Consider the following 45,675-nt stretch of genomic DNA (forward strand, 5'->3'; position numbering starts at 1 on the left):
TATATCTCTGGTTCAATCAAAGAGCTGTTTGAGCGATTCGCACACCTGCTGAAGGACTGTGACTCATCTCTTCTGTGAGAAGAAGGCATGCATCGCGTGGATCCGCCGAAGTTGTGCATCCAGTGCTGTACTCGTCATGTTGGCCGCCTAAAGCAGTCCAAGGATAAAACCGATACTCATAATGACAAGAACAACCGCCTCGTTGTGTAACATCTCTTTGGGGAAAACTCAGTCGAGAACGCGAATAACGGTTGTTAATACCAGAACTGGGTTCAATCATACTGTGACCTCTTGAGTAGCGGCGCCAAGACAGCAGTTATGCGAATGAACTGCAATACCCGAGACGATATCGTCACAGTGTTCGATTGCGTATTGTCGTTTTCCCGCAGATCGGAAGCAAACCTCCCTGCGAAGGGTACTGGCCCACTGATCAGAAACTCTGTCCGCTTTGGACAATGCAAGCCAAAGGGGAACCCGATTTCAGCGTTATTCATAATTATGTTCGAGCAGACCTTAGTAGCGTTAGCGAGTTCCCCACTCCCCCAGTGGGCGATTCAATGGGGCCACCAAATCGAGCAGACACTGGCACCCGCACGATCGGTTATCAAGCCGATATTGGCGAGTTGGTGGACGCTGGGCATCTGGCTCACGCTCAATATCGTCTCGCTGGGCGTGCTGTGGTGGGACTTCGAGAAGCGCAATCAGAACATCCCGTCGTTGATGAAATTCGTCTGGTCGCTCGTCATCGCCTACTCGGGGCTATTCGGCCTCGGCGTGTACTGGTTCACGGGCCGAACACAGCTAGATAGTGACTCGCTGTGGAAGCAGGGCTTCCGTTCGACCTCGCACTGTTATTCTGGGTGTGGAATCGGCGAGGTCATCGGTATCACCGCCGCGGCGATCATCCTCAGTGTCTCGACACTCTGGGTGGTCGCGCTGACATTCACGCTTGCGTTCGTTGGCGGATTCGCGCTGACCGTCGGCCCGCTGATGCAGGAGGGTGTCGGCTTCAGAGAAGCGATGTGGGATGCCATCTGGAGCGAGACGCCTAGCATCACCAGCATGGAAATTGTGGCCATCGGCACCGACCTGCTGTTAGCCGGCGAGGCGGGCTGGACGACGCCGCTGTTCTGGACGGCCCTACTGTTCTCGCTGACCATCGGGTTCTTCGCCGCCTACCCCGTCAACGTCGCGCTCATTGCCGCCGGTGTGAAAGAAGGAATGGGCAACCCTGCCGAAATGGATGGGAGTCCGAGCGGGGCCAACAATCGACAGGCACATAGCTCTGACTGAAACTGAAACCACCCACTTTTCAGAGGTATCGACATGCCCAGAGAGTGCTTCGGGTGGCCATCTATGCTGCCCACCGCTGTTGCGTGTCTGCTGTCTCTCTACCGGGTAGAAGAACTGATAGCAGCGTATTTCGGTAGTGTAGCTAACTGGGTAACAGCCGAGCATCTGAACCAGCAGTAGCAAGCAGATTGGTTAATTCGATTCTGCCCTATCAATCGTCTGCAATGTCGCTTACAGAAACCGTTTCCGAGATCGACCACCTGAGCGAGGAACAGCGCGACTGTATCGAGAACTGCAACGCAGCAGCGCAAGTCTGTGAGTGGTGCGCTGACGAGTGCCTCGGTAGCGAGGATATGGAGGAGTGTGCCCGACTGTGCCGCGACGTCGCCGACATCACGTCGCTGCACGCTCGATTCATGGCCCGCGACTCCGATTACAGTAGTCAGCTTGCCGAGACCTGTGCTGATGCCTGTGAGGACTGCGCCGACGAATGTGAAAGCCACGACGCCGGCCACTGCCAGACTTGTGCCGACGTCCTTCGCGATTGCGCTGAAACCTGTCGCAACATGTCCTGAGAGAAATTATCTTCAAAGCGTGGAGCCGAGAACTGCACTCGAATGGCGTTGTTGACTACTGCCCGCTACTCAGCAACGCTTTTTGGAGAAAGTGTATGGCTGAGCGAATTTCGATATCAGCACCACCGGCATCATCAAGAATCTCAGTATGTGGGTGTCCTAATTTATGAAAATATAGTTGAGGTGTCATTTGATAGTACGGTACTTCAGTGCTCTCTGCTTTTGGAAAGATTGATTCCGATGAGTCCAGCGAGGACAGCAAACACTCCAAGAACCGCAAAGAGGGCCTTAGCGGACCACCATTCCAAGATAGTACCTGCAATCGCCGATCCGATTGCACCGACCCCAAATACCGCAGTGTAGGTCCACCCGAAGGAGAGTCCCCGAACGTCTGGTGGGACCGCCTGTGAGATAACCTCCTGATTGACCGGTCCCTCGAAAAAGACGAAAAAACCGAGCAGTCCGGAAATACAGAGGAATGGCCAGAGTCCTGCGTTCGCCGCCGGAATGAATGCGAAGGCAATGAATGCAAGGACGACGAAGTTAGCGACAAGAACGTGTTCAGCGGTATACCGGTCAACAAGCTTCCCGCCGGCATACTGGCCGACGCCACCGAACAAGAGGAGTCCAGAATAGACGTACTGGCTGGGCGCTAGCGATCGGGTTCCAACGTGTATCGGATCGAAAAGTGAGAACCCTGCTAAGACCTCCGGTAAGAACGTGAATACTCCACGGTAGTAGAGTCCATAGAGGTTACCGATGAAAAAGACCAGGAGGAAACTGCCGGCAAACAGTAGCTTGGAGGTAGCAACAAACTGCTTGAGGGTCGCTTTCTCCCCCCGGCCATCAGCCATGGGCGCCTCTTCGGTGACAGCAGCAGTTTCATCGAACTCTAACTGGAGTGCGAGAAGAATAGCCAGAGCGACAGGCACAACGAGCAGCGCAGCGACAGTTCGCCAGTGGAAGAACGCGAGGAGAAGCGCACCAAGTATGGGGCCGGTAGCGACGCCGACGTTCCCAGCCATGCCATGGTATGCAAATGCAGCCCCGCGTTCGTTTGCGCCACGGCTGAGGAGCGAGAGGCCAGCAGGATGGTAGACACTCGCGGCACTCCCCCACAGGAGGAGCCCGAACGAGAGCACGATGAGAGTCGGGGCCACACTCACGAGCAGGAAGCCACCACCCATCCCAGCCATGCAGCCGATAATGAGCCATTTCGCGTTGACTCGGTCTGAGAGGAGGCCACTCGGGAGCGCACCGACACCAGTACACGCGTAGCTTGCCCCGATGATGAGGCCAAGAACCGTAGTGGTTGTCGAGAAGGCATCGAGCCAGACGACGATGAAGAGTGGAATGACGAGCTCGAACGTATGAAACATCGCGTGTCCGAGCATCGTGAACGCCGTCAGCGCACGGTCGTTCTGGTCCATAACTGACCCAGTGGCGTGACCTGAATGAACGGCCTCCCTCCCATGGGAGGGTCACAAATCTATGTCAGTGAGAAGCTTCGCCTCTGCTTTTCGGAGGTGTTCGAGGAACGTCGTTTTTGATACGTCAAGTTCCGCAGCAAGGTCTCGGGACGTTGTTTCACGGGGATACTCATAGTACCCCCGAGCGCGGGCAAGCTGGAACGCCTCCTGCTGGCGCGGCGAGAGTCGTTCTGTTGGTCGGTGGTTCGATCTGTCCTCTGTCGCTGACGTTACCCGTATCACTTCGATGTCAGCGTCATAGGCCGTCTCGATCTCTGTGAGTGCTCGTTGGAGCGTTGACCGGTCACCCCGTGTAATGAGCGAGCGACGCTCACGTCCTCTTTCGTGGCGCGTTGGACTGTGATGGAAGAAGCCGCGGGCAGTAAATGCACTTCGGATACTCGGCTCGGGGTCGAATTCAACGAGGACTGGGCACGTCGTAGGACCGACGCTTCCAGTGAGAGCAGCTGCTGGCGATAGACGTGTCGCAGCCTCCGTGAAGGAGGATGCTTGGATGGCTTCGATGGCTCCATCAACTACGTCCTGTGACTCACCGTAGACGCCGAACTGGCCTGTTGCGCCGGTGTCATTCCGCATCGTCCTGTAGCCGACCAAGCCTACGTCTACCTGTCGTGTGGTTTGTAGCGTCCAGCAATCCGGATGCCAGAGGTCGACAGTGACGTGGAGTAGTTCAGCCGATTCCGCATCCATGCCATCTTTCGGCGGCGCAACTACCTAATGGTTATTCATGTCCGATACGGTCGCATACCGGGTCGATGTATTCACTTCTCGCTTCGAAAGTCATAGCCCGCGTAGTGAGGAAGAACTAGGGGCATGTCGTGGCTCGTTCTTGTCATCGCTGGCCTCTTCGAGATTGCCTGGGCGATTGGATTGGAATATTCTGACGGGCTCTCGGAGCCAATTCCGACGGTAGGCACAGTCAGCGCGCTTCTCATCAGCATGGTACTGCTCGCGAACGCAGTTCAGGAGCTGCCGATCGGAACCGCGTATGCTGTCTGGACCGGAATCGGTGCCGTAGGCACCGCCTTGCTCGGCATTGTGCTCTTTGACGAACCGGCGACGAGTGCCCGCCTCGTCTTTATTTCCGTGATTGTTTTCGGGATTGTCGGCCTCCATCTCGTCTCGAGTGGTCACTACTGACGAGAGAAGGTGACTGCGTCCATCCTAAAGGATGACGCTGTACTATCGCGCTATTACGCGGGTAGTCGTTAATTTTCTTCTCACGATCTCCCTACGTGCGGTCACAGTTTCGCGAGCGCCGCTTTGAGATCCCCAATCAGGTCGTCGACGTGCTCGACTCCGACTGGAAGTCGGACCAGTGAGTCCGATATCCCTGCGGCCGCTCGCTCCTGGGCGGAGAGATACGATGCGGACATCGTAGCGGGGTGGTCCGCGAGCGACTCCGTACCGCCGAGGCTGACCGCTAACGTGAACACGTCGAGTTCCTCGAGAACAGCCCGCGTCTCGGCGCCGGTCGCGTCCAGTTCGAACGAGACGATACCGCCGAAGCCGTCCATCTGTTGGGTGGCAAGTTCGTGTTGGGGATGGCTTTCCAGGCCCGGGTAGTTAACCTGCACCGTCGCGGGATGGTCGGCGAGATACGTCGCGATTTCTGCGGCATTGCTCTCGTGCCGGTCCATTCGGAGCGGGAACGTCCGCAATCCACGGAGTGTGAGATAACAGTCGAAAGGAGCGAGCGTTCCGCCAAGATCGTAGGACTGTGTCTGAGCGACATCGTTGGCGGCCGCTTTATCGTCGGTCAGAACGACGCCCCCCATCGAGTCGCTGTGTCCGTTGAGATATTTTGTCGTGCTGTGAACGACCATGTCGGCTCCGTGAGCGAGTGGGTGCTGAAAGTATGGCGTCGCAAAGGTGTTGTCGACGACGTAGGTTGCGTCGACCGACGCTGCGATGTCGGCTACGGCCGAGAGGTCACAGAGCCGCAGTAACGGGTTTGTTGGTGACTCCATCCAGACGAGCGTGGTCTCGTCGGTAACAGCCTCATCGACGGCGTTGACGTCTGTCGCATCGACGTACTCGACGGTGGCGCCGAGTGAATCAGCGAGCAACTCCTCGAAGAGGACGCGCGTCCCGCCGTAGATGCCGTCGAATGCGACGACGTGGTCGCCCGCCTCAACAATTGACAGGCAGGTCGCTGCCATCGCAGCCGTTCCCGACGCACATGCGATAGCGTGGTCGGCGCCGCTGAGTCGTGCGAGTCGGGTTTCGAGCGCATCGCGCGTCGGATTGTCGAAACGGGTGTACTTGTACCCGTGGTCTGCCTCACCGGGCGCACGCATTTCGTGTGTTGTGGTGAGGTGAATCGGTGAGACGACGTCCCCGGCATCTGTGGCGCCCACGTCGCGCCAGTCGAATTGAGTGGCGACCGTTTCGAGCTGGTACTTTGAATTGTCCATAACTGTCGTATGGTTGTGCCGCCATCAAAAAACGACCAGGGGGTCTTTTTCTATCTATGCTCCGTATGTCGAACGGAGAGATCATCTTCCGTGTCCTGGGAGTGTGTCCGTAATACCGGCCAATGTTGTACCCGACGATATGCACAGTATTCGGGCGAACGTTGGATCGAGCGTGCCGATATCAGTTCGTCACGTCGACAGGGGCGCTTGGCTGAGCGTCAACGGAACGCGGGAGCTCGGCGTCAGTACTCTCTGGCAGTTCACCGACTCCGAATTTTGTGAGTGTAACGTGACCGATTTTCTCGCTGAAGGTTTCGCTGAAATCGGTGTTGATGGGGACAGCGTCGAGGCACGACTCGCCGGGCGGTGTATTCAGTGTGGAAGTGAGGAAATCACGCCGTGGCTGACCCTTGGCCGTGTGATCGGTGCGGCTGACCGGGAGTTTTACCCTGTTGACCAAGACGCGGTCCAGGATCTCTCTTCGATGAAAAAAAGACACGAGTGACCGGTACGTAGCGTGTTCTTCTGGGTGACTATCGAACTGTTACCGGGGTTTCCAGATTACTAATAGTCACAGAAGTCGCCCGGTACGCGATGCAACTCTGTTTGTCGATGGCCTCGGCTCAGCCATTCACGAAGCCAAATTCGACCACAAGAAAGATGGTCCAAACAATCGACGAACGAGCACGAATTAGACGACCGCGTCAATCGCGAGTTGGCCAGCCATGAGCAGGAGGAGGCCCTGAACGAGACGCTCAAACCGGTCATTCGGAATATGTGGACGGAGACGGACCCCGAAGGCGAGGCCGACGAGGACGATGAGCGCTGCGAGACTCCCTAGAATGAATTTCTGGAGCCCAAAGCGACCGGCGACGACAAGAGTTGGTAATCGCACGAGCTGTGGGACGACTAATGCAGCGGCCATCCCGCCAATGAAGACTGCCCGCGGAGAGTCTCGGGTCTGCAGATAGAGGTATGGTACGGCAGGTGGGCCTGCTGCACCGACCCCACCACCAAGGACACCGGTCGCCACTCCAGACATCAGGCCAAATTCCCGGCGTTCTGCCACCTGAGAGGTGTGTGATTCGTACTGCTGTGACAGGAGGAAGACGATAATATAGCCGCTCAGAGCCAGATAGAGGATGGGAACGGGAACGACGAGCAGGCCGAACGTGCCAATAACCGCACCGGGAACGAGACAGAGGAAAAAGAGCCAGTGGTCGTGCATCAACTGCCAAGGCATCCCAGTGGTTACTAACAGCCCAATCTCGGACAGGGCGATCGGGAACATGAGCACCATGAGCGTAGACTTTGGTGGGAACAATTGCAGGAGCAACGTTGCGGAAATGAGGCCAACACCGAACCCGAGGGTGCCTTTGACGATCCCCGCTACGAGAAGACTCCCTACTGCAAGGAGTAGGATAAGGGGGCGAAATTCGGGGAACAGCATCTTTGTGGTAGCAGCTTCTGTGGTGGTCCTGTTGAAACTGCCGGCGTCCGCTATGCAGACACGTAGTCAAGCAAGCAGTCTCTGTGCTCTATATTGGACTGAATGCAACGAGCCACGTCAAGACTGGACCGGCCGTGATTCGGACTGTAGTTGCGCCGAACCCAAAGGCGATGAGACTCATTAAAAGGACAAATTCGGCATTGGCGTCCTTCACACTCGCAAGGAGTGTGAGACACGTAAGTGATCCTGAGAGAAGACAAATATTTCCCCCGATGAGAAGGCTTAGAATTGTAAATACGGGATCTGAGAAACTTAGAATCTGGAATGGCGGCGTATAGATGCCAACGATATGGAGAACAACGCCGCTGCAAAGATACCCGATGAAGCCGATAATTGTCATTATGCTCCCAACCAATGCCAGCCGGAACACGCGATGAAGCCCTCGCTCAAGCGGCGTCGATGGATACCATGTCTGTAGAGCAGAGGAGTGGTTCATCGCTTATGGCCAGAGCCCGCGCGCCTCGTGTGCGTCGGCGAGACGAGATAGTGCAACGATGTACGCCGCATCACGCCAGGTGACGTCGCTCCGTTCGAACTCGGATCGAACCGCGTCCCAAGCGGCCTGCATCTCCACTTCGAGTTCGTCGTTGACTCGTTCGAGCGACCAGGCTCGCCGGTTGATGTCCTGGAGCCACTCGAAGTAGCTCACCGTGACGCCGCCGGCGTTGGCGAGAATGTCGGGAATCACGGCGATGTCCCGCTCTGCGAGAATCGAATCGGCCGTCGAGGTCGTCGGTCCGTTCGCGCCTTCGACGACGAAATCCGCCGCGATCGCGTCCGCGTTCTCTTCGGTGATCACGTTTCCGAGGGCGGCCGGAACGAGGACGTCGACGTCGAGCGTGAGCAACTCGTCGTTCGAGATCACGGTGTCGGCGTACGCAGTGACGGCCTCCGGCTCCTCGTCGTGCGATGGGACGGCGGCCGTCTCGATTCCGTCTGGCTCGTACATCGCTCCGTTCACGTCACTAATCGCGACGACGGTTGCACCCCACTCATCGAGGAGCCGGGCCGCGTTCGCACCGACGCTCCCGTAGCCCTGGATAGCGACGGTCGTGTCCTCGAGTCGCCGGTCGTAGTACTCACAGACCAACTGCGTGATGATCGCGACGCTCCGTCCGGGCGCTTCTTCGCGCCCTTCGCTGCCGCCAACCACTGGCGGCTTCCCGGTGACGACGCCCGGCGTCGTCTCGCCCTCTTGCATCGAATACGCGTCCATCAACCAGGCCATCGTCTGGGGGTCCGTGCCCATATCGGGGGCAGGAATATCCTGATTAGGCCCGATATTGTCGCGCAGTTCCTGTGCGAATCGTCGGGTGAGCCGCTCCTTTTCGCCGCCACTCAGTTCCTTCGGGTTGACGGCGACGCCGCCTTTGGCACCGCCGAAAGGGAGATCCATCACGGCACATTTCCAAGTCATCCACATGCCGAGACCGACGCACTCGTCTCGAGTTACGTCGGGGTGATACCGAAGTCCACCTTTGAACGGGCCTCTAACGCTGTCGTGTTGGGCGCGGTAGCCCGTGAACACGTCGACCGACCCGTCGTCTCGCTCGATGGGAATCGTCACCTCATGGACTTTTTTCGGATAGTTGAGCCGTTCGACGATATTCTGGTCGATGTCGAGGTGGCCGGCCGCGCGGTGGAGCTGCCGACGAGCGGTCTCGAGCGTCGATTCCGAGTCGGTGGACTCCGCCGGAGCGTCGTCAGATTCGTCGCGGGCGCTCTCAGTCTTCGACGCCATGATTATTCCAGCGGTGTCAGCCGGTTCCGCATCGGACCGCTACAGTCGGGACACTGGCCAGGAGCGTCCTCCGCGATGATGATGTTACCACACTCGAAGCATTCGTACGGTGATTCTCCGTCTGATTCGGGGTCAACGTCTCTCATTGTGAGTCACGAGCGCCCAGTCAGCCGTGGACACTCACGTAGACATAATACGTGTATAAGGAATATTCGGGGGTTTGATATCCAACCATAGCGTGACTTGGGCGGTTCGTTATTCAACTGTGACAACACTCCTTTCGATCGCCATGGTCAAAGGCACTCCCCGAGTTCCATGTTCCCACTGACTGCTCACTCGCTCGATTAATGCCCACTCAACACAACGAACCCCAGGCAGACGATACTAGCGGTGATGACCCAGAGCAGCGTACTCAGTCAATGTGGGGACTCGTCACTGGAGCGAGTCTTATCTCGACAGGACTCGCTGCCTATGAAATTGTCCCGGCAAGTGTGACGCCACTCATCCGTGACTCACTGCAGATTGGACCGACGATCGCAGGGTTCCTCGTTGGTGTCATGTTTGGCACTGCAGTGATCGCAAGCCTCCCTGCTGGAGCAGCACTTGATCGGGTGGATTCTCGGACCGCGATGGCCCTCGCGGTTCTCACATTACCTGTGGATTCCGGCTGAGTCCTGTCCGTACCGCGAGTACCATTATTTCCGGAATCCACATCCGTTGCAGTCGTGGATGTGGTCGACTATCGCCCTGCAGTGCCGGGGTTTTATGGAATACTCTCGTTCATTGACTAGATGGGTCCGGCATCCCGTTGTCGGCTTGCGCCCGCAGCTTACCTGATACCCTTTCAAACGCGGGCGTCGGACCCCCCGTTCCTTACTGCTGCATAGCCGGTACTGGGTCGGTTCAATATGGTGAGCGACGGCGGAATGGGAGGCTCGTTGCGTGCGCACCGGCGTCTGTCTCACCAGTATCGAGTATGGGGTGGTGCCAACATTGACAACAGTTGACGTACGATACGTAGATGGACGCTGAGCGGTACCCGCCGTCTGAAATGGCTCACGCGCTATCAGCCTCTCAGCGTCCGTAGGTGTATCTGCGAGGCCGTCGTCAGGTCGGCCTCGCTTTTGCGAGACTGTTCGGGAGTACCAGTGGTACTGACGAGGTACAGGTGGGCATGGTTGGTTAGCTTGGGAGCCTGGTTGTAGTGGGCTGGCCGGCGTCGGGCAGCGGCGCGGCGGTGTACTCGTTGACTTGAGATTTCAATGCTCAGGAGCTGCTCGATGTATATTGTGAGAGGCTGGAAGCGGCGACTGGAGGGAAAGCCACGCTGTCACTCGGCTCGGCGCAGAGTCATCGAGCCGATCAAGACAGGCCCAACTGTGGACTGAGATGTGGATAGCCAGACTGGCAACCCAGCCTTGTTGAAATCCATAGCAAGCGAGATATTTTGACTCGATGGGGTCAGTACAGAGGGAAGTGCCAGTAGACAACTGTGGGTGCCAGTCTTCCGCGACTAGAACCTTTTCGAAAATTGTGCCAGAGTGAATATGAGGCCTTCCTTCGAGACAGCAGCTGTTGTATGAATCCGTCGCCACCGCACGATGCCGCGCAACCGGCTACAGAGACCGAAGACACACCATCGCTCGCTCGTCGAGGGTTTCTACGAGCGAGTGCCGGGGTGGCAGCAACTGCCGTGGGAGTTGCAACCCTTAGTGGAGGGGTTGCTGCACACTTCCCTGCTACCCTCGAGATCGACATCAAACCAGGCTGTGAAGAGAACCCGATTAACCCGAACAGTCACGGAGTCATTCCGGTTGCCGTCCTGCAGACAGGCGAGTTCGACCCAACGAGTGAGGCTGTCAGGTATCGGTTTGGAGTTCCCGACGTCGTCGCCGCAGGAGGCGGCGCACGCCCGGCACACGGTGGCCACGTCGAGGATGTAGACGGTGACGGGCGAGACGATCTCGTACTACACTTCCCAACAGATGAGACTGGGTTCGATGGGGACGAGTCCGAGGGCCGACTCGAGTGGGAACGAACTGAGGAGGGGTCACACGGACTGTCCGGAACGGATACGGTCACTCTCGTGGGCCGAAACTCCAGATAAGGCTGCTTTTCGAATTCCGTACGTCAAGAATTCATCTCTCAATAGCAATACTTCGCCTAATTCTTCAGATGTCCTCCTGACCGATACGCACACCTAACTACCGGCTGTTTCAGCGGGAAAGGTGTCGAACTAATAGATTGTAACAGAGACAGTCGCTCCGAGTATTTCTCCCAGAAGTGGGCCGGACTTGGAAGCCCGTCACACCCGTTGTGAACCGGGAATCGGGACTGGTCGCTCCGTTCGTGTTACGAACACTCACTCCACTCCTGTAAGAATGGGGTCGCTCTCGGTTCCTGCAGCTAGCACACAGCAACGCCAGCGGCAGCAGGGCACGTGCCACCGCGTCCAGCAGCGTCGGTTCTGTGCCGATTCCCTTCTCAATTGGTGCTCGTCACAGGGTTAGGTGGAAGACTCCACCACAACGGGTGTGACACCGCCTGTGGTTGCTTTCCGGTCGCTGCTCTCCAAGAGATCTAGCCCGACGTAGCGTTGCTCAACCAGTCCTTCGGCAGTGTCGGTGTCCATCGCGAGCAACTCGGTCTGTGTCTGGTCCCGTCCAACCTGGCGCGTCTTGGCAACGAGATCATCACCACCCAACTCCTGCAGTTTCTCCCAGACACGCTTGACCGTCTGTCGGTGCGGTTCTTTCCCCAGCTCAGCGGTCAAGGCCGTCTCCACGTCGTCCTTGGTGAAGAAGACGCCACTCCCGTCGGTACGTTCGGTGGCGAACTCTGGCCACCGCTTGGCGACGCTAATCGCTCGGTACGTGTTCTGCCGGTTCGAGCGCTCGACGAACATCGTCTTGACTTTGGCCTGCCGGCAGTTCGCAAAGAAATCCAGCGGTGAGGAACTCGGTTCGATGCCCTCGGGCAGTGTCTCAGCGTCTTCCTGCTGATCAGGATCGGCTTCGAGTTGCTGCGCTTTCGCGATGGCGCTCTTGGCGATCTCGTGAGTCTCTTCCTGTTGCTCTTCAACGTCGTCGAGGCGACTCTCGGCTTCGGCTGACTGCCCAACGGCCGTCGTCGCGATGTCATGAGTCTGCTCTTGCTGGGCTTCGAGTTCCTCGACGCGATCCTGCAGTTGGTCGATGGTCGCAACCAGGCCTTCGAGAACACTCGAAACGGGGGGTGCCGTTTTCCCCTCTAACTGCCCCACGAGTTCCTGCAGGGCGTCGGTATCGGGCGCATCATCATCACTAATGTCCATGCCCAGCTGGGCGGCCAGTTGGTCGTCGGTGGCTGTGCTCTCGGTTTCGTTCTCGTCGGCGTTGGTGTTGCGTGGCATACTGACCACAGGGCCCGTGCTCGGAATCGAACCGAACAGTGCCGACCACGGCACGGGCTAAGCGTGACTGGGAGCCAGCAGCGACTGACCACTCCTCGCACCGCGCAGGACACGAGCCAGAACGTCGGGACCGAGCGGCCTCATCCCTCGACCTCCGTGCGGCGTTCGATGACGACATCGTGGCCGTAGTCGCCCTCCCGATACTGCACGGCGAGATTCTCGACCGTGGCAAAGTCCTCGTGCCACTCGGTGTAGTGGACCAGATCCCCGACCTGGTAGCGCAGTCGCCACTGCGTCGTCTGAGCGGGCGCTGACTCGCTTGCAGTCGGACTGGCGGGGTCTGTCCGGGCCATCAGCGATCACCCCCAGTCGTCGAGTGGACAGTCTCACAGCGTCGCTGGTGGCATCGATCTGAGCGATTGGGCTGGCGAGGAGACCCGAATCTATCTAGTGAGAAGTTTTTTACAACTAACTGGTAAACAAAGTGAATGCAGTCAGCAGTGTAGCCGTGAATCTTCGGTTCTCGTGTCCGGTGGTTTGGTACTCCCATCGGACGCTTCGGCCTTGCACACGCACACGAACATGGACAGATCTCCCAGCCGCGGCCATCTTTCTCGTGGCCCTGATTGGGTCCGTGGTGCTGACAGTCCGTTGCAGTGAGGAGCCGCGCCTGTCTGCGCGACAGCAGTCCTGCACGAGTCATTGAGTCTCACGCTCCTGGCGGTCAGCGTCATCGAAATCTAGCCCATCCAGCTGTCGACACTCCGCGACTGGCACACAGAACCGCGCGAGCTCAGTAGTCTGTGTCACCGCGAGTACTAGCTCCTCGCGACGGTGGCGGTCACCGGTCGAGGCGAGCCGCTGGCGCGTCTCCTCGGCTAAGTCTGCGAGCAAGACACCCGTGACAGTCTCGTCATTGTCGACGGCGGTGACGAGCAGTCGTGGCGCACTGTCGAGTTCGGTGAGGACGACGACCGCGCCGACGGCGGGCGTCATCGGTCCCCTCCCGGCGTGCGTTTCGTCGCCGCCCAGTGCTGGTGGGGGTTCGACGGGTGTTCGTGGGCTCCAGCGCTGGCTGGGCCGGTTCGTGCAACGGGGCCAGTCATGGCTGGTTGGCCTCCGTCGGGGCGTGGACACCGCCGTCGGCGACCGGCCGTGGGCGGTCAGTGCAGCGGTCGAGGGTCTCGGCCTGGTGAGTGAGGAGCTTGTGGCCGGCCTCAGTGAGGGTGTAGGCGTTGGTGCGGTCGTCGATCGGGTCGCAAGTGATGAGGTTCTTGTCGGCGAGGGTATCGAGGTTCTGGTAGAGGCGGCTGTGGTTGATCGGCTCGGGGTAGCGCTCGTCGAGGTAGGCCTTGAGTGCGAGGCCGTAGGGTTCGTCGTCGACGGCGGCGATGGCCTGGCAGACATCGCGCTGGAAGCCCGTGAGGTCGTAATGAGTCGTCATGCTGGACCTCCCTGGCGGGCTATGCAGTCGGGAGCGGAGCTCCAACGGCTACTGCGGGGACGTGAACAACAGGCAAGTCGTGGGTGTCGTAAGCCGGAACAGCGACGTTGGTCGGTAGTCGGCTGGCGATACGACGCAGTCCGTGGGAAGGTTTCAAGGCTCCCCGTCGCGTGTGCGTTCATGCGGTTCTGGACCGACGCGACGCCCGTGTTGATGGCACGGCGTCGCACTCGGTTTTCCAACGACGCCCGAGGAGCGACGCGTCGGCTGTGATAGAACTGTGAGGTGCGCAAGCACTTAGTAGTTCGCGTCTATTAGTGAAGTTATGTGTCAACAAGTGCTTGATAGCTCTACTAAGGGAGAGACAGGTCTTATCGGGGTAACTAATAAAACAGCACGTGATGGCGGAAGTATGCCCCCGGAGGAACGTAGAAAGGTCGTCCTCGAGTTTATGGCAGACCATTCGATAGCGCTCCCTCCAAAGGCTATTTTCCGTGGACTCAAAATCGAGAAAGGAATTACATTCAGCTATCGGACGGTTCAGACGATCCTTTCTGAGCTTGAGGAGCAGGGGTTTGTTGCTAGGGTTGACAAAGAATCACTTGACGAAGGTAATATTCAACCTATTCCTGAGGATGAAGCCGGAAGACGGGCGTACTACATGATTACGATGGATGGCCGCCGTGAGGTTGAAGCTGCTGACGGCAGCTAAAGGCGCTGATTTTCACCAACTAACGAAGATACTAAGTGCATAGAAGCCGTGAGTATCAAGTAAGAACGCACGCGTCGCTGGTCGGTTTCCTTCAGGAAATCGCCCCGGTGTACCAGCACCGAGGCGCGTGGGTTCTGACGGAGAACCAATGGCAACTACGCAAGCCAATCCCCAAGAACGTATCGCCCGCGAACAGTTGACTCAAGACCCTTCGTTCGTCGGCGTTGATGGCGATGATGCTGCCCACTACTGGGACAGCTACGAAGCTGCTGTCGTCGTTGTCGACGCAGATCTGAACGCTGAGAAATTCGAACTTGTCGAAACGCCCTGTCAAACGCTTCGAGATTGGTGCGAGCACACGCGGCAGCAGCGTGGCTGGTCCGTTGGCCCGCACGTCGGCGGCTCACTGGTCGGTGATCTGGTTCGAGGTGTCGAAGCATGAGCTGTACCGTCGACGACCGCAAACAGATTCGGCGTGCTGCACGAGCGATTCGCGATGCAGTGCCGACGATCGCCGTTGACGTGGTCGCGCCGAACGCGAGTCGGCATGACGCGTGGACGCTCGATGCTGTGTTGCGTGACCGCGAGAGTGTGCCACCCGAAGTGCTGCGGGAGTTGGCGCTAGCTGGGCTGACGCTGCAGCCGGTGCCATCGCAGGCCGGGTATCAGCACGTCGTAGCGACGATGTAGGTCGACGGGACGCTACTCAACTCGTCTGCAGAATAGCTCGGTTTAGGTCTCACGTTGGCGCCCCTCTCTCGTAACTGCCACCCATAGGCCGATAGCTTGAGCCCACTATGGAGTAATTGGCCTGATTTCGTCGACCCCCCGGGGGTTCAGGGGGTATTGCCGGTCGACGAAAACAACTTTGTGCAGACAGCCTATAGCAGGCCTATGGCCCGTAAATGGGGCATGGTTACAGACGGACCCTTGGGCGGTTGAAGCGTTGTGCCGGAGTTCCCACCAACGATTTGCCTTTCGCGTTACAGACGGACCCTTGGGCGGTTGAAGCACTATGCGCGGCCGCCGACCAGGAGGGCGGCGATGGTTACAGACGGACCCTTGGGCGGTTGAAGCAACAATACCGCGCTTAGAGGAGCAAATCCAGGCGAGTTACAGACGGACCCTTGGGCGGTTGAAGCGATTCCATCCACGCTTGGGCGTGGTAGGACTTGCCGTTACAGACGGACCCTTGGGCGGTTGAAGCCGCCAGCGGTCGATACCGCTCGCGTCAGTACCGCTCAGTTACAGACGGACCCTTGGGCGGTTGAAGCCGGGACTACGATAAGCTGAAGCAGGGACTGGAGGAGTTACAGACGGACCCTTGGGCGGTTGAAGCAGCCGCCGAGACCGTGGAGGTTCCGCTCGTCGAGACGGTTACAGACGGACCCTTGGGCGGTTGAAGCAAGAAGCTCACCGGCCGGGACACCATGCTGGCCGACGTTACAGACGGACCCTTGGGCGGTTGAAGCGAGCTTCGTGACGTTGACGAGGAGATACTCGATCGTTACAGACGGACCCTTGGGCGGTTGAAGCAGCTCGTAGTCGGTACCTTCGGTAAGCGTCGTGCCGTTACAGACGGACCCTTGGGCGGTTGAAGCGTGCTGCTGGGCATCGTCGGCGCGCAGTACCTCGCGTTACAGACGGACCCTTGGGCGGTTGAAGCTATCGACATGCGATCTTCGCGGAGGTCGGACTGGGTTACAGACGGACCCTTGGGCGGTTGAAGCATCGACTGCAACCGAGGCCCGTGAGGCCTGCTGCAGTTACAGACGGACCCTTGGGCGGTTGAAGCGGGTTCACGATGACCACTAAGCCCATCGCGGCGACGAGTTACAGACGGACCCTTGGGCGGTTGAAGCCGGCGGTTCGAGAGCACGTGGTCGTCGGCGAGCCACGTTACAGACGGACCCTTGGGCGGTTGAAGCCGGCCAGAGAACGTCGACGTCGCGGTTCGGCAGGATGTTACAGACGGACCCTTGGGCGGTTGAAGCCCCGCCAGGTCGGCGAGTTCACGCTCGATACCGAATGTTACAGACGGACCCTTGGGCGGTTGAAGCCGTCTCGGCCCACTCGACTAGATCACCGAGGTCGCGGTTACAGACGGACCCTTGGGCGGTTGAAGCACGCGGGCGCGAGCCGCTGGCGAGCAACGCATCGTCGTTACAGACGGACCCTTGGGCGGTTGAAGCGCCGGGACGTGGGCCAGCCCGACCGGCCGGCCCTCCAGTTACAGACGGACCCTTGGGCGGTTGAAGCTAACAGCCATCTACAGAGACTATACAGAGATGATACAGTTACAGACGGACCCTTGGGCGGTTGAAGCGCGAACCCGACGACCAAGACGACGGCGAACTCGCTTAGTTACAGACGGACCCTTGGGCGGTTGAAGCGGGTAGTTGCTCGCGTCGCTGAACTCAGTCGAGACGGTTACAGACGGACCCTTGGGCGGTTGAAGCATTATTGTCGAAATAGCAGTTTTGGACTCGACAATGTTACAGACGGACCCTTGGGCGGTTGAAGCGTCTCCTCGTCGCGCTTCTTCCTCACCGTTCGGAAGTTACAGACGGACCCTTGGGCGGTTGAAGCTGAGCACCGTCCTTCCGAGTGGCGTATCTAACCAGGTTACAGACGGACCCTTGGGCGGTTGAAGCCAGTACGACGGGACGCTCAACTGGCGAGAGGACACCGTTACAGACGGACCCTTGGGCGGTTGAAGCCGCACTACGCCGTCTAGAGAAGTGTCCGGGGGATAGGTTACAGACGGACCCTTGGGCGGTTGAAGCAGCATGACCCGAATCGAGTACGAGGGTCCCGACCTCGTTACAGACGGACCCTTGGGCGGTTGAAGCTTGACTGGGTCGCGCTCCTCCGGACCGCAGTGACAGGTTACAGACGGACCCTTGGGCGGTTGAAGCGCTCCTCGGAACGGCTCTGTCTGATCAAATGGTGGAGTTACAGACGGACCCTTGGGCGGTTGAAGCTTGTCCTCGGCGATCCGCCGGAGGACGTCGAGGAGCTGTTACAGACGGACCCTTGGGCGGTTGAAGCGAGCGCGGGACGCCGGTCCGCGACGCACGCGAGACGTGTTACAGACGGACCCTTGGGCGGTTGAAGCCTGAACTAACGGCGGGCAAACTCAGCGGGTTAGGGTTGTTACAGACGGACCCTTGGGCGGTTGAAGCCGGTGGAACACCGGGGATTCGGAGTCCGTTCCGACGGTTACAGACGGACCCTTGGGCGGTTGAAGCCGGTCTACAACTTCTATCCAGTATACGACTGGACGGTTACAGACGGACCCTTGGGCGGTTGAAGCCCGGTCGTCGCCGAAGACGTTCCAGCGGTCTAAGGCGTGTTACAGACGGACCCTTGGGCGGTTGAAGCTTGTTCCCGTGCGAGATAGTCCCCAGCGGCCGGTCAGTTACAGACGGACCCTTGGGCGGTTGAAGCCCTCGCAGAACGTCTCCGTTGAAGTTCGGGAAGTGAGTTACAGACGGACCCTTGGGCGGTTGAAGCTCTAACTGCCGCTGGCAAAAAGGGCGCACTGATAGAGTTACAGACGGACCCTTGGGCGGTTGAAGCCGGTAGTAACTAACAGCCAGCAGTCTTATCACACAGTTACAGACGGACCCTTGGGCGGTTGAAGCGGCCTCGCGGCCGGCTACCTCTACCGAAACCGGGCGTTACAGACGGACCCTTGGGCGGTTGAAGCCGCCCCGACACGATCCGCGACCCGGAGACGCGCCGGTTACAGACGGACCCTTGGGCGGTTGAAGCGCCTGCGCTCTGCTGGGGCTGTGACTGTCCACGCGGGTTACAGACGGACCCTTGGGCGGTTGAAGCCGTCATATCTGCCACCGTTGCAGGGGAGTTACCTTGTTACAGACGGACCCTTGGGCGGTTGAAGCGCGGTCGGGGCCGGCGGCGTGATGATAATGCACTACGTTACAGACGGACCCTTGGGCGGTTGAAGCGACCGAGCGGCACGTTCGAGGTTGTCGACGTTCGAGTTACAGACGGACCCTTGGGCGGTTGAAGCTCAAAGAGCTCGTCGACACGGCGACCGGAAAGATCGAGTTACAGACGGACCCTTGGGCGGTTGAAGCTCGAATGGCGCGCAGTAACCGCATCCCTTCTCCCCACGTTACAGACGGACCCTTGGGCGGTTGAAGCTCCGTCGCCCAATTGGTCGCCCCGATTAGGGAGTTGTTACAGACGGACCCTTGGGCGGTTGAAGCGGCTATACCGCGGACTACGCCGAATATGTGAACTAGTTACAGACGGACCCTTGGGCGGTTGAAGCATCCAGTAGTGGCTGAAGTCGACGTTCTTCGAGGGTTACAGACGGACCCTTGGGCGGTTGAAGCTCACAGGCCTCCTCGATGGCCTCCATGTCGTACTCTAGTTACAGACGGACCCTTGGGCGGTTGAAGCACGCCGGTCTGGGAGAGCTGGAAGCGGCCGTGCTTGTTACAGACGGACCCTTGGGCGGTTGAAGCCAGACGCTCTCAGCGTTGACCCACAAAACGCTACACGGTTACAGACGGACCCTTGGGCGGTTGAAGCTGATTCGGGTGCATGGGGTCCAGATTGGACATACAGTTACAGACGGACCCTTGGGCGGTTGAAGCTTACAGAGGTCCCATATCTCCCGTCGGTTAGTGTCGGTTACAGACGGACCCTTGGGCGGTTGAAGCCCGTCCGCCGTCCGCTTTCGGGGCGGTCCACACAGGTTACAGACGGACCCTTGGGCGGTTGAAGCCGGGAAGCGCCGGACGAGAACACGACCTGGCACGTGGTTACAGACGGACCCTTGGGCGGTTGAAGCTCGATCCTCTCCAGCGTCAAGCCAGCTCGAGATCAGTTACAGACGGACCCTTGGGCGGTTGAAGTCAACCAACTTGAGGACTAACCGATGAACGCAACCCGTTACAGACGGACCCTTGGGCGGTTGAAGCACCCCGATAGAACAGGACTACACTATCCTGTCGATAGTTACAGACGGGCTCTTGAGTGATTGAAGCACCTGTAGCTCGAGGAATTTGTCTTGGGTCGCGGATTTCCAGACGGCTCCTTGTGGAATCGAAGTTCCGCAAACTTCGCCGTCGAGACGCCACCAGACGCCAATTTCAGTAGACCTCTATTTGGACTATCTACTTTTACTCCGATTAACCGTCATTTATTTACCACTCGTTTGACAACCATCCTGTTATGCAGAAATCCAATAGACGAGAGGTGATTTGACCGGTGCGGATTCTCGTTCGGTTGAGCGCTCGTGCTGACGCTGCCTACGATAATACCTATCATCACAAGCTTCGCGGGCGCTTGTGGCAGGCTCTCGAAGGGAGCGACTACGATTCGCACCACGACGACAACCAACCCAAACCGTTCGCGTATAGTAATCCATTCCCACCGGGCGAAATGCAAGAAGGCGACGAGCGAAGCCTTCTCGTCGCCTCCACCGAAGAATCGCTGCTCGCCCACGTCGCTGAAGACCTCACTCACGACCGAGAACTGAACATCGGCGAGATGCCGTTCCACGTCGACAAAGTCACGCCACTGTCGCCGGACGTCGGCGAGCCCGGAACTACTGGAACCCTCGAGACAGGGACGGGCGTCCTCGTCAGAATCCCACCGTGGCGCTTCGACGAGTACGACATGGACGTCGACCACGACGAGGCAGAGTTCTGGCGACCGAAGCACACGATGGAACCATTCCGGAACCAGATCGAAGCGAACCTCGACAAGAAACATGGTCTGTACGCACCGGACTACCTACCCGGCCCCTCCGATGTAGACGGCGATCTCTTCGATGGGTACGACCTCATCAAGACCTTCGCCATCCCAGTCACGCCGACGACCGGCCGCGAGGAGACATGGGTCCTGAGCAAGTGGCGCTTTGACTACACGGTCCGAGATGACGACCACCGCCGCCATCTGAACTTGGCGCTGGACGTTGGCCTCGGTGAGCGCAACTCGCTGGGCTTCGGGTTCCTGAATATCACTGACCGAACGCGACCTGACGAAACGGAACTAGAGGGAGAGAATGCTTTCGCCTGAGGAGTTCCGAGATGAGTATGAAGGTCAGCTGGCCGAGGAACTACCGGATGCACCAGTATCGTCGCTCCGGAAGCTCCAGTACCTGTATGGAAAGCTATACACGCTGGGAACGACGGGTGGCGGACAGTACGCGTCGTATCTTACACCTGCTGCCGCAAACGACTTACTCGACACCGATGAGAGCCTCATCGTCATCCGTGTCGATTTGTCTGGAGACCAGCCGCGTCTTGCTGAAGATGAAACTGGACCGGTGCAAGTGACTCGGTATACTAAGGATCTTATCCCAAAGGTAGCACACTGCTACTACCAAAATCGCGGCTCAGGCATTGATCACAGTATTTCACATAAATCGGGGAAAAACAAATCACCAGAGCGGCTGGGAGAATATGCAAAGCACCGATTTACGAGATGGCCTACTGAGGATGCTGTCCAAGAAATCGCTGAGAGTCACAACGATGGATGGATAATCGAGACGCTTGCAGCAATTGGTAGCACCGAGGCCGTTGTCGACAAAATAAAAGAGCAGGTCAGGCGGCAAGTCGGCGGTGATCGGACAGCAATTCTTACTGTTCAAATAAAGACAGAAAGCGATGGTGACTATCGGTGGCCTGCAGAAGTCGATGTGCTCATGAGAGGTATGCGAGCACAACGACTCTCGAAATTGGTTTCGAAAAACAATGCGTCTAACTCAGCGGGGCAAGCAGTTGATCTCATTACTGAGCACCGAACTCAAACTGTTGGAACTGCGCAAGACCCATTGAACTATTTTCTGGGCAAGCAGGTCGAAAAGTTCCCAGGTCTTGATATCGAGAACGCATGGCGAACACATCCTCTCTCCGAGGATGGAGCCTTGACTGTGATGAATGCAGAAACCTTTATCGAGGCCTGTACCTATCGGACCTTCGGCGCGAAGGTCTACTATCTCCCGTACTTCTTTGGTCGGCCGACAGCCGAACATGCCTTCGAGCTGTACGAGATGCTCTACACGGCAGCTACCGAAGACGATGACAAAACGCCGGTCGAGGAAGCGTACGAATACTTCAAAGAGATGCCAGATGAGGAGCATGCGCTCCGGTTCTACGTCTCGGCGGTGATGCCACACCAGACATCGCGCTATGACGTCTTTGGCGAGACGATGAACGGCCGACTCCACTACCCCCAAGAACTCGCTGTTGAACACAACCGGATCGTCAGTGACACAGCAGCATTCAATTCCGGCGGTGATAGGACTTCGCCGCTCCCGACCACTGAAAGCTGGGATATCTTAGTCCATAGTGGTGCTCGGCTCCACTCAATTACGTCTGGCTGGTACTTCGCACAGACGTTTGCGGACCGCGATGACGATGATGCAGATGCCGACGATCCACGGATCGAGGCGCTTGTTAACGTACTCAGCGGTGGCACCATTGCCGTAGAGACGCTGCTCGCGGAGTACGTTGACCGTATCACGAGTGAAGAGGACGACGACAATGTTGAGGGATTCCCTTCACTCCGTGTCGCGGCCCAGTTCGCACAGCTGTGTGCGCTGGCTGGTAGCGACCTGGACTTGCTGACGACGGCAGATGCGGGCAAGCAATCAATCACGGTACCCCCTACCTACGAGGAACACACTATGCAATCAGCCGAAGACATTCAGGTTATCGCTGACGGCGGCAACGCCGCCGCTGTCAAGCTCGAATCGTTCATTGAAGATACGCCAGCGCTCGCACGTAATGGCACCGAAGATGCTGCAACCACTCGCAACGATGAACGCCGGGGTGCATTCTTGCTCGGTGCGTTGGTCGGTGCTGTCGGCAATTATCAGGAGTACTACGAGGATCGCTCGACGACGCTCGTCGATCAGTTCCCCGTAAAGTCGATCACGACGACGCGGATCAAGAAGGTCACACAGGAGGCAGTCGGAAAGACGCTGACCTACACGCGACAGGACAAAAAACAGGGCGCCAGCTTCCCTGGGACGAAGTTCGCGCATATCGTCGACCAACTTCGGGAGTCAATTCTCGAACGCGATCCCGACGAGTGGGAAATCGAGACCGATGATCTCCGATTCTACTACGCGCTGGGTGTGACCTACGGAATGAATGATCGACCGACTGCCGATACGCAGACTGCGGAGGAAAACTAATATGACAGCCACGAACACTGACATCGAGAACCGTTCTGAAATCGTCTTCCTGTATGATGCCGTCGACGCGAATCCGAACGGCAACCCACTAAGCGGTTCGAACCGACCACGGATTGACCCGCAGACCCAGCAGGCTATCGTGACCGACGTTCGTTTGAAACGGTATCTCCGAGACCAGCTCGAAGACGACGGTCACGGCGTCTACATCCGGAATGTCCAGGACGAAGGCGAACAGTACACACGAGCGAAACTCCTTGAGGACCGACTGAAGGCAGTCGATCCAGATGACTACGACCTCAACGACGAGGACGAGGCTCAGCAGTTCCGCGATGACATCTTTGGAGAGTTCCTCGGTGAGAGCGTCGACGTCCGGTACTTCGGGGCAACGATGTCCGTCGACACCGACGAGGAGTACGCGAAGCACCTCCCAGATCACTTCACCGGACCGGTCCAGTTTTCTCCGGGGAAGTCGCTGCACGCAGTCAACGAAAACGAGGAGTACGATAGTCTGACGAGCGTCATCGCAACTCAGGAGAACAAACAGCAGGGCGGGTTCGATCTCGACGACCACCGAATCCAGTATGGACTCATCGGCTTCCACGGCCTCGTTGACGAACACGGGGCCGCGGACACAACCCTTTCCCAGGCGGACGTTGAGCGACTCGATACGCTCTGTTGGCGCGCCATCAAAAACCAGACCATCAGCCGAAGCAAGGTCGGACAAGAGCCGCGTCTCTACTGTCGAGTGGAGTACGCTGATGAGAGCTTCCACCTCGGTGGCCTCGACAAGGACCTTCGACTGGACGAGGATGCCTCGAAACCGGACGAGGAACTCAGAAACGTTCGAGATCTTACCGTCGCAGTTGATGACTTCGTTAGGCGATTAGCGAATGCGAGCGAGCAGATTAATCGTGTTCGCGTCGTGGCGAGCGATGTCCTCGAGCTGTCTCACGATGGTGAGCGAGGCGGACCGGAACTCCTCTACGGCGCGCTTCGGGACGCCGTTGGCGACGATGCCATCGAGGTCGTGGACGTCTACGACGAACACACGGCAACGCTCTCGACGAGCGAGTAATCATGCCGGACCAACCGGCTGACGAGTGGACCCCGGATCGCTGTCTCTCCGTGACTGTCCGTGGTCCGTGGGGGCACTTTCGGCGTGTCGAGGGCAACATCGTTAAACAAACGTACCGGGTTATCCCCCGGACGACTGTCGCCGGCCTACTTGCTGCCGTCCTCGGTATCGAACGGGATGGCTACTACGACCTGTTCGCGTCAGATGCGTCGGCAATTGCTATCGAGCCGACCACCGAACTCCGGACAGTGAACATGCCCATGAACACGCTCTCGACGGCGGCTGGTGATCTCAGATCACTCAACGGGCGTGGGAAGATCAGCATGAAGCTTCCAGACCCAACGACGCTCCGGCAGCAACACAACTATGAGGTGCTCGTTGAACCCGAATATCGGCTCGACATCGCACTGGCCGACGAACAGCGCTATCGTGAATTGCGGGAACTACTCGAGGCCGGTCGGTCGCATTACGTTCCGAGCCTCGGCCTCTCCGAGTACCTCGCGGAACTGGACTATCACGGTGAGTTCGAAATCTCGGACGGGCCAAGTGACGGCGTCGTTACCGTTGACTCGGCCGTTCCGAATGCCGTCGATGACGTGGTCCTCAGTCCGGAAACGAGGTGTCAGGTCGAAGAATCGCCGGCGTTTATGGCGACCGACAGCGGCGGTCGAACGACGACGGCATTTACCACGTACACATACAGCCCGGACGCTACGGGACTTGATGTTCGAAATGTTGAGACCGCTCACGTCGACGGTCGGAACGTGGTATTCGTCTGATGCCAGTGCGGTACTCCCACCCACCCGAGGGTGATCGCGAGGGAGTCTATCTCACAGACCACCTCGAAGACGTTGCCGAGCGCGTCGGATACGTCGTTGACGATGATGCGACGACACCCGCTGGAGAGTCGCTTCGAGCAGTCGTCGAGACGCTTGCCCACGTGCACGACTTCGGAAAAGCGACGACATTTTTCCAGCAGTACCTCCTCGATAAGCCACGGCAGTACGACGACGATCGGCTGCGGTACCACGCACCGCTCGGTTCGTTCGCCGCGTACTACGCGCTCGACGCTCAAGGATTCAGCACGGAGACATGCCTAGCTGGGTTCGTCGCTGTCGCGAAACACCACGGACAGCTGCCAGACATCGCCGAGTATGTTCATGACCGGACGACTCGACGCGACAACCCAGAAAGACAGAACGCAGCGGAGCGTCAGCAAGATGCCATTCAGCATCAGCTACGAGATATCCACGAGCATGCTCCCGACCTCGCCGCCGACGTCTTCACAGCGGCTACTGCTGGCGAAGGCGATTGGGAGTCGTTCGCCAGCGGGTTTCTGGACCAACTCCCGGCAATCTCCGCCATTGTTGGGACATCTGGACTCACGCCGAGCATAAATCGCGACGCACTCTCAGCAGACTGCTACACGCTCGTCCTTCAGTGTTGGAGCGCGCTTGTCCTTGCCGATAAGACGAGTGCAGCCGACGCCCCGAACAGTCCGAAAACGTATGCGGCCCAGAAACCATCGAGTGAGCGACTTGATGAGTATGTTCGAGCGCTAGAAGCCGACGCCGACGCGGACCCAAATGGGACATCGGCCCAACAGCTCAACCACTACCGGTCGCGCGCTCGTAACGCCGTCGTCAACCGTGCACAGGAGATGGCCGACAACGGCGGCGGCGTTGCACGGCTAACACTGCCGACCGGAATGGGGAAGACGCTCTCTGGACTCGCTGCCGCGTTCGAACTGCGGGACCAACTCGACGGCGAGCGAGTCGTATACGCGCTTCCGTTTACCAGTGTTATCGATCAGGTAGTCGACGAGCTCCAAGACATCTACGAGACAGATGCCACGGGCAGACTGCTCACCGCCCATCATCATCTTGCTGAGACCATCATCTACGACGAAGCCGACGAGGCAGGCGATGCGGCGGATCTATCAGACGACGTTGCAGGAATGCTTGGAGAGAGCTGGCGAGCTGGCCTCACTGTCTCGACGTTCGTCCAGCTGTTCGAAAGCCTCGCCGGACCCAGAAACACGCAGTCGATGAAGCTTCCCGCGCTTCGAAATAGCGTTATCGTCCTCGACGAGCCCCAGAGCCTCCCGCTGGACTGGTGGAAGCTCGTTCCGCGTCTCGTTGATCTGCTCACCGAACAGTACGATGCCACGGTCATCGCGATGACAGCGACACAGCCGAAACTATTCCCGGACTCACTGGAACTCGTCGATAATCCGGACGTGTATTTCGAAGCAGTTGAACGCGTTAGCTATCAGCTAGATTCCTCGGTGGAGCGCTACATCGAGTATCCGGGCGAGGCGGACGCGAAATCCTACGACGATGCCGCAACCGATCTCTGTGATGTCGCTGCGGACGGTGCATCGGTACTCGCGGTCTGCAATACAGTCGATAGTGCCCGGAAGCTCACGGAGCGCGTAACAGACACCAGGCCGGATCTCCAGGATGTCGCTGCTGTGTTCGCCGACGAGCTCGACTGCAACAATACTGAGACCGTCGTCGAAAATGTCGTCGAGCGTCTCGAATCGAGCGGACGGCCCGCTGTGTTGCACCTCTCGACGCGACTGCGACCGACTGATCGATTAGCACTCATTGAAATCGCGAAACAGCTTACTGAGCGCGACCATCCAGTTGTTGCCGTTTCGACCCAACTCGTCGAGGCCGGTGTCGACATCAGTTTCGATCGGGTGTACCGAGACCTAGCACCGATTGATAGTATCGTCCAAGCAGCCGGGCGGTGTAACCGCTCGTTCGAGCGTGCTCGCGGTCGAGTCACAGTCTGGTGGCTCGCCGCTCCTGAGGATCAGAGAAAGACACCCGCCGAAGCCGTATACAATCGAGGCACGTCGCTTCTTCCGGTGGCCGCCGATACGCTCGCAACGATCCGAACGGAACAGGGCGAGCTCACAGAGACAGCCGTCGCTCGAGACGCCGTCGAACGGTACTACGAGCGTCTCGACCGTGAGAAAGACGTCGGACAGCAGGCGTACGCCGACTACGTTGACGAAGCGCGGGCCGACAAACTTGCGTCGCTGTCTCTCATCGACCAGCGGCGTGCTGTCGACGTTGTTGTCTGCCGATCTAACGAGGACCGTACGCTGGTCGAGTCCGTTCGAGACACGGCCGACAGCTACGAGTTCGGGGCACTCAAGGAGCAGCTGGACCGGACGAAATCGATGCGTATATCGGTACCAGTGTATCGCGAAGATGGGGAGACCGCTGACGCGCTTGCCCAACTCCCACTACTGCTTCCGAACGACGCAATCAGCTACGGGACTGGCATTCGCGTGCTCGACGTTCGCGAGTACGGGTCACATTTCGACTCGACTACTGGGTTCGTTGTCCCCGAAAACAGCGTCGACCATCTCTTCATATGACCGAGGATGATACGGCCCCTGATAGGACAGCTGACGACCCAGTCGAACGATTACTCCGCTCGGCTCGCAATGAGGCCGTCGACGATTCGTTCCATGTGACCGGTGTGATGATGCAGTACTACGAGGTCTGTAAGCGCGAACTCTGGTTCGCGTCCCGGCACCTCGAGATAGACCGCGACAACGCCGCCGTCGTCCGCGGTACACAGGTGGATGACTCAGCGTACGAAGACGAACGCCGAAACATCTCGGTCGACGGCACGATCGCGATCGACGTCCTTGAAGACGGCCGCGTGATGGAGGTTAAACCGTCCTCGTCGCTCGTCGAACCAGCAAAACTTCAGCTGTTATACTACCTGTGGTACCTCGACCGGGTCGTCGGCGTCGACCGCGACGGCGTCCTCGCACATCCGACCGAACGAAAGCGCGAGGACGTCGAACTCACCGACGCAAATGTCGACCGCGTCGAGAACGCAATCCGTGGCATCCACGACGTCGTCACCAGTGATTCCCCGCCGCCAGCCGAAGAAAAGCCGTTCTGTGACTCCTGTGCGTACCACGACTTTTGCTGGAGCTGTTGACTATGAACGACAACTACCACGTATTCACCGATGGCCGACTCGAACGACACAACGATACTGTCCGCCTCGTGACCGAGGACGACGACAAAAAGTACCTGCCAATCGAAAACGCCGAGGCACTGTTCCTGCACGGGCAGATCGATTACAATACCCGCCTGGTCTCGTTTCTCAACGATGTCGGCGTCGCGATGCACGTCTTCGGCTGGAACGACTACTACGCCGGGTCGATCATGCCCGAACGCGGACAGACCTCCGGCCAGACGCTCGTCGAGCAGGTCCGAGCGTACGATGATCCCAAACGGCGACGTGCTATCGCACGGCGCTTCATCGATGGCAGCATCCACAACATGCGAGCGAACGTGAAATACTACGACGGGCGCGGTCACGAGTTCGGCGACATCGTCGATCGGCTGGACACCCAGCGCGAATCACTGGCTGACGACATGCCAACGGACGAACTCATGGGCGTTGAAGCGACTGCGCGTCGGGCCTACTATTCGATGTTCGACGACGTACTCCCCGAGAGGTTCGTCTTCGCGGGTCGAACGTACAACCCGCCCGACAACGAGGTCAACAGCCTCATTTCCTTTGCCAACTCGCTCGTGTACGCCAACATCGTTTCTGCGATCCGCGCGACGGCACTCGATCCGGCAGTGAGCTTCCTCCACGAACCCGGCGAACGCCGCTACTCGCTTGCTCTCGACATCGCGGACCTGTTCAAACCCCTTCTCGCCGACCGAGTCATCTTCCGGCTCGTGAACCGCAGTCAGTTACAACTTGACGACTTCGAAGACGATCTCAACGGAGTTCTGCTCAACGACGACGGTCGAAAGAAATTCTCGAAAGCGTTCGAGGAGAGCTTGGAACAGACGGTTGAGCATCCCCGGCTGAACAAACACGTGAGCTATCAATATCTCCTCCGTGTCGAGGTGTACAAACTGAAAAAACACCTCCTCACCGGTGAGGAGTACGTTCCGTTCAAACGGTGGTGGTAACTTGTGGTCTACGCCATCATCGTTTACGACGTCCAGGCCGATCGGACGCCGAAATTTCTCAAGTATCTCCGCCGATATCTCACCCACGTGCAGAACTCCGTTTTCGAGGGCGAACTCACTGAGGGAACACTCGTCGAAGTCAAGGAGACACTGCAGTCGATGCTCCAGGACGGCGAATCCGTCATGGTGTACCGAATGGACTCCGAGAGCTATGTTGAGCGGTCGGTGTACGGTGACGATCCGATGGACGAGCAGCAATTTCTGTAGCTACCGTCGTCGACCCCCGGGGGTTTAGGGGGTATTGCCGGTCGACGAAAATAGTGAAGTGAATTCGGACGCAACAGCCATTATGGCCCGCAAATCGGCCATGGTTTCAGACGGACCCTCGGGAGGTTGAAGTGCGCGGGTGTCCTGCTCGCGGAGCGCCAAGTCGAAGGTTTCAGACGGACCCTCGGGAGGTTGAAGTTACATCCACTCGTCCGGATTGGAGGGCTACCTGTGAGTTTCAGACGGACCCTCGGGAGGTTGAAGTGAGGATCTCGATGCGTGGCTCGACGAGCAACACGAGTTTCAGACGGACCCTCGGGAGGTTGAAGTCGCCGTTCGGCGGCGAGTCGGCGGATTTCCGGCGGCTGTTTCAGACGGACCCTCGGGAGGTTGAAGTGACCCGAACACAGTCATGGGCCGGCCGCCGACGCGGGTTTCAGACGGACCCTCGGGAGGTTGAAGTAGTCCGCGAGGACACGAAAGAGTCGTTAGCAAAGCGTTTCAGACGGACCCTCGGGAGGTTGAAGTACGAGGTACTCCACGGTGTCCTTGGTCTTGTCGCCCGTTTCAGACGGACCCTCGGGAGGTTGAAGTCGGCACCCCTCTCTGGGGACCCCCGTCCTCCAGAGTTTCAGACGGACCCTCGGGAGGTTGAAGTTCCCGTGAACGTGACCGTGTTCGTCGAGAACTTCGTTTCAGACGGACCCTCGGGAGGTTGAAGTGCTTCACTCGGACCTGACGGCCGTCTTCAAGCTCCGTTTCAGACGGACCCTCGGGAGGTTGAAGTCGTATATCTCATCTGCCAGTATCCGAGCGTCGGGTTGTTTCAGACGGACCCTCGGGAGGTTGAAGTATCGGTCTATCGACGAAGGCGAACCCGTCGAACTCGTTTCAGACGGACCCTCGGGAGGTTGAAGTATGTTGTCGAGTCGGTCGCATCGTCGTCGTAGATTAGTTTCAGACGGACCCTCGGGAGGTTGAAGTTCGCGTTGCTCGCTTGCTTCTGGTGTTTTTAGACTCGTTTCAGACGGACCCTCGGGAGGTTGAAGTATGGAGGTTCTCACTCATATCTATCGCCAGTGAAAGCGTTTCAGACGGACCCTCGGGAGGTTGAAGTCAGTTGTCGACGCTCTCAGTCTCGCCGAAGACGGTGTTTCAGACGGACCCTCGGGAGGTTGAAGTGAGACGTACGAAGTCGGTGACGAGTGGGTATGGGCGGTTTCAGACGGACCCTCGGGAGGTTGAAGTGCTGGTAGTCCCGACGGTCAGATTCGAGAGGCCGTCGTTTCAGACGGACCCTCGGGAGGTTGAAGTGGTCCGACAGTATAAGCGTTGCCCAAGCAGCGGCGTTTCAGACGGACCCTCGGGAGGTTGAAGTTCGTCCGATCCGCCGGAGTCGGACTTAGCGGACTGGTTTCAGACGGACCCTCGGGAGGTTGAAGTCGGTCGAAGGGCCGCCCTGCGTTGTGTATTCAACGAGTTTCAGACGGACCCTCGGGAGGTTGAAGTGACCGTTGTAGCCATGCAGGAGTGGTTTCTCGGCCGGGTTTCAGACGGACCCTCGGGAGGTTGAAGCAGCCGAAACGCGCTGACAGCGACACAATCTAATCCCACGAAAAACAGCTCGATCACATATCGACGGTACCACCAACCTCCCATGTCACTCGCTCGCGAGAAATGCCACTTCGTCATGGGCGTAGCTGTAGATCGACAGCGCCGCCTCGTGACAGTGGGCCTCGAGATTGGCCGGTGCTACCTCGTCTCCACGCGGCCCTTCGTAGACGATACTCACGTCGTCACCAGCCACGTCGACTACCACAGCAGGATTCGGGTCGTCGTGAGACGATTTGATGACGTAATCCCCGACGACGAATGGATGCTCCGCAAACTGCAGATTCTCGTGCTTGTAGGTGTAGAGACTGATATTCTGATCATCACAGTACGAGGACAACAGCGCTGGTGAGATATCACGCCAATCGCCTGGCCCTTCGTCGAGGGAACTCGGGAACGCAACCCGAACGCCCTCGCCATCGAGTTCCTGTCCATACAGCTCGACTTTCGTCTCGGGTGGCAGCACTTCAACAACGACGCCAACAGAAGCATCATTCTCACGCTTCTCGACACGATCTCCTGGCTGGAACGGATTGGTTGGTGTCTGGTTCATGTTCGCCGTGTTCGGCCCGAGATCTTGGAGATCGTTCATGGGTCGAGTCGCGAGATGTTCCAACTTCGCCGGTGAGTTGCCCGAAAACTGTGCTTCGGTCTCGACTTTCGATTGGAGCGTCTCAACATGCTCCCATCCGAGCATAATCAGGCTATCCTCGTTGTCTCGATGCCACACCATGACCACAATGTCGTCTTCCGAATCGTTCTCGACGAGCGTTTCGGGCAGGAACGCCGACACGTCCCGCGAGGTCTTCACGTCTATCTCGTATCCAAACACCTCGAAATCGTGTCCCGAGAAGCTTTCCGGGTTACACCGTCGAATCGCATCCTCGTTTTCCCACTCCCACATCTCTGCTGGGAGGTATTCACGGCAGAACTGTTCGAACGCGATTTCTCCGAGATTCCCGATGCGCTTTGCATCGATATCATCTGCACCCTGCTTCACCGCCTGGTAATTCGCCCGCTCTCTATCGATTTCATCGGGCGTAAACTGGTACACAACTGGTAAAAATTACTCTTCATATATGAAGTTTTCTATTAATAAAAAATCTCATTTATTCTAGTCCCATCGTACCGACCACCGAAATGCCCTAGCTGCCGGCGGATACACAGCCCGCCTGCGCGTATATCGGTGGGATCGATACCACCACCTAGCCAGAACGACACTCTCTAATAGGAACCATCGCCCCTCGGCATACGGCACGACGAACGACTCAACGTCATCGGGTATCGCACCGACCTCGATGACTGAGACGTCAGCACAATTCAGGTCGTGCGGAGGTGATCTGTACGGGGCTCGTAGACCTCGCCCTGCTGCTTCAGCGTCTCGATCTCATGCTCAGCCTTGTCCTGGCCAATGCCAACCAGGTGTGCCCGTTTGACAACCGCAGCAATCGGTGCGCCGTCGTCGAATTGCTCCGCCAACGCTTCGATGATCCCACGAATGTCCTGGCTTCGATCTCGCTGTGTGGTCGCTGCTGTGGGGACGTCAGTTCCAATCACGACTTCCTGTGACCGGCTGCAATCGACCTCGAGTTCCCCACTAGCAATGGATTCGACCGCTTCGGTTACTGCTCGTCGTAGATACGAACAACGAAGCCGCTCCCTTGGGCCGTCATAGACGGCGTCAACAGCGACGACATAGCTGTCGGGAAAGCTGCTGCGCGACGTGCTCTTGCAGCTGTCCTTCTGCCTTTGCAGCGAGCTCGCCTGCCCGTTGCTCGTGCTCGTTACTCGTCTGTATATGGTCGGCAGCACTCTCAACCAATGCTTGTGGACTCGCTTCAGACATAGCACTGGGTAAAAGGGATAGACTGTAGTCTTTAGCAACGGTGGGTAGAACGCACGCTTCGGCCACCAAGAGGTTCCGACCGCCGACGAATACACAGACCGTCGCAGCGCCCGCCTGTGTGCTTGTCGGTGCGGGAGAACGATGCCACGAGGAGAGACAGCTATGCACAGCACAACCGACACGCCGCCCGTCGCCACAAGCACCCATCACCGATCCCAGGGAGGCACGATGAACACCGACCAGCATACCGTCCTCGCGATTGTCACCAGCATCGTCGCGAAAGGTTGTTTCGCCGGCATTGCTCTCGCGAAGCTCGTCGAACCCGGGTCAGAGGTGTCACTCGGCGGTTATCTCGCGCTGGCATTTAGCTGCTCGACTGTCTCGGCGGTCGCACAGATGTCACGGTGAACTTCTTCGTACTGTCGATCAGCACAGGAAGGTGAGCTGATACAGGGCTAACCAACAAACCGGCCTCATTTGTTCGAGCGTTGGTTATCTAATTCGTCAGATTCCCTCGAACCGCCGTTTGTTACCCAGCACAGTATCTGAAACAGCCACTCAGTAGGAATGCGTACTGAGTACAGGCTACTGGTAGTCACTCGGTTACTCAAAAAACAAATCTGCGTGAAAACCTTCGGGGTTAATCCGAATTCAGAACCTAAGTATAGCATCTCATGACCGAGAATAGCATACCGAGGGATACACCCCGTAACGAACCACCTTCTGCCGACGAAGATGTGGCGAAACTCCGCCTTCAATTGAAGCACCTCTCACTCGAAGAACTAGAAGCAAAAGAACTCGTGAGGTGGGATAGAGACGAACACGTTGTGAGGAAAGGGGCAAAATTCGGCGAGAAGAATACCAACTAAAAGTTTCTGCCAAAAACGGCGAAGATCGTTATTTCATTCCCCTGAATTGACCGCCTCGTGTCACAATACATCATCTGCTGAGGATTTCAACAAAGCACTTTGTTTCAAGTTTCCGGCGTGAGTCTTCGACCACTTCCAGCGACGGTGGCTACTATTCTTCGCGGTCGTCTTCAAGGTCATCAGCTAGGGCGAGGAGTTGATGGCCAACTGACCGAGCTTGGTCGGGGGACAATCCAACCTCTAAGCCCATCTCTCCGTGGCTGGCTTGCAACGAAAGTGCTATTCGGATTTGTCCCGGCTCTGCCGGGAATACTTCTAACTTTGACCGTGCGTTGAGTCCCATTGTCAGGTCAGACCAGCCTCCCTCTTCTCCCCTGAGAATTCGATCGCCATATTCTCTCCACCAAGCGAGACTACTTATTTGTAAGTATAACTATATTATCAGCATATTTTGACACTGCTGATGACGTTCAGTCTTTGTCAGGATGTGGCCCAAGATGCTCGTCTGCTTCTGTGGAAGTGTGTTTCCACTGCTCGTTGGTTTTGGCTGCGTGTTCCGCATTTTCTCGATACGCTTGGGCGATGTCTCGTTTCAGTTCGTTGTCGTCTGCGTCAGCGAGCGATATGATATCGATATACTTCCGGCTAACAATCTCAGCCGCACGACGAAGTGTGATGTCGCGGCCCCGAAGTCGCATGAGTGCCGTCTGTTGGTCACCCATAGTTGTTTGATAATACGACGCGAGGTGTGTTAGTCCTGATGCCGACACCGGGGACTATTACGGTGTGTCCCGTATTACCAACCTATGGAACTAACAGACCGCGAGGAGCTAATTATTGGGCAGTACCTGTCAGGAGAGATTACGCGAGAAGAAGCCGTTGAAGAGATTGGAACAGAGATGGTTGAACGAGTAGACGCTGCGAGAGATGGCATTAAAGAGGACGTGGATTGGGGACTCCGTAGGTCGGGTTCGGGATAGACAGAATTGGATAGATAGTTCACGAAATGAGTGGTGTCCGACTCTGTTGAAATCCTATTTTTCACATATTTTTCACGTGAAACATCTATTAGATAGGGTTGCGTATTGAGCAAAGGTTGAATATCCTTACCAGTCCAGACTTCATACATGAGTGGTAAGCCCTCATTCGACCGTAACCGTGTCATTGTTTATACTGCGATAGCGGCCATTTTAGGCTTCTTGATTGGGTATCTTGAACAAGGTACGCTTGGTGGTGGTCTTGTACTCGGGGTGGTGGCTGGAGTAGCAGTTCCCCTTGGCCTTCTCCTTGCCAACTTGGTTTCTCGTTACATCGATAGGTGACTCGCCTACACTGACCACCAAAAGGGGCGACCGTCTTTCTGCAAAACTCTCCGCAGCGTCGGAGTAGTGACCCACCGTCTCGTGCAAGGCCCACTACCACCGCAACCAACTCCTTGGCCGCCTTGCGGCCCTCGAGTAAACCGTCTGCCTTGTCCAACCGATCAGCCTGAAACGCCCCTGGCTCAAATAACACATCGAACCAAGAAGTAAAGAGGGAGTAGCGTCACCAATCAGGAATGTATCTCCAGAAACCCGCTAAAATCGGTGCCGGGATTGGCGTATTCGGTGCGTTGTTTCTCCTCCTCACCACCACACTGCTCATTATCGTGCCGCAAGAACTGCTGTCCCCGACGGCGAGCACCACCTACATCGACACGTGGTCGCAACCAATCATGACCGTCGGCGGCGCCATATTTACCGTCGGGATCCCCCTCGCTTGTGCTGGCATCGCATATCATTTGACGACGACAGCCCACACTCCGGGAAGTGTCGTCATGGGGTTCCTGGTCGGCGGGATTGTTTTTGCTATCGGAAACGGGATTCTCGGGGTAACGGTGACTCATCTGTTTGTGCATGGAACCGGCATCGAGCGGTCGTTGCTCGGCCATCTGCAGAACAGCCTGCCACATGGACTGCGACTGTTCGTTGGGGGACTCCTCGGTGTCGCTGGCGCGCTCATCGCTGAAGAGTATTTCTAGAACACCAAACCACCAAGACTCCCAGTACCATCGCGCCCACTTACTCAGCGGCTGCCCTAGGCAGAACCGACACCGAACTGATTCCCCGCAGTAGGTGTGCGTACCGAGTACTACAGCCGCTCAAAGGGACAGACAGCTCCGCAACGGTCGGTGTACAACGATGAGACGACCAATTGAATCAGTGAAACGAGAGACTGCCACACCTACATTCACCACCATTGCCGACTGCACGAAGTTCTCCATCTGGCCACACTCGGACTTTGCATGCCGCTTTACAGTCGTCACACACACCGTCTCTTGTTGGCATTTTTTCGAGCGTACCCATGCTCCCAACAGAGAGGGCCTTACATCGGATAAGACTTGGTACCAGACAGCATGATAGGCAGAGTCGTTCTGAATCAAAGGAGAATTCGATCACTCGGTTTCGAGTGCCGTATAGATTTCCGCGTGCCGACGTCCATCGAGTTTTCCCATCTCCAGTGCAATCTCGCGGCGTTCTTCAGCACTCTCAGCCGTCTGATACTGCTCGTATAGCTGGCGGACCTCGTCATCGACCGGGGCCGAAGAATCACTGCTGGACGCCATTCCTATCTCGAGCAGACTCAGTGTGGTCGTGTATCAGTTACGACGAGCACAGGTCCAGCAGAGCGGAGTGCGTGGCATCCGGAGGCTTTTGGCCTCCGCTGTTGAAGACTCCGTATGCCGTTCAGCGAACGTTGGCACACACTTCTCGATCATGCTGAGGCGTTATCGTCCGATGCGACACTACTCACGCCCCTGTCGCGGACCCCCTTTCGCCTAACGGATGTGCAAGAACATCGGATTCTCATCACGTACCGCGATGCCGATGGAACCATTCCACTCCAGCGCGAGCAATTTGAGACGCTGTTGCAGCGCGTGCACGACGCCCAGCCCGGCTTCGAGCTGGACCGACTGCCAGCCGACGCCGAACCATACGCGACCGTCCTGAGTCTCCATCCCCGGTTCAAGCTGGATGACCGAGAGGGCACGCTGACAGAGACGGAGACGCCAACGAGTTCACCACTTGTTGACGCTCACGAGGTAGCCAGTGAGACGGCTGACCGGGACGAACCGGATATGCCAGTCTACGCCGACGCACTGCTCCTGATTGACGCGCTCGAACGCCACGATCCAACCGATCTCGGCGGGCTGGAAACGCCTGCACTGGTGAATCTCTATACGTTGCTTTCAGACGTCCAGCGGAACGCGAACGACCTCCGGCAAGCGGTCCGTGGCGTACTCCTTGACCGCCTCCATCATGACCAGCCAGTCAGCGGCCAATACGGATCAGTACAGCGGACGGCACGCCGAAACCGCTCGCTCAAGGATGACGAAGAGGTGCTTGCCTTGCTAGACGACGCAGGGATTGCCCGTGAGCGTGTGACAACCGTCGACGCCAAGAAGGTCGATGACGCACTGGAAGTGACCGACCTCGCCGAATCTGATGTGTATGACATCGAGGAGAGTGAATACGTCCGGAAAGCCGAGGTGGACGAGGAGCGCAAGGAAACGCGACTGCAAGGGCTGAAAGACCAGCTTGCTGCCACGGACGAGGATACCGAAGCGCTCCAACAGGAAATCGAGGAGTTAGAAGCGCGGATTGACGACCTCACGAGCTTTGATTCTGGAACAACGTTCCACACGCCATCGAAGGGATAGCTGTGGTAGCGCGTAGAACCCGTCTGCACGGCAACGCAGGCTCTAGACAACGGGTGGCAAAGCGCTTGTCACAGTCGGTTGGGTTCACTACTCGCACGTCGAATTAGCTGGTAGGTAGATATGCGTATTGTTCAGTTGTCACCGAATGCGGTTGCTGATGTTGGTTCGTTAACGCCCTTTGAGACTACGTAGAGTAATGCCGTAAGCAGAGTGGTGTATCGGATGGCCGTTACGAGGGTTCCCTCAATCCCGTAGAGTAACTCAATGGCGAATCCTTCAATCAATAGGCTGAGTACATGAGCGAGGAGAAATCCAAGTAGCACTATGGCTCCAATACGCAAGCTCTCTGTTAGGAGCCACGTGACGTTGTAATGGCTATTTTTCATGATATAGTTTAGCGGTAGAGAGGTGAAAAGTACTTCGTCTGAATTGACCGACAGAGGGCGAATTCCGCACGTGCAATCTCCAAAGCAGTACTCAGATAACGATCAGCCCCACGTCCCGTCAAGCGACGCCTGCAAGGACCGATCTGCCTGACTGACCGCAGACACCCAAGATTGTAGCGGTAGCCCCCGTAGAGACACATATGGTGGCACCGGATGCGAAGGACCGCCTTGCTGATGCGCCACCCAGCGCCAAGCTCGTCTACAAAACACTGGAATACGAGGGGGAGCTGACCCAGGGCCAACTCGTCGATGAGACACGGCTCTCAGTGCGTACTGTTCGGTATGCATTAAGGGAACTCCAGGACCGAGACGTGATTCGCGAGGAGATCTATTTCGCTGATGCCCGCAAACGCCTTTACTCACTCAAGTCAGCCGACGAACCATCTGAACCCACGGATAGAGCGTAATACGAGACGTCTCAACGGCCGGCTTGCTATTGACCCCGTGGTTACACCAATTGGGACAGCAGAGATTCGGTGATGAGCAACACTCCGAAAACGAGTGCTGATTACCACTCCTCTCGTGGTGGTAGTTCGGCACCACAGTACTGACAGAACCGCATCGGCGCACGCGGTTTCTCCCGCCCTGTATCGTACGCAAACTCACGGCCACACTCTGTACATGCTGTCTTTGGCATCGGTGTCTCCAGTAGCCGCTGTTGCACTGCTGGCTACGGAGTAACTACGCTCGTCTGCGTGGTAAAGATACACATGATATCAGCGATCACCTGGTTCGTGCCGTGGTCGCTTCTATGAGCGGAGCGTCTCTATCCCATCACTTACGCACGGTTTACTCGTTATTAGCTCGACTTACCGTCGAAGTAGACCCAGAGAGTGTCTGCAAGGGCTGGATTACAATATGGCGGCCCATTCAATCCACACATGCGGTCCTGTGTACCCCCATTCGAACTCTGGCCGCCCCGAGAGGCACTTGCCGCATACGATTCGGGGCGACCTTAGCCCCAGAGCGTCTCACTAGTCACCATCCCCTGGTATCTACTCAGTCCATGGTCTCTCGAGAGGTCACTCTATAGAAAGGAGTTGGAGAGCCTGTCGAATGTGATACTCAACCCTCTCCGTCTCATCGGCATCTACTGCCTGTTCAAAATAGTGGATCGCCTCCCGGTGAAGTCAGCCTCGTCAGGGTCGGCTGCATAGCAGAAATACTGGCCAGTTTCCCGAAGACACACTGCTTCGAACTGGAGTGTGTCTTCGTCCTTCGTGATGAGACGCGCCACCGTTAGTCCCAATCCTGCGTTTCGTCTAGTTGCTCTCGCTCCTCGACGACGACGTCTCTCGCTTCGGCGACGAGGCCATGAGTTTCGGAAAACGCCTCGGCTTCAAGCGCGACTGCAGTCCCAACGCCGTCTGCAAGCACGAAATTCATCTCGAGTACATTCTCGAAACACTTGACAAGACACGTCAACTCGCCGTGTTCGTCGGAGAAGAGATCATCGTAAATCGGTGCCGAAAATGATTCGAACCGAGAGTCGTCTATTGCATCTGCAAACTCATCATCAGTATACTGCTCAGCAACATCGTCCCGGAGGTAGGCGACAGTAAAGTCACCCTGCTCGTACTGCACAATACTCCGGAGATCCCCATCCGTCTTCTCTTTAAAGAACGTCTCCAAACGGGATGCGAGTTTCTGTGCCATTAGCTCATCAGTTACTCTCCATTCACATAGTATTTCTGAGTAATATTCTATCCTATGTACTTGGAATTAATCCACTAGTGGACCGCTTCGAAGCTACGTAATCCGAGAGAGCGATGGTTTCTCGCTATCCCAGAGATAGCGACGCTATCTTAGCGGCCTCAAGGCATTCGGCCTGCTCTACCTGAACGTATCACTGCTGCCGCAGGTTACATGGATTCTATCCGTGGATTCGGTTTGTGCATTCGCTGATGAACGTGTTGAGGTTCCGGGCAGCTTCCGGGTCAAGCGAAACAACCACTCCACGATCCGTCCCTGTCGGAAAATGTAGAATGATTGCCTCATCAAAACACCGGGCTGTCGCATGCATGTCTCCTAACGGGAACGCACGCTCCTCTTTGGGTGATGATTCAGGACGTAGCCGACGTAACATTCGATCGATTTGACTCGAGAGTCGGGCTTCTCTCACATCGTCGCGGAGATAGAGTATATCTGTGCTATCACCATCGTAGCGGACCGTCCCGCGGTGAAAGTCACCGGCCTTGCCTTCTAGGTATTCGTGGAGGCGATCAAGAGACATGATCTAAAGAGGAGCACAGAACAACAAGAATCTAGTTATTGAATTGGCAGTAGAATTCGAAATGAACTATATCGACCGTACTGACTTGAGCAGGTTTGCATCGCCGCGAGTCACCCACTCACAGTATCGACGCGCCTGCTACGGCATCTGCACAGGGTGGTCTACTGTCTCTCTCACCTCAATACTCCCGTCACCGAATACTGCCACACGATGGCCATAATATTCAAATTCAAGAGTTGATGTCTTACAAGTCTCCATCTCGACAAATCTCTGTAGTAATTTTGGGTCTATCGTCTCATACAATGGGGGGAGTCGCTGAGAATCAACAGTAATTCCCTCCTGATTGGCAACCTCCTCGATGATTGGATAGACGAGTTCCATTGCTGTCGCTATGCTTTGTCTCCAGAAAAGCGGACTGGCTAGGTTGATTAGCGCTAATCGACTAATCCGACAGTCTAGCCGCTGCTCTCTGCGAAAGACCTTTTTGAATTCGGTCAGTTGTTCGTCTAGTGCTACAGCTAGTGGAATAAGCGGACGATCGCCGCCGCCAAAGTCTTCGCTAGTAGCTGAGAACCACACAAAACCGCATGCTGTGACCGGATATACTTGTACCAGCGGGCAGTACCACCCACTATGACTGCCAACGAAACTTCGACCCACCACGACACACTCCCCGAACCAACAAATCTTCGCGACACACTCGAACGGGCTGGCATCGAACACCTCGACGTCGACGAGGAGCGAATAGTCGTCATCTATCAACAGGCGATTCTCATGGTCACCGCCACAGACGGCCAGGTAACAGCCACACAGGAGCTCGACATCGAACTCTGGGAAGCAGCGCCACGCTCGACAGCACCGGACCCCGAGGCAGTCCTGACTTCGTTCACCGACGAACTGGCAGCCGCGACTGGGACGCCACAATAACACTCAACCCCGACACAGCGAATACATCGCCGAATCCTTTTACCAGGGCTCTTCCATCCCAGTCTGTGCCCCCTCCCGCCACTACTGACGAGTCTACGCGGTGGCCCAACTGGCGCGAAGAAACGCATCCTCTAGACTATGAGGGCACAACGCGCATCATCTTCGGCGAACAGCTCAGCGGCACAGCGGACGTCCCACACCCCGAACCTGCAACCTTCGGCGATTTCGACCCGAATCCAGACGGTTCCAATCCCGACATCTGACCGTTCGAATACTACCATCCTAGCGCCACACATTCGGCCCGAATGGGCCCGCCGTCGACGACGAGCTATACCTCTCACTAACGTGGTAATTCGCTTGTTCTTCAGTCTGCTACTGCATGCGCTCAATGGGGGACAATGCTCTATTCTTACTGGTCTCACGATGGCGGCTGATTTCGTTGCAAACGCGCGTCTGAACCCATTCCGCAGTTGGATTCCACGGCGGAACGATGAATCGCCACTAGAATTATGCCGTGATTTTGATAGATACGGCCGATGCTACTGGCTCTGTCTAGTCACCGATGCCAGGACCAGTCTCTGAAACTAACCAACGTAACGATGTAACTCGCCCGTCCGTTGGTTAGCAAATGTGACCCTATCGCTAAACTTCGCTTGTTGCTTCGATCGTGGGTAGTACAGCACTCAGTAGGGAAACGAAGCCACATGTGGGTCCCCAGCACTTACCCGCGTAGGAAACCGAGACGGGTCACACTTCCCAGTATGTGTCCAGCAGAGTCTTCCACCCAGTCGGCCGACGTTCCGAGTCAGCCGCCAATTCAGTGTTCTGCGTGTGAGTCTGCGCTCCAGTCAAACGACACACCATCGTTCCTCCTCCTCGATCAGCTCACGGTGCCGCTGGTGGGCTGTGACGATCATCTCACTCAGTTCGCCGACATCTGCGAGTATACAACCACAGACTCAGCTGACCTCCTCGACCATCACCCCGCCGGTGGTATGAACTGCCCCAGCTGTCACCTCGCCGCCCACAATCCACGCCATCCCGTGGTTCCAGTTCAGGACGGCGCAGTTGCTGTACTTGCCTGTCAGGACCATCAGTCACAGATTGTTGACCGCTTCCAGAGTGGGCCCATCACGCACCAACAGCTCACAACCTCGCTTGACACGACTAAGAATTGATAGTGGCTGGTAGCGCGAGCAAGGCGGGTCTGGACATTGTTTTTCTCAAGCCGCTATGCTACCGCTACCACGACTGACGGGTTCAAAGACCACACTCTCGCGAGGTCACTCGTTGAGCGGGAGCCGCTCGGTCACCTCAGCAAAGGCCACATTCGATTGCACATCGTGAACTTCGATAGCCACACGCTCACCGAGTTCCGCATCGGGGACGATTACGACATACCCTCGTTCGACACGCGCCACCCCATCGCCCTGCTCGCCGATATCTTCAATTTCGACTCGTCGCGTTTCTCCTTCTTCGACTGGCGGTCCCTGTGCTCTTGTTGACTGTGAGCCAGCGCTCCGTTGTTGCGGGCTCGACTCGGTCGCGAATAGTGCGACCCGATACGTCTTACCGGCCTCCAAATCACCGGTTTGAACCTCGTTCTCGGGAACGTCAACCACGAACGACTCACCATCCTCTTCGATTTCAGCAGAGAACAAACACTGTAGCTGTGGCGGAATTTCCATGTATGCAGACACCCTCGTTTGCTGGGACGTCATCGGCCGCCTACTTATTCCCACGGATAGCGCTCATGGCGCTCGTAGTAGTCCATAATCTGCTGGTCAAATTCACGTTCGTGGGGCAACGGTTCACCAGCGTGGGCGTCTTCATACGAGACCCCCTCGGGCACCCACTCGCGAGGAGACTCCTGATCCCGCTCACTCGCAACGTCGTCGACGAACCGCGGTTGCCCACAGGCGTCACAGGTCCAAATCGACCGACCAGCTATCGGATACGAGCCAATCCCGTCTCTGCCAGCAGAGGAGTGTGGCGTCGGCTCCTGACAGGCGACACAGTCGAACTCCGATGCAGTATCCACAGACTCCCCGGCAGCATACCGCTGGACGATTCCGGGCACGAGCCAGTAGTCTTCGTCGTTCTCTTCGACTAACGTCTCCAGCGCGTCGAATTCGCTATACTCCTCTAACCCATCGCCATCCTCGACGAAAAGCACCGACTCGGGCTGTGCATCGTCCCACTCGGTTTTCTCGACAGCGGTCGACAGAATTGTCTGCCCCACGGCTGCATCAACCCGGACAGTATCTGGAAGTGCCGGCCATCCCATGGTCAGCTGTGGAGCTGGCTCAGTGTCGAAGGCTGCCCGACACTTCACGTCAGCACGCGTTTCGGCGTCGGTCGTCAGATCGTCACTCACTGCAAAGGCCGCAGCGCCGAGCGCTCGCGCATGGTACTTGCTGGTAGCCTCAACAACAGCGATGACAACGCGACCGAACGACCACTCTTCGGTCGTCTCGCCACCTTCAACCGTCGGTTCGGCAACATCGTTCTGAGCGCAAAACGGACACTGCGGCCGGCCGTCGGGCGTCTCTCGCCAGCAGGTCCTACAGGTCCCGGAATCATCCGCTATATCGTCTCCTGGATAGTTTCCAGAAAGCGCCTCTCGATTAGCACTCGCTGCTTCGGGATCCGAACTGGCAGTCCCACGGATATCAGCCGGATCGAACTCGGGATTCCGATCGGTCACACATATGGATGTTCTCGTCTTCATTGATAAACGCCAGCCCACTGCGGTGTCATAGAAAACACATCGATAGCGGAGTGTCGTTACTCTATCATAGCATCAGTTGATTCAACGTTAAAGGTCTGCAGATGTGACCACAGACGTGCGTAGGCTCCGTCACCTGCGTTGCTCACACAAGGCCGATTCCACCGGGCCTCGTGAGGATTCTCCCCACTGCCAGCCCACTTCTCTACTGTGAATTCTCTGGCCACAAGTTCTCCCTCAATCGTCCGGTACACTGCTGCAACCACCGGCGTCCCGTGATTCGTTGCTTGGTAGGCAACTTCGACCGACTCATGAGTGGCATCGAACCGAGACCAACCCGCACACGCATCCGGCGGATCCCGGGCAAAAGCTTCGATCTCCCGGCGTTCTTTCTCGGCTGCGACAGCATCCCGCCAGGCTTGCTCAATATCGTCGAACTGAGACTGTTCGATTGTCTCCAGTATATCTGCATCAATGCAGTCACTGGCCCACGCCAGCACGGTCTTGGCCTTCTTCACTCGCTCGTTGTGGTCTCCATTCAGGCAGCCGAAATTCCGCTCTCGGGGAGATAGTGCGAACGTCATCCGTCGCCAGTAGCCCGGATCGGCCGCTCGGTCTTCGCCACGGTCGGGCGCCCACTCGGCCATGGATTGTCGGATTTCCTCGTGGTGACCAAAGCCGGTACGCCGACCAGCAGCTGAGAGCACCCGTTCGGCGAGGTCGATCATCCGCTCGGTCTCGTCAGCGGGCACTTCCTCGGGACGGTCGACGTCAACGTAGAAGGGCAAGCCGTGTTCCGCGACGAGAACGCGGTCGATATCGGGACCAATGGGTGCTTCTTCGAGGAAGGTCGGTTCGACTCCATCAACAGATTCAGCGTGCATTTCGGGAAGGCCTCCATCTGCTGGAGGCCGCACAAAATCGACAAGCAAGAGAAAAAGAGCGAGTGGTTACGACTCGTCGGGCTGCGTCGGCTGGATCATCCGGATTCGGTCACCGTACTCCGCTTCGTACTCGGCGAGCAACTGTTCGAACTCCGCAAGGGCGTCCGTCGCAGTCTCGCCTTTCGCTTTGATCGTGATCTTGTCTTCGTCTCGGGTACCGGTGCCGCGTTTGAGTCGAGCCTCGACACTGGCCCCAATATCTGTTCGTTCGACTCGCTCAACGTCGTCTGAAGTGGTGTCGTCGGACATAGTTCATCTCGGGAGCGCGCGCTCTGGTACACCCCGCATCCATCGGGGGCGCAGAAAATCAGTCCTGTTTAATTTTGAGCGAGTAGACCTGTTGCCGAGCATCCATCGTCGAGATGCGAGCGGTGACGATGTCGTTCTCCTCGAGCATTCTCAGCGCAGATCGAACAGTCCGAACAGGGAGAAGCGTTGACTCCGAGAGTTGCGACTGTGTGAGTTTCCCCTCGTATTCGAGGGTCTTGGCAACCAGTTTTGCACTCGGTGGCAGCTCTTGCAGCTCAGCGGCATCCGAAACTGAACAAGAGCTTTCAGTAGGCATTGGTTCGCAGTAGGACCCTCTCTCAGCATAATATCCGACCGAGTGTGTACAGTACATACACAACCGACGTTAGTTCTGATTTGACCGACACGAGCTTCAGAGGAAACAACTGAAAGGCCGCTACTCGACATCGTATCGCTCCTCGACGAGCGACCGATAGTATTCGCGGTTATCCACATCAACGTCGTTACAGGCGTCGAGGGATTTCGCAATCACACTCGCAAACGCTGACTCAGGAGTCCACCCCTCATCCTGTCGAGTGGCATCCCACTCACGAACAGCGGCCTGCTGACCGTCACGCGTGACGTACAGCACACGCAGTGCTGGCCGTTCTCTATTCGGTCCGGCGACAGGCGCGTTGGTTTGCCGACTGACTGTCCATTCCAAGAGAAGGCCACCCCGACACTGAATCGCGTACAGGGGCTGTTCGTCCTCGTCGACCGATTCTTCCTGACCCTTTCGCGCCCAGGACTCAGGCAGCGGCCGATTGTCAGTCTCGTCTTTCCAGCGCCATTCAAGTGTCGTGCCTGATCGCTGTGTGCTCCCCATGGTTGATCTCTCTCACTTGCTGGGAGAGTGCACAAAATCTCGGGAGTAGGCCTCTACCGCAACTTTCTTAGATCATGAGGAATGAGTACAATCCACGTCGGACTCACCATGAAAACAGCCGAGTCCCCTACCCCGAACAGCGACCCCGCCAGCATTGAGACCCACGTCGCGGCCCAACCCGACGGCACTC

General features: G+C 57.3%; 49 protein-coding genes, 1 pseudogene and 2 CRISPR repeat arrays. Of the genes and pseudogenes, 25 read left to right on the forward strand and 25 right to left on the reverse strand.

Annotated features, from left to right (window positions below):
• Positions 1-615 precede the first annotated feature (615 nt).
• Together EGH23_RS17990 and EGH23_RS17995 are read left to right on the forward strand one after the other, a co-directional pair.
• Positions 616-1,293 (forward strand): DUF4396 domain-containing protein, encoded by a 678-nt coding sequence (locus EGH23_RS17990; protein WP_236044925.1) that lies wholly within the window; start codon positions 616-618, stop codon positions 1,291-1,293.
• A gap of 224 nt (positions 1,294-1,517) precedes the next feature.
• Entirely contained in the window at positions 1,518-1,868 is a 351-nt protein-coding gene (locus EGH23_RS17995) for a four-helix bundle copper-binding protein (protein ID WP_220581363.1), read from the forward strand.
• A 206-nt stretch (positions 1,869-2,074) separates the two neighbouring features.
• Here EGH23_RS17995 and EGH23_RS18000 read toward each other — a convergent pair whose 3' ends face one another.
• Together EGH23_RS18000 and EGH23_RS18005 are read right to left on the reverse strand one after the other, a co-directional pair.
• A complete protein-coding gene (locus EGH23_RS18000) occupies positions 2,075-3,298 on the reverse strand; it encodes an MFS transporter (RefSeq protein WP_220581364.1) in 1,224 nt (407 codons plus the stop codon).
• A gap of 51 nt (positions 3,299-3,349) precedes the next feature.
• Positions 3,350-4,048 (reverse strand): helix-turn-helix domain-containing protein, encoded by a 699-nt coding sequence (locus EGH23_RS18005; protein ID WP_220581365.1) that lies wholly within the window; start codon positions 4,046-4,048, stop codon positions 3,350-3,352.
• A gap of 123 nt (positions 4,049-4,171) precedes the next feature.
• On the opposite strand from EGH23_RS18005, the gene sugE reads away from it, so the two are divergent.
• The gene (gene sugE, locus EGH23_RS18010) at positions 4,172-4,498 is read left to right on the forward strand and encodes a quaternary ammonium compound efflux SMR transporter SugE (RefSeq protein WP_220581366.1); all 327 of its coding nucleotides are present in this window, start codon (positions 4,172-4,174) and stop codon (positions 4,496-4,498) included.
• A gap of 101 nt (positions 4,499-4,599) precedes the next feature.
• Here sugE and EGH23_RS18015 read toward each other — a convergent pair whose 3' ends face one another.
• Positions 4,600-5,775: a trans-sulfuration enzyme family protein gene (locus EGH23_RS18015; protein WP_220581367.1), complete on the reverse strand. Its 1,176-nt coding sequence runs from the start codon at positions 5,773-5,775 to the stop codon at positions 4,600-4,602.
• Between the two features lie 139 nt (positions 5,776-5,914).
• Here EGH23_RS18015 and EGH23_RS18020 point away from each other — a divergent pair, with 139 nt between their 5' ends.
• Positions 5,915-6,280 carry a DUF8134 family protein gene (locus tag EGH23_RS18020; protein WP_220581368.1) on the forward strand — a complete coding sequence of 122 codons (366 nt, stop codon included), beginning with the start codon at positions 5,915-5,917 and terminating at the stop codon, positions 6,278-6,280.
• Positions 6,281-6,466: 186 nt separating this feature from the next.
• On the opposite strand, the gene EGH23_RS18025 is transcribed toward EGH23_RS18020, so the two are convergent.
• From EGH23_RS18025 to EGH23_RS18035, 3 genes are all read right to left on the reverse strand, one after another.
• Positions 6,467-7,225 (reverse strand): TSUP family transporter, encoded by a 759-nt coding sequence (locus EGH23_RS18025; protein ID WP_220581369.1) that lies wholly within the window; start codon positions 7,223-7,225, stop codon positions 6,467-6,469.
• A 499-nt stretch (positions 7,226-7,724) separates the two neighbouring features.
• Entirely contained in the window at positions 7,725-9,026 is a 1,302-nt protein-coding gene (gene gdhB / locus EGH23_RS18030; RefSeq protein ID WP_220581370.1) for a glutamate dehydrogenase GdhB, read from the reverse strand.
• A gap of 2 nt (positions 9,027-9,028) precedes the next feature.
• The gene (locus tag EGH23_RS18035; protein WP_220581371.1) at positions 9,029-9,172 is read right to left on the reverse strand and encodes a rubrerythrin-like domain-containing protein; all 144 of its coding nucleotides are present in this window, start codon (positions 9,170-9,172) and stop codon (positions 9,029-9,031) included.
• 273 nt (positions 9,173-9,445) lie between these two features.
• Here EGH23_RS18035 and EGH23_RS26485 point away from each other — a divergent pair.
• Positions 9,446-9,670 (forward strand): annotated as a pseudogene (locus tag EGH23_RS26485) (MFS transporter); the annotation flags it as partial.
• Positions 9,671-10,704: 1,034 nt separating this feature from the next.
• Positions 10,705-11,133, forward strand: a complete 429-nt coding sequence (locus EGH23_RS18040) for a hypothetical protein (protein ID WP_220581372.1) — start codon at positions 10,705-10,707, stop codon at positions 11,131-11,133.
• A 399-nt stretch (positions 11,134-11,532) separates the two neighbouring features.
• Here the strand turns inward: EGH23_RS18040 and EGH23_RS18045 are convergent, their stop codons facing one another.
• The 4 genes from EGH23_RS18045 to EGH23_RS18060 all read right to left on the reverse strand — a co-directional run bounded on the left by EGH23_RS18045 (position 11,533) and on the right by EGH23_RS18060 (position 13,861).
• The gene (locus EGH23_RS18045) at positions 11,533-12,417 is read right to left on the reverse strand and encodes a hypothetical protein (protein ID WP_220581373.1); all 885 of its coding nucleotides are present in this window, start codon (positions 12,415-12,417) and stop codon (positions 11,533-11,535) included.
• 140 nt (positions 12,418-12,557) lie between these two features.
• On the reverse strand, positions 12,558-12,770 hold the full coding sequence (locus EGH23_RS18050) for a hypothetical protein (RefSeq protein ID WP_220581374.1): 213 nt from the start codon (positions 12,768-12,770) through the stop codon (positions 12,558-12,560).
• Positions 12,771-13,116: 346 nt separating this feature from the next.
• Positions 13,117-13,413, reverse strand: a complete 297-nt coding sequence (locus EGH23_RS18055) for a hypothetical protein (protein ID WP_220581375.1) — start codon at positions 13,411-13,413, stop codon at positions 13,117-13,119.
• Between the two features lie 106 nt (positions 13,414-13,519).
• Positions 13,520-13,861: a PadR family transcriptional regulator gene (locus tag EGH23_RS18060; RefSeq protein WP_220581376.1), complete on the reverse strand. Its 342-nt coding sequence runs from the start codon at positions 13,859-13,861 to the stop codon at positions 13,520-13,522.
• 412 nt (positions 13,862-14,273) lie between these two features.
• Between EGH23_RS18060 and EGH23_RS18065 the strand changes: the two genes are divergently transcribed.
• From EGH23_RS18065 to cas2, 11 genes are all read left to right on the forward strand, one after another.
• Complete coding sequence (locus tag EGH23_RS18065) at positions 14,274-14,573, forward strand: MarR family transcriptional regulator (RefSeq protein ID WP_220581377.1); 300 nt, start codon at positions 14,274-14,276, stop codon at positions 14,571-14,573.
• A 148-nt stretch (positions 14,574-14,721) separates the two neighbouring features.
• Entirely contained in the window at positions 14,722-15,015 is a 294-nt protein-coding gene (locus EGH23_RS18070) for a hypothetical protein (protein ID WP_220581378.1), read from the forward strand.
• Positions 15,012-15,263: a hypothetical protein gene (locus EGH23_RS18075; protein ID WP_220581379.1), complete on the forward strand. Its 252-nt coding sequence runs from the start codon at positions 15,012-15,014 to the stop codon at positions 15,261-15,263. Before EGH23_RS18070 ends, EGH23_RS18075 begins: the two co-directional genes overlap by 4 nt.
• A 225-nt stretch (positions 15,264-15,488) precedes the next feature.
• Positions 15,489-19,597: a CRISPR direct-repeat array (repeat unit 30 nt; unit sequence GTTACAGACGGACCCTTGGGCGGTTGAAGC).
• Between the two features lie 223 nt (positions 19,598-19,820).
• Complete coding sequence (gene cas6, locus EGH23_RS18080; protein WP_220581380.1) at positions 19,821-20,633, forward strand: CRISPR-associated endoribonuclease Cas6; 813 nt, start codon at positions 19,821-19,823, stop codon at positions 20,631-20,633.
• Positions 20,620-22,758 carry a type I-B CRISPR-associated protein Cas8b/Csh1 gene (cas8b, locus tag EGH23_RS18085; RefSeq protein ID WP_220581381.1) on the forward strand — a complete coding sequence of 713 codons (2,139 nt, stop codon included), beginning with the start codon at positions 20,620-20,622 and terminating at the stop codon, positions 22,756-22,758. The genes cas6 and cas8b overlap by 14 nt, the downstream gene beginning before the upstream one ends.
• Before the next feature lies 1 nt (position 22,759).
• A complete protein-coding gene (gene cas7b / locus EGH23_RS18090; RefSeq protein ID WP_220581382.1) occupies positions 22,760-23,833 on the forward strand; it encodes a type I-B CRISPR-associated protein Cas7/Csh2 in 1,074 nt (357 codons plus the stop codon).
• A 2-nt stretch (positions 23,834-23,835) separates the two neighbouring features.
• Positions 23,836-24,612, forward strand: coding sequence for a type I-B CRISPR-associated protein Cas5b (cas5b, locus tag EGH23_RS18095; protein WP_220581383.1), 777 nt, complete (start codon positions 23,836-23,838; stop codon positions 24,610-24,612).
• Positions 24,612-27,227, forward strand: a complete 2,616-nt coding sequence (locus EGH23_RS18100) for a CRISPR-associated endonuclease Cas3'' (protein WP_220581384.1) — start codon at positions 24,612-24,614, stop codon at positions 27,225-27,227. The genes cas5b and EGH23_RS18100 overlap by 1 nt, the downstream gene beginning before the upstream one ends.
• Positions 27,224-27,805 carry a CRISPR-associated protein Cas4 gene (gene cas4 / locus EGH23_RS18105; protein WP_220581385.1) on the forward strand — a complete coding sequence of 194 codons (582 nt, stop codon included), beginning with the start codon at positions 27,224-27,226 and terminating at the stop codon, positions 27,803-27,805. The genes EGH23_RS18100 and cas4 overlap by 4 nt, the downstream gene beginning before the upstream one ends.
• Before the next feature lie 2 nt (positions 27,806-27,807).
• A complete protein-coding gene (gene cas1b, locus EGH23_RS18110; RefSeq protein WP_220581386.1) occupies positions 27,808-28,800 on the forward strand; it encodes a type I-B CRISPR-associated endonuclease Cas1b in 993 nt (330 codons plus the stop codon).
• A gap of 3 nt (positions 28,801-28,803) precedes the next feature.
• Complete coding sequence (cas2, locus tag EGH23_RS18115; protein WP_220581387.1) at positions 28,804-29,067, forward strand: CRISPR-associated endonuclease Cas2; 264 nt, start codon at positions 28,804-28,806, stop codon at positions 29,065-29,067.
• Positions 29,068-29,170: 103 nt separating this feature from the next.
• A CRISPR array of direct repeats spans positions 29,171-30,643; the repeat unit is 30 nt; unit sequence GTTTCAGACGGACCCTCGGGAGGTTGAAGT.
• An 84-nt stretch (positions 30,644-30,727) separates the two neighbouring features.
• Here cas2 and EGH23_RS18120 read toward each other — a convergent pair.
• The gene (locus EGH23_RS18120) at positions 30,728-31,732 is read right to left on the reverse strand and encodes a DUF7961 domain-containing protein (RefSeq protein ID WP_220581388.1); all 1,005 of its coding nucleotides are present in this window, start codon (positions 31,730-31,732) and stop codon (positions 30,728-30,730) included.
• Positions 31,733-31,998: 266 nt separating this feature from the next.
• Positions 31,999-32,490 (reverse strand): hypothetical protein, encoded by a 492-nt coding sequence (locus EGH23_RS18125; RefSeq protein ID WP_220581389.1) that lies wholly within the window; start codon positions 32,488-32,490, stop codon positions 31,999-32,001.
• Between the two features lie 196 nt (positions 32,491-32,686).
• Between EGH23_RS18125 and EGH23_RS18130 the strand changes: the two genes are divergently transcribed.
• Together EGH23_RS18130 and EGH23_RS18135 are read left to right on the forward strand one after the other, a co-directional pair.
• Positions 32,687-32,932 carry a hypothetical protein gene (locus EGH23_RS18130; protein ID WP_220581390.1) on the forward strand — a complete coding sequence of 82 codons (246 nt, stop codon included), beginning with the start codon at positions 32,687-32,689 and terminating at the stop codon, positions 32,930-32,932.
• A gap of 266 nt (positions 32,933-33,198) precedes the next feature.
• Positions 33,199-33,393 carry a hypothetical protein gene (locus EGH23_RS18135; protein WP_220581391.1) on the forward strand — a complete coding sequence of 65 codons (195 nt, stop codon included), beginning with the start codon at positions 33,199-33,201 and terminating at the stop codon, positions 33,391-33,393.
• A 470-nt stretch (positions 33,394-33,863) separates the two neighbouring features.
• On the opposite strand, the gene EGH23_RS18140 is transcribed toward EGH23_RS18135, so the two are convergent.
• Positions 33,864-34,115, reverse strand: coding sequence for a hypothetical protein (locus tag EGH23_RS18140; protein ID WP_220581392.1), 252 nt, complete (start codon positions 34,113-34,115; stop codon positions 33,864-33,866).
• An 84-nt stretch (positions 34,116-34,199) separates the two neighbouring features.
• On the opposite strand from EGH23_RS18140, the gene EGH23_RS18145 reads away from it, so the two are divergent.
• Entirely contained in the window at positions 34,200-34,373 is a 174-nt protein-coding gene (locus tag EGH23_RS18145) for a hypothetical protein (protein ID WP_220581393.1), read from the forward strand.
• Positions 34,374-34,951: 578 nt separating this feature from the next.
• A complete protein-coding gene (locus EGH23_RS18150; protein ID WP_220581394.1) occupies positions 34,952-35,413 on the forward strand; it encodes a hypothetical protein in 462 nt (153 codons plus the stop codon).
• 414 nt (positions 35,414-35,827) lie between these two features.
• Here EGH23_RS18150 and EGH23_RS18155 read toward each other — a convergent pair whose 3' ends face one another.
• Positions 35,828-35,998: a hypothetical protein gene (locus tag EGH23_RS18155; protein ID WP_220581395.1), complete on the reverse strand. Its 171-nt coding sequence runs from the start codon at positions 35,996-35,998 to the stop codon at positions 35,828-35,830.
• Between the two features lie 114 nt (positions 35,999-36,112).
• On the opposite strand from EGH23_RS18155, the gene EGH23_RS18160 reads away from it, so the two are divergent.
• Positions 36,113-37,093 carry a DUF7983 family protein gene (locus tag EGH23_RS18160; RefSeq protein ID WP_220581396.1) on the forward strand — a complete coding sequence of 327 codons (981 nt, stop codon included), beginning with the start codon at positions 36,113-36,115 and terminating at the stop codon, positions 37,091-37,093.
• Between the two features lie 131 nt (positions 37,094-37,224).
• Here EGH23_RS18160 and EGH23_RS18165 read toward each other — a convergent pair whose 3' ends face one another.
• A complete protein-coding gene (locus EGH23_RS18165; RefSeq protein ID WP_220581397.1) occupies positions 37,225-37,479 on the reverse strand; it encodes a hypothetical protein in 255 nt (84 codons plus the stop codon).
• Between the two features lie 200 nt (positions 37,480-37,679).
• Between EGH23_RS18165 and EGH23_RS18170 the strand changes: the two genes are divergently transcribed.
• On the forward strand, positions 37,680-37,946 hold the full coding sequence (locus tag EGH23_RS18170) for a winged helix-turn-helix transcriptional regulator (protein ID WP_220581398.1): 267 nt from the start codon (positions 37,680-37,682) through the stop codon (positions 37,944-37,946).
• A gap of 832 nt (positions 37,947-38,778) precedes the next feature.
• Here EGH23_RS18170 and EGH23_RS18175 read toward each other — a convergent pair.
• The 3 genes from EGH23_RS18175 to EGH23_RS18180 all read right to left on the reverse strand — a co-directional run bounded on the left by EGH23_RS18175 (position 38,779) and on the right by EGH23_RS18180 (position 40,153).
• The gene (locus tag EGH23_RS18175) at positions 38,779-39,195 is read right to left on the reverse strand and encodes a DUF7522 family protein (protein WP_220581399.1); all 417 of its coding nucleotides are present in this window, start codon (positions 39,193-39,195) and stop codon (positions 38,779-38,781) included.
• A 217-nt stretch (positions 39,196-39,412) separates the two neighbouring features.
• Positions 39,413-39,772: a DUF7522 family protein gene (locus EGH23_RS27500; RefSeq protein ID WP_483867120.1), complete on the reverse strand. Its 360-nt coding sequence runs from the start codon at positions 39,770-39,772 to the stop codon at positions 39,413-39,415.
• Positions 39,773-39,910: 138 nt separating this feature from the next.
• On the reverse strand, positions 39,911-40,153 hold the full coding sequence (locus EGH23_RS18180) for a HalOD1 output domain-containing protein (RefSeq protein WP_220581400.1): 243 nt from the start codon (positions 40,151-40,153) through the stop codon (positions 39,911-39,913).
• Positions 40,154-40,405: 252 nt separating this feature from the next.
• Between EGH23_RS18180 and EGH23_RS18185 the strand changes: the two genes are divergently transcribed.
• Together EGH23_RS18185 and EGH23_RS18190 are read left to right on the forward strand one after the other, a co-directional pair.
• Entirely contained in the window at positions 40,406-40,699 is a 294-nt protein-coding gene (locus tag EGH23_RS18185) for a hypothetical protein (protein WP_220581401.1), read from the forward strand.
• Between the two features lie 65 nt (positions 40,700-40,764).
• Positions 40,765-40,962, forward strand: a complete 198-nt coding sequence (locus EGH23_RS18190) for a hypothetical protein (RefSeq protein ID WP_220581402.1) — start codon at positions 40,765-40,767, stop codon at positions 40,960-40,962.
• A gap of 696 nt (positions 40,963-41,658) precedes the next feature.
• On the opposite strand, the gene EGH23_RS26900 is transcribed toward EGH23_RS18190, so the two are convergent.
• From EGH23_RS26900 to EGH23_RS26490, 7 genes are all read right to left on the reverse strand, one after another.
• Positions 41,659-41,793 (reverse strand): hypothetical protein, encoded by a 135-nt coding sequence (locus tag EGH23_RS26900; protein WP_268899477.1) that lies wholly within the window; start codon positions 41,791-41,793, stop codon positions 41,659-41,661.
• 189 nt (positions 41,794-41,982) lie between these two features.
• Positions 41,983-42,387, reverse strand: coding sequence for a TRAM domain-containing protein (locus tag EGH23_RS18195; RefSeq protein ID WP_220581403.1), 405 nt, complete (start codon positions 42,385-42,387; stop codon positions 41,983-41,985).
• Between the two features lie 44 nt (positions 42,388-42,431).
• Complete coding sequence (locus tag EGH23_RS18200; RefSeq protein ID WP_220581404.1) at positions 42,432-43,430, reverse strand: hypothetical protein; 999 nt, start codon at positions 43,428-43,430, stop codon at positions 42,432-42,434.
• Positions 43,431-43,486: 56 nt separating this feature from the next.
• On the reverse strand, positions 43,487-44,311 hold the full coding sequence (locus tag EGH23_RS18205) for a hypothetical protein (RefSeq protein ID WP_220581405.1): 825 nt from the start codon (positions 44,309-44,311) through the stop codon (positions 43,487-43,489).
• Between the two features lie 66 nt (positions 44,312-44,377).
• The gene (locus EGH23_RS18210; protein WP_220581406.1) at positions 44,378-44,620 is read right to left on the reverse strand and encodes a DUF7389 domain-containing protein; all 243 of its coding nucleotides are present in this window, start codon (positions 44,618-44,620) and stop codon (positions 44,378-44,380) included.
• Between the two features lie 58 nt (positions 44,621-44,678).
• Positions 44,679-44,936, reverse strand: a complete 258-nt coding sequence (locus tag EGH23_RS18215; protein WP_220581407.1) for a winged helix-turn-helix transcriptional regulator — start codon at positions 44,934-44,936, stop codon at positions 44,679-44,681.
• A 120-nt stretch (positions 44,937-45,056) separates the two neighbouring features.
• Complete coding sequence (locus EGH23_RS26490; RefSeq protein WP_236044927.1) at positions 45,057-45,251, reverse strand: hypothetical protein; 195 nt, start codon at positions 45,249-45,251, stop codon at positions 45,057-45,059.
• Between the last annotated feature and the right edge of the window lie 424 nt (positions 45,252-45,675).

It is taken from the genome of Haloarcula nitratireducens, from assembly GCF_019599505.1.

What these genes read in the sequence shown, in the direction of transcription:
- EGH23_RS18160 (WP_220581396.1), top strand. Translation starts at nt 36,113, where the DNA reads ATGCCGTTCAGCGAACGTTGGCACACACTTCTCGATCATGCTGAGGCG.
- EGH23_RS18180 (WP_220581400.1), bottom strand. Translation starts at nt 40,153, where the DNA reads ATGGAACTCGTCTATCCAATCATCGAGGAGGTTGCCAATCAGGAGGGA.
- EGH23_RS18170 (WP_220581398.1), top strand. Translation starts at nt 37,680, where the DNA reads ATGGTGGCACCGGATGCGAAGGACCGCCTTGCTGATGCGCCACCCAGC.
- EGH23_RS18045 (WP_220581373.1), bottom strand. Translation starts at nt 12,417, where the DNA reads ATGCCACGCAACACCAACGCCGACGAGAACGAAACCGAGAGCACAGCC.
- EGH23_RS18205 (WP_220581405.1), bottom strand. Translation starts at nt 44,311, where the DNA reads ATGCACGCTGAATCTGTTGATGGAGTCGAACCGACCTTCCTCGAAGAA.
- EGH23_RS26900 (WP_268899477.1), bottom strand. Translation starts at nt 41,793, where the DNA reads ATGGTCCTGACAGGCAAGTACAGCAACTGCGCCGTCCTGAACTGGAAC.
- EGH23_RS18005 (WP_220581365.1), bottom strand. Translation starts at nt 4,048, where the DNA reads ATGGATGCGGAATCGGCTGAACTACTCCACGTCACTGTCGACCTCTGG.
- EGH23_RS18155 (WP_220581395.1), bottom strand. Translation starts at nt 35,998, where the DNA reads ATGGCGTCCAGCAGTGATTCTTCGGCCCCGGTCGATGACGAGGTCCGC.
- cas5b (WP_220581383.1), top strand. Translation starts at nt 23,836, where the DNA reads ATGCCGGACCAACCGGCTGACGAGTGGACCCCGGATCGCTGTCTCTCC.
- EGH23_RS18130 (WP_220581390.1), top strand. Translation starts at nt 32,687, where the DNA reads ATGCACAGCACAACCGACACGCCGCCCGTCGCCACAAGCACCCATCAC.
- EGH23_RS18000 (WP_220581364.1), bottom strand. Translation starts at nt 3,298, where the DNA reads ATGGACCAGAACGACCGTGCGCTGACGGCGTTCACGATGCTCGGACAC.
- cas4 (WP_220581385.1), top strand. Translation starts at nt 27,224, where the DNA reads ATGACCGAGGATGATACGGCCCCTGATAGGACAGCTGACGACCCAGTC.
- cas8b (WP_220581381.1), top strand. Translation starts at nt 20,620, where the DNA reads ATGCTTTCGCCTGAGGAGTTCCGAGATGAGTATGAAGGTCAGCTGGCC.
- EGH23_RS18185 (WP_220581401.1), top strand. Translation starts at nt 40,406, where the DNA reads ATGACTGCCAACGAAACTTCGACCCACCACGACACACTCCCCGAACCA.
- EGH23_RS18175 (WP_220581399.1), bottom strand. Translation starts at nt 39,195, where the DNA reads ATGGCACAGAAACTCGCATCCCGTTTGGAGACGTTCTTTAAAGAGAAG.
- EGH23_RS18135 (WP_220581391.1), top strand. Translation starts at nt 33,199, where the DNA reads ATGACCGAGAATAGCATACCGAGGGATACACCCCGTAACGAACCACCT.
- EGH23_RS18075 (WP_220581379.1), top strand. Translation starts at nt 15,012, where the DNA reads ATGAGCTGTACCGTCGACGACCGCAAACAGATTCGGCGTGCTGCACGA.
- EGH23_RS18140 (WP_220581392.1), bottom strand. Translation starts at nt 34,115, where the DNA reads ATGGGTGACCAACAGACGGCACTCATGCGACTTCGGGGCCGCGACATC.
- EGH23_RS18060 (WP_220581376.1), bottom strand. Translation starts at nt 13,861, where the DNA reads ATGACGACTCATTACGACCTCACGGGCTTCCAGCGCGATGTCTGCCAG.
- EGH23_RS18210 (WP_220581406.1), bottom strand. Translation starts at nt 44,620, where the DNA reads ATGTCCGACGACACCACTTCAGACGACGTTGAGCGAGTCGAACGAACA.
- EGH23_RS18165 (WP_220581397.1), bottom strand. Translation starts at nt 37,479, where the DNA reads ATGAAAAATAGCCATTACAACGTCACGTGGCTCCTAACAGAGAGCTTG.
- cas1b (WP_220581386.1), top strand. Translation starts at nt 27,808, where the DNA reads ATGAACGACAACTACCACGTATTCACCGATGGCCGACTCGAACGACAC.
- EGH23_RS18150 (WP_220581394.1), top strand. Translation starts at nt 34,952, where the DNA reads ATGTATCTCCAGAAACCCGCTAAAATCGGTGCCGGGATTGGCGTATTC.
- EGH23_RS18145 (WP_220581393.1), top strand. Translation starts at nt 34,200, where the DNA reads ATGGAACTAACAGACCGCGAGGAGCTAATTATTGGGCAGTACCTGTCA.
- EGH23_RS17995 (WP_220581363.1), top strand. Translation starts at nt 1,518, where the DNA reads ATGTCGCTTACAGAAACCGTTTCCGAGATCGACCACCTGAGCGAGGAA.
- EGH23_RS18055 (WP_220581375.1), bottom strand. Translation starts at nt 13,413, where the DNA reads ATGACGCCCGCCGTCGGCGCGGTCGTCGTCCTCACCGAACTCGACAGT.
- EGH23_RS18100 (WP_220581384.1), top strand. Translation starts at nt 24,612, where the DNA reads ATGCCAGTGCGGTACTCCCACCCACCCGAGGGTGATCGCGAGGGAGTC.
- gdhB (WP_220581370.1), bottom strand. Translation starts at nt 9,026, where the DNA reads ATGGCGTCGAAGACTGAGAGCGCCCGCGACGAATCTGACGACGCTCCG.
- EGH23_RS18200 (WP_220581404.1), bottom strand. Translation starts at nt 43,430, where the DNA reads ATGAAGACGAGAACATCCATATGTGTGACCGATCGGAATCCCGAGTTC.
- EGH23_RS18020 (WP_220581368.1), top strand. Translation starts at nt 5,915, where the DNA reads ATGCACAGTATTCGGGCGAACGTTGGATCGAGCGTGCCGATATCAGTT.
- EGH23_RS18050 (WP_220581374.1), bottom strand. Translation starts at nt 12,770, where the DNA reads ATGGCCCGGACAGACCCCGCCAGTCCGACTGCAAGCGAGTCAGCGCCC.
- EGH23_RS18035 (WP_220581371.1), bottom strand. Translation starts at nt 9,172, where the DNA reads ATGAGAGACGTTGACCCCGAATCAGACGGAGAATCACCGTACGAATGC.
- sugE (WP_220581366.1), top strand. Translation starts at nt 4,172, where the DNA reads ATGTCGTGGCTCGTTCTTGTCATCGCTGGCCTCTTCGAGATTGCCTGG.
- EGH23_RS18015 (WP_220581367.1), bottom strand. Translation starts at nt 5,775, where the DNA reads ATGGACAATTCAAAGTACCAGCTCGAAACGGTCGCCACTCAATTCGAC.
- EGH23_RS18065 (WP_220581377.1), top strand. Translation starts at nt 14,274, where the DNA reads ATGCCCCCGGAGGAACGTAGAAAGGTCGTCCTCGAGTTTATGGCAGAC.
- EGH23_RS27500 (WP_483867120.1), bottom strand. Translation starts at nt 39,772, where the DNA reads ATGTCTCTTGATCGCCTCCACGAATACCTAGAAGGCAAGGCCGGTGAC.
- EGH23_RS18025 (WP_220581369.1), bottom strand. Translation starts at nt 7,225, where the DNA reads ATGCTGTTCCCCGAATTTCGCCCCCTTATCCTACTCCTTGCAGTAGGG.
- cas7b (WP_220581382.1), top strand. Translation starts at nt 22,760, where the DNA reads ATGACAGCCACGAACACTGACATCGAGAACCGTTCTGAAATCGTCTTC.
- EGH23_RS18195 (WP_220581403.1), bottom strand. Translation starts at nt 42,387, where the DNA reads ATGGAAATTCCGCCACAGCTACAGTGTTTGTTCTCTGCTGAAATCGAA.
- EGH23_RS18215 (WP_220581407.1), bottom strand. Translation starts at nt 44,936, where the DNA reads ATGCCTACTGAAAGCTCTTGTTCAGTTTCGGATGCCGCTGAGCTGCAA.
- EGH23_RS18070 (WP_220581378.1), top strand. Translation starts at nt 14,722, where the DNA reads ATGGCAACTACGCAAGCCAATCCCCAAGAACGTATCGCCCGCGAACAG.